We start from the raw sequence: 40638 nt of genomic DNA on the forward strand, positions 1-40638 counted from the left end.
TAGAATTATTAAAAAATTTTTGCAAAAATCAAATAGGATTTCTACAAAGCCAAAAATAAAAAAAAGAAGGTATTAAAAGTAATACCTTAAATTGGAATTTCACTACTTTCTAATGTTTTAGACATTTCAACTTTAAAAATTCTATCCATATCTTTTAAAGAACCAGAAGAGACTTTAATTACATTTTCACCAGATATGAATTTTTGAGCATCAAAACTAAATACACCCGTTCCATTTACAACATCAAAGACAACTTCAACATCATCATTTAATGTAGCATACATGTTAAATACTGGTAATTTTGAAGCAATTTCATCGTTTTTATAAAATGTAATAGAATATGTGCCCGGAGCCACACAAGTTATATTTTTAAATGCAATTCCAGTTGTATTAATTCTTGGACACATTGTTCCATAACCAACAATGCCTGTATCATTATCCCAAGTAATAATTTGGTTTTTACCATACCAATTAAGACCTATTTTTAATTTTAGAGAATCATTAAATGCACCTGGACCATAAATTCCAGCAGGGTTTGCACTTAATTCACCTAAAATCATCATACTTGGACCTCTACCATTCCTATATATTGCATTATCAGTCACTACTGGCTCAATAGCATTTTGAGCTAAATCATAACCTTCATTAAATCTAATTCCTTCAAGTACATTATCAGAAATTAAATTACTAGTTATTAAAATACCAGTTGAATAATTTGCATCAATTGAAATACCTAAATGATTCCAAGAAATGTTGTTTTTAGTAATTGTTACATTTACTGCAGAATTATTTAAAAATACCCCATATCCTCTTGGACCTTCAGGAACTAAATTGGTATATAATCCAATACTTTCACTAATGAAATTGTTTGTAATATTAGAATTTGCAACTCCAAATCCATATTTAACTCCATAATTATTTTCCATTAACACATTTGAATCAATAGCTATATTATTAGAGTTTGAAACAAAAATTCCACTTTCGAACTTATTAATTGAATTGTTTGAAATCTCAATATTTTTTGAACCAACAACATTAATTCCGTAATTTGGAAGTGAAATTGTACTTTCCATATAACTTTTTATTTTGGATTCATCCAAGAGATTTGAAATGTTATTTCCAAATATTTTGACATTATTAGCATTAATAATTTCAATTCCATCATTAGCATTTCCAACAATTGATAAATTGTAGATATTTACATTAGATGCTAAAATTTTAAATACAGGACTTTTTGATTTAGCATTTAAGACAGTTTTACCTGTAGAATAGATATTTAATGCTTTATTAATATTTAATGAGATATCTTTGTATAAATCTCCTAAGAATTCAACATTACTTCCATCATCACAGTTATCTAATATATTCTGAATTTCAGAGTTTGGTAAATTCGCATCAATAAATACTACATTTGTCTTATTGGAAATTGTAATCAAATTAGTGTTGGAAACTGATTTGTATTGATTATTTCCACTATATTTTGAAATTATTTTAAAAGATCCTACACACTCATTCAAGTTAATAAAAGCAATACCTTTTTCATCAGTTGTTTTTACTAAACTTTGATTATTAAAAGTAAATGTAATTTTTTGATTTTTTAAAGCATTACCTGATTTATCTTTAAGAATTACAGTGAAATTCTTACTTGAATCATTTGCAAATGTTTTATCATAGCTTGTTAACTGAGTAGCTATTTTTGAAACTGTTATACTTCCAGTCGCTTTAGCAGCATTATAATATGTGTTTCCAGAGTATTTCAATACAACAGGATAAACCTTTTCAGATGATAATTTCACATCAAAGCTAGCTTGACCTTTACTATTAGTTATTTTAGAATAAGTCTTACCATTAAGAGTCATGGAAACCTTTTGTTTGCTTAACGCTTTTCCAGCACTTGTTTTTAAAGTTGTGGTATATACTTTTTTCTCATTTGGAAGAATAGTAATTTTAGGAGCTGTAAACTTGGTAGATGATTTGGCAACTACAATTTTACCAACTGAAGATACTTTCTTGTAAACTTTACTTCCTTTATAACTTGCAGATACTTTATATGATTTAAGACTTGAGAATTTAACTTTAATTACAACATTACCATTACTATTTGTTGTTTTACTATAAGTTTTACCATTTAATTTGATAGTTATTTTTTGTTTTGCAATTCCTTTACCATTATCCTTCTTTAGAGAAATAGTATAATATTTATATGTCTTTGGAAGAATTGTAACTTTAGGAACTGTTAATTTAGCAGTTTTAGAAGAATATTTAACAACAATTTTACTTGTTTTTGAAACTGCATTATATTTGCTACTTCCTGCAAATTTGACTGCAACAGAATATGTTCCTTGTTTACTAAATTTAAGTTTAAGTTCTGCAACACCATTTTTATCTGTTTTTACTGTGTATGTTTTTTTATTAACCTTAATAGTTACTTTAGCAGATGATATTCCATGATTTGATGCATCTCTTAAAGTAATTGAATAATATTCTGCCATATTTGGAATCATATATACATTTGAAGAGGATATTTTAGTAGCTACTTTTTTAACAGTGATAATAGCTTTAGCACTACTTGATTTATAATCTACATCATCACCAACATAGTTAACAGTAATAGTGTATTTTCCTTCTTTTGATTGAGCTATTTTTAATTTAGCTACACCATTAACATCAGTTTTGACATTATAAGATTTACCATTGATTGTGAATTTCACTATTTCATTAGCAATAGGATTTCCATCTGCATCTTTTAATACTGCATTAAACATTGCATTTGAATAAGGATATGTATTTAAATTAGAAATTATTATTTTTGTATCACTTACATTACCAGGGATGAACTTATCATCAATATTAAACAATTTATATGGCCTATACATATTAGAATATATATTATTTCCAATACCTGGGAAACTTGCAAGTAAAACATTATCTGCCTCATTAAATTCATTTGGATAGAATCTAACAGTTGCAGTTCCATTTTTCATCATGACAACTTTAAAAATATCGCTTTCTTGAGGAGCTTTTTGCTTACCATTGATATCTAAATTTTTTTTCATTAAATAAAAAGTAACAGGTACAGAACTAATTTCTTTAGCTACATTACCATTAACATCAACAATTGAAATAGAATATACTCCTTTTTTGACTTGAGTAATATTACTTAAATATAAATTATAATTTCCAGTTTTTGTCCATGGAGTTACACCATTGGTAGGATAAGAGAAATATATGTTTGGACATTGAATAAATTGATTAATAACTAACACATAACCCATAAATGTTCCGCTTTGATGACCATAATAATCCCCATTATTTTCACCAACATAAGTATAATAATCATTCACAGGATCATATGTAAACTCACCTTCTCCAGGACGATATTCATAAACTTGACGCCATACAGGCCTATCAGAATTTTCACCACCAATCATATAATTATTAGTGATTACTTGTTTGTTCTCACCACCTTTTACAAATAAGTTTTTAACACGGTGATCATTGAAAATATTGTAATTACCATTTCTATCTATGAAATTACCTTTAATTTCCATTTTTGTTATATTACAATTTGTATAAACACCATATTTATTAGAAAGTCCAATATAATTGCTTAAAATACAAACATTATTTGCTACAGTTAAATTAATAGCAATGTTTCCTTTAGACATATTATTAGAAAGAATTACAACATTTTTACTTGAACCTGATACTGCAATTCCAGCAATTATATTATTAGTAATATTATTAGAATTTATATTGATTTTATTTGAATCAATAACATTAATACAATATTTTGTATTATCCAATAAAGATGAAATTACTTTAACATTTTCAGAATTTGAAATTTTAATACCATTATTCACTTTTGATATTGAAACATTTTCAATGACAATATCCTTTCCATTTTCCAGTCTAATTGCATCAGAAGATAAACTACTATTAGAAAATGTACAATTTTCAATTTTAACATTAGATGCTCCTTTTACAAGAATTCCATAATCCCCACTATTAGAAACATCATTTTTAATAGTAAAACCACTGATTACAGTTCCACTAGCTTCAGGAGAAATATAAAAAATACCTCTATATCCTGATATTGCATTACTACCACATGGTTCTAGAGTTGTTCCAACATTACTTATTATTGTTAGCTTTTTATTAATGATAAAATGGCAGTGAACATAACTTGTCCCATTGACAATTATTGTATCTCCTGCTTTTGCATTATCAATTGCTTTTTGTATTGTTGGATCATTCATTTCATTGTGATCTTTTTCAACTTCTTCAACAACTATTGTATTTGATGAGCTAGGAGCGTTACTAACACTTGACCTACTTACATTCAATTTTACATTTTGACTTGAATCGATTTCATCAAGACTACTTTCCAGACTTGGTGAATCACTTGTTAAATTATTGCCCTCTTCAGAAGCTGAAACTGAACTAATACATAGCAGTACAACTAATATAAAAGACAATAATATCAAAATTTTATTAATCTTCATAATTTCTACCATCAATATCAATATATAATAATATGCTTATCGAGATATTTAATATATTTGATTTATTTCAAAAAAAAAGTAATAAAATCAAATTTTTAAAAATAGATTTGAAAAAATATTCATATTGAATTAAAAAAAGTGAGTAAAAATCTCACTTTTTTAATATTTTACTTTTAAAGTTGTTTTAATCTTTGAATTTAAATAATTGACAGTAACTGAATATTTACCAACTTTTAAATTCTTGAAATTAACAGTAACTATTCCTTTCTTATTTGTTTTAGCAGTATAAGTTTTACCTTTGATTTTAAAAGTAACTTTTTTAGCCACAATAGGTTTTCCTTTACTTGTTTTTAATAAAGCAGAATACTTAATATTTTTAGATTTTTTCTTGGTTATGCTTTTAGCAAACAATACTTTTTTAACATTAATTGTGTTTTTAGTGCTAAATCCTTTATAGGTTGTAGTAATTGTATATTTACCTGGAGTCAAACTAAATGATTTTGATGCCCAACCATATTTATTTGTTTTGACTATGTATTTTTTACCAGCAATTTTCATAACAATAGCTACATTTTTTCCAACAATTTTTCCATTAACTCCAACAACACGAACTTTATATGTGACTTTACCATTATAATCGACGACGACATTCTTATTTTCAATTATTCTTTTATTTGTTGGATTAATTTTTAAAACAATATTTTGATTATCTGTTTTAGCTGAAATTGATGTTATTAATGGAATATTTTTACTAATTGATTTAACTCCACCAACCACATTAACATTACCATAACTAGATAATGTTACCTTGAAAATAGGTAATAATTCAGGAGAATCGATTTTAAAAATTTTACCCATTTTATTTTTAACATTATCAAAATTAATACACAAAATAGAATTTTTATATTGAACTAACTTATTATTACTTTTAAAATTCATTATAATCCAATTAAAATCATCAGAAGTATTAACATTCAATAATTTTTTAAAATCAGGATTATTGCTGCCCCACCAATTGCTTGAAAGAGATACATTTTCAACACCTTTATTGAAAATCGCACAACCAGTTTTATCAAAATTATTACAAATAATAGAATGTGTTAAAGTAGTATTTCCTCTAATTATTAATGCTCCACCTTCATTTCCAGCGACATTATTCTTAAAGATTGAACCAATAATAATCATTTTTCCATTACTATCAATAGCTCCACCATTATTAGTTGCCACATTATTGGTAAAGTTAGACTTAATTATAATTAAATTGCCTGCATTATCAATAGCAGCAGCACCATATGCTTTATTTTTATCAAATAAAGAATTTAGAATAGTTAAATTACCAGAGTTATCAATAGCTGCACCATAACTTTTTGCATCATTTGAAATGAACTGAGAATTATCAATTAAGAGATTTGCATTATTAAAAATACATCCTCCTTCATCAGCATTGGTGTTGAGCTTAAATAAAGAATTTGTAATAGTAACATTACCTTTTTTAAGCATTAACACACCAGAGTTCTTGGAAACATAATTTTTAATAAATTGAGAATTATCAATCATTAAATCATTAGTGGAATAAATTGCTCCTGCCTGCATTGCATTATTTGATTCAAATAATGAATTTTTAACATCAACTATTTTTTCATTATAAATAGCTCCACCAAAATGTTTAGCTTCATTATCTCTTAAGATAACACATTCTAAAATAGAGTTCAATTTATTATAAATAGCTCCTCCCCAAGCCATAGCACTGTTTTTAGAAATTTCCGAATCTTTGACTGTTAAATTAAGTTCATTATAAATAGCACCACCATTATCACTAGCTTTATTTGAGTTTAAAATACTATTTCTGAGATTTACTGTTCCAGTATTATATATTGCTCCTCCTTTAGAAGCAGAATTATTAATAATATTCACATTAGTAAAATTTACAACAACACCTCTAAATCCATTAATGTAACAAGCACCACCAGATGTTGCAACATTATTGCTTATAATTGTGTTTTTTACTGTTGATGATAATAATCCAAAGTAGATTCCACCAGCACCTTTTTTTGCAACATTATCACTTACAATTGAGTCTTGTAAATCTATAGATCCCATATTTATATCAATACCTCCACCACGATTAGCAGAGTTATTTCTAATAGTTACATTTTTTATTTTAGCACTAGCTTTCGCTTCAACAGCAATTCCACCACCATTATTCGCAAAATTATTTTCAATCAAACAATTTTCAGCAATTAATGTAAATTCAGATATATAAATTCCCCCACCTTGTCTTGCTGCAGTATTGTTCAATATTGTTGAGTTATACACTTCACATGAACCCCAACTTTTAATTCCACCTCCTAAATCAGAAACAGTATTTGCTATGAACTTAGAATTATAAATAAACATGCCACCACGATTATTATAAACTCCACCTCCACGAGCAGCAGAGTTATTAATGAAAGTACACTCATATACTAAAAATTCACCAAATCTATTATAAATTGCTCCTCCTTCAAGACAGTCATTATTACTGAATGTAGTATTTACAATCTTTAAATATCCCACATAATTATCAATAGCAGCACCAAAACTCCCTGTATTTTTATCAAATAGAGAATTGGAAATAGTTAATCTACCACTAGCATCATTACGTATAGCTCCACTTTCTGCATAATTATTAGAAATTTTAGAATTGACAATATTTAAAGTACCTAAATTATAAATTGCTCCACCTTCAGTTAAATTATAACCATTAATAAGATTTATTCCTTTAAAATTAACATTAACGCCCTTAGATATTAAAAAAATACTTGATTTATTGTTCGCATTTAAAATAGTCTTAGAAGAATCAACACCATAAATATTAATAGATTTACTAACTGTTATCGGAGATCCATTACCCTGATAAGTCTTATTTTCTAAATATATTGAATCACCATCATTTGCATTATCAATTAAATCTTGAATAGACTCAAAATCATCATTAGCAATATTTCCTGTTTCATTACTATCTTCAGCATAAGTAACACCCATTAAAAATATTGAAAAAATTAATAACAATGATAAAAATGCTTTAAATTTTAGTTTATTTATTTTACCACCCCAAACAACTTAATTTAAAAAATATATAAATTAAATTATTCAAAACATACTAAACATCATAAATAACGTTATTTTACTATTTTTATTCAAATGTAGTATATTACTATTTATTTCGATATGTAATATAAATATTATCGTTTATGAATATTATTAAATAAACTAAACTAAATTTAAAGTTAAAAATATTTATTTTATCAATTATATTAAACTAATAAGATTATTAAGTAATTATAAATGTTTAATTCAAGTATATTAATTCAAATGTATATTCTCATATAATCGATATAAATATTATTATATATTGAATAATAAAATATCATATATGAAATTTAAAGGAGGTGAAAAAATTAAGCTAAAAAAGATGATTCCAATTTTTATTTTTCTAATTGTTTTAATGACAGTTACATCTGTAAGTGCAGCACCAGACAATTTAACAGATGAAACTTCTCTAAACTACGAAAAAAATAATACTATTAATTTAAATAATCAGTTAAACGATTATTCATCAGATTTAGAAAATAAGATCATTAATGCAAAAAATGGTGATGAAATTTCCATATCTCCCGGAACTTATAAAATTCACAACCTCACCATAACAAATAATATTACAATTCAAGGGAAAGGAAATCCAAGTGACATTATCATCGATGGAAACAAACAGTCCAGTATTTTTTTAATCAATAATCCAACAACACATGTAATATTTAGAAATATAACATTTATTAATGGATTATCCTACAATTTTGGTGGTGCAATATCAATCAATACTGGTAATGTTTATGTAGATAACTGCAGATTTATTAACAATACTGCACTCAATGATACTAATGCAGGAGCTATATCAAACTATGGGAATGCTACACATCGTGGATATTTATTTGTAAATAACTCATTGTTCTTAAATAATCATGCAGACCATGATGGAGGTGCTGTAACAACATGTTATGCTGATTCTGACATGTATAACTGCATATTTATAAATAATACTGCTGTTAGAGATGGTGGAGCTATAAGAGTTAGTGTCTATGGATATGGTCATGTAGAAGATTGTATTTTTATGTATAATCATGCTGATGAATGGGGAGGAGCATACTACAGTTGGTCAGGTACCTCCAAAATCAATAGATGCATATTTATGAATAATACTGCTGGAACAAATGGAGGAGCTATAATGGTTTCTGGTAATTTGGATCTTCAAAATTCGATAATTGTAAACAACAATGGAGGAAAAACTGGAGGTTCTTTTTACATACAAGAACCAATGTATGAAGCTAAAACATATATAAATGTCAACAATAACCTCATTACCAATAATTCTTCACCTAAAGGACAAGAAATCTTTATATACTGGAGACATGCAGAAAATTTATATCCTAACTTTAACAATAATGATTGGGGCAGTGAAAATCCTAATGATTTTAAAATAAATGACCCAAATAATGTTACTGAAAGGATTAAAGTAAAAACAACTGCTGATAACTCTAATTTATTAAACACATTGAATTTCAATGCATTAAATAAATATCACGATTTAATTAAAGATTACTTCCCAGAAGACTATTTGGAAAATATTAAAAAACAAGCTGAATCAAAAGCAAATCACGATAAAATCAATAATACCAATAAAACAAATCATAACAATGAATTTGAATTTACAGATTCAAATGATATAATAAATAGCTTAAATGATTCTAAAATAGTGCTACCTAATGCAACTAATAATAATGAGAATAATGTCCAACCCAAGAATAATTTAATATCTTTTAATTCAACATCACCTGTTGGAGACAATAAAGATGCATACGAATTAAACAAAACACAAAATGTTTCAAAATCTCAATCTCCCCACTGGTTATACATTATTATTTGTTTGATAATTGTGTTAATAACCTTAGTTATAGGGTATAAAAAAGAAAATTCAAAGGATAAATAGTTATTTGCTATTTATCTACTTTTTTTATTTTTAGATAAATATTAAAAAAAAGAAATAGATGATTTAAAGTTTAGATTTCATCTCTTTAATATCCTCACGATAATATAAACCTAATGTTAATAATATTATCAAGATGATTATTGCAAGACCTTTAACTTTAAAAAATTCATCATCTTCAATTACAATTTGTTTTACAACGGATTGTGAGTCTAGATTTGCTCCGCCACTACTTACAGATGCACCAGCTTGAGATACACTTTGTGAAGTATCATAATTTTGAGATACATCATTTGCTTGATTTGCAGGATTACTGTTTGATCCTATATTTTGACTACTTGAACTATTTCCAGTATTGTCACTAGATTGTGTTCCATTACCTTGTCCACCTTGACCACTTCCAGTACCTTGACCATTACCATTTCCATTGCCTTGTCCTTCACCATAATCTATGCTAGGATAATCATATGTTGGAGTTTGACCATTTTGTGGTTTTTTAGCAGGAGTATTTGAATCATAAATATTTTTTCTACTTGTTCTGTCTACAGTGGCTTTGATAATATCTGCATCAACAGCATCAACAGTGAATGTTCCAATTCCACCTTTTATTGTAATGGTTGCGATTTTACCATCATTAGTCCTATACTTCAACTCTCTATCAGGAAGCAAACTTGCAATTTTCCCATTGGAATCAACAAAGGATGCTTGGAATTGATTTTTTCCGATTTGAGTTACAGTGAATTTTAAATTATGTGTATTGATTTTAGGACATAATAATCCATCGTCAGTATACCAATTATCCCCTACAGATAAAGGCTTAACACCCCTATAATCTTGGGCTTCAATTTGTACATGAGCATTTTCATAAATCGCATTATAAGATATTTCTTGGTTTTTCTTTTGAACATGATCCTCATCGAATCTAACACCATTATAACCTTTAGTTATAACATTAGATTGAATTTTGTATGAACCTACAACATTAAGAGATACACCACTATCATCATTACCAGAAATTGTATTTCCTTTAATGTTAATATTATCTTCTGCATTATTTACAGAAATACCATCCCATTTATTATTGTTAATAGTATTTTTAGTAATATAAACATTCTCAGGACCTGTTTTATAAGAATTACCCTCAAATTTATTGGTTAATAAAATACCATTACGAGCGTTGTTTGAAATAGTGTTACTATCAATATATGTAGTATCAGATTTTGTCAATACAATACCATTTCCATTATTATTGCTAATTACATTACCGATTATGTAAGATTTTTCAGTTGAATAAAGAGCAATTCCACATTTACCGTTTTTAACAATATTATTCTTTGTAATATTGATATATTTAACATCAGATGCACTAATCCCTATTCCACCACTAGTAATTTGATTATTTAATATTCTTACATAATTAGAGCCACTTACTGAAATACCATCCCCTGCTCCTTGAATTTTAAACCCTTTAACAATTGAATAGGAAGCATTTTTTCCTTTAATTGTAATAACTGGAGCAGATGAACTTGATTTCAATAATGTATTACCATTAGAAATTAATGTAAGGCGTTTATTAATTATTAAATTAATATCTGAATAACTGTTTCCTTTAAATAAAATCACATTGCCATTTTTAGCATTATCAATAATATTTTGGATTTCATCATTGCTTAATCCACTATCCACAACACGAGTGTTATTAACAGTAATTGTTGTTGATTTTGACGATGCTTTATAATTAGAGTCTCCTTGGAATTTAGAAATGATTTTGTATGAACCATCGATCAAATTAATTTGAAGTGAAGCTATACCATGTGAATTAGTGGTTTTATCATAACTCACTCCATTGACTATAAATTTCAATTTAGCATTTGAAATTGATTTATTATTCTCATCTGATAATTTAACTTCAAAATAATCTCCTTTAGCATCAAATGTAGTATTGCTTACCACATCAATATGTGTGCTAAGTTTATCTGGAGTACTCTTCAAATTAACATTATCAACCTTTTTTAAAGAGTGAAAATCATTGTTTATTGGATTTTCAACTTTTTCCAAACAATCAACTTCATTATCTGTTGAATTACCGATTTCCTGAGCGAAACAAATGTTCAATGAAAATAATAAACATAGAATCAATATAATCACAAAACATTTCCGCATATTTCACCTCCTTACTCATAATTACATAATAAAAATCCTTATAGATCCTTACCATAATTTAATATTGCCAACATGAATATATAAACATATCGAAATAACTTATTAAATAATTGATTAAATATTTAATTTAGATTAAATTAATTAAATAAAAGCTAATATTAATTTAAATAAGAATATAAAAAATATAAGTAATTAAAATAAAAAAATAAAAAATTTTAAAGAAAAAATAGTATAATGTTATAAATTAACCTTCAATTAATTCATAATATGATCCTTCAGCACATGACTTACACACAGGCTTTCCACCCCTAAGTACATGACGACCATCAGATACTTTTTCACCACAAACAGAGCAGAATGTTGTTGTATAAGGCTTACCTGGCATGTCTCCTGGACCTAATTCTATTTTTACCTTATCTACTTTAAATAACTCTTCAGGAGGAGTTCTCCTAAAACGAGCAATCATTTCTTCTTTTGTTTCCTCATCTTTGAATTTTTTATTTGCATCAGCATCAGTAACTCTTAAAGCTTCTCCAGTATCTTGATTATAAAAAGTAGCTGCAAATTTACCATAATACATCTGCTTAAGAGTTCTTTTACCCATAGAACAACCAGTAACAGACTGAACAGCATCAGACATGCATCTATCAATTTCTAAAAACACAATTAAATTTTTATGTCTTTGATTTAATTCCATTCCAAGCAATTCAAGTCCATACATTGCTAATTTAGTCCCTATAGCTATTCCACCACATATATGTCCATGGAATTCTGCTGCTTTTGCTAATTGTTCATCATAATCTTGTTCATTCATTTAATCACCTTATAAATCTAATTTAAAGTTTGTTTTTAAAGGAACACAAACTTTTCTCTTATTTCCCAATTCTATTAATTTTACATCAATAGAATATGCTTTTTTCAAATTTTCTTCAGTTACAACATCGTTAGGCTTACCATAGTCAATAAATCCACCATCTTTCATAATAGCTACTTTATTTGAGCTTAAAAAAGTATGATCTGGAAAATGTGATGACATAATAATTGAAAGGCCTGATTCAGCTAAATTATCAATAATTTCTAAAAGTTTAATTTGATTTCCAAAATCCAAATGAGAAGTCGGCTCATCCAATATTAAAATATCTGGCTGTTGGCACAGTATTCTTGCTAAAAATACTAACTGCATTTCCCCACCACTTAAATTGGTGTATTCCTTGTCTTTAAGATTTTCAATTCCTAAAGTCTTTAAAGAGTTTAATGCGATTTCCATATCTTTTTTCCTAGGAGAATCTGTCAAATTCAAATAGGGTGCTCTTCCCATAAGTACAACATCAATTACTTTAAATGGAAATGATGGAGCATGATTTTGAGGAATATATCCTATATTTTTGGATATTTCCTTAAAAGATAGTTTTTTGATGTTTTTTCCATTAATTAAAATCTCACCTGAATCAATATCATGCAATCCATTTAAGCATTTTATCAATGTAGTTTTTCCAGTTCCATTAGGACCTAAAATACACAATACATCTCCCTTTTCAATTGAAAAGCTAATATCTGCAAATATTTCACGTTCATCATAAGAAAATGAAATATTTTTAACTTCATAAATGTTATTATTTACGCCCATTCAGAATACCCTCTTTTAAGTAAGTATAAGAATATAGGAACTCCAATAATAGCTGTTAATATACCAATTGGAATTTCAATTGAAATTAAAGCTCTTGAAATATTATCAATTAATAATAAGAAGCTTGCACCGAAGCTTAATGAAGCAGGAATTAATATTTTGTTATTTGGACCAACAATCATACGAGCCATGTGTGGAATAACAAGTCCAATCCAACCAATAATTCCACTTATAGAAACTGCAGCAGAAGTTAACAAAGTACATCCTGCAATAATTAATATCCTAGTTCTTGTTGGATTTAATCCTAAAGATTGTGCTTCCTCATCACCCATTGCAAGTAAATTCATATGCCACCTTAAAGCTAGAAGAATTATAATACCTATAATTATTGGAATAGCAATCATTATTAATTGATCCATTGTAACAGAAGCTAAACTACCCATCAACCAGTAAACAATTTCAGGTAATTTATCATCAGGATCTGCTATAAACTTAATGCCGGAAATCAATGCATTGAAAAATGCAGATATTGCAACACCAGACAAAACCAGTATTAAAATTCCTCCAGATTTATACGCTCTTGAAATCAGATAAGTAACTGAAACTGAAATAATTCCAAAAATAAACGCGAATACTTGGATTACAAATCCTGAACCACTCATCAAAATTGCTAATGCTGCTCCAAAACCTGCACCATTAGATACACCAAGCAAATCTGGAGACACAAGTGGGTTTTTGAAAATGCTTTGAAATGCAGCTCCAGCCATAGCAAGTGCTGCTCCAACTACAATAGCTGCAATAATCCTTGGAAGCCTAATTTCAAAAACAATAGTAGTTATTGTTGGTGAAACTTCAAGTTGTGGGAATATTGGGCATAATATTGTATTAATCACATCTATTGGACTAATAGGATACCTACCTAATAGAAATGAGCTAAAAAATAAAATAATAGGAAGGAAGATTAAAAGAAAAATACTAATAATCTCCTTTGAATCATTATCCATAATATTACCTTATAAATTTGATTCTTTAAGTCCTGAACCAAGCAAAATCTCCTTAGCTTGATTGTCATCTAAATCGAAATGATAGAAATTACTATAAAATTCCTTAGTTGTATCTACCATATTGATTTCTTTATAATCATCAGAATATATTACTTTAGCAGTCCATGGAACACCAATAATCATATTAGCACCAACAGGCTTGTCAAACCATTTAAATGGAGATTGTGGAGATACATAAACTTCCTTATTTTGAACTGCTTTTAAATGAGCCCAATTAGAATCATTATACACTTTATTATAGAAATTCACATCATTAGTAATAATAACATCAGGATCCCATTTAATTACCTGCTCAAGAGATACTTGAACACCTGAAGTAGTGTTACCTTGACTTAATGAATCTGCAACATTCTTTCCACCTACTAAATCAATTAGTTGACCATGAGATGCACCTGATGGATATGTTTGTAAACCATCACTACCCGCTGCATAATAAACAGTTTTCTTATCACTATCAGATAGCTTAGCTGACTTTTCATGTACCATATCTAGATATTTATTATTGAAGTCATTAAGTTGGTTAGCTTTGTCCTCTGCACCTATAACCTTACCCATGAATAAGATAGAATCTCCTACCTTTTCGATATTAGTAGTATCTTTAACAGCAATGACAGGAAGTGTACCAAATTTATCCTGACGTTCCTGAACAGTAGATAAATCTCCATCTCCACCTTCATCAATAGATTCTATTACAACATCAGGTTCAGCAGCTATAAATTCTTCATAACTTCCATCTTGTGTACCATACCAACCACCAACAACAGGTAAATTAGCATACTCTGATGGCACATATTTCAGTTCATCATCCGTCCATTGAAAATTTACTGCTTTTAGTTTTTCTGGTGCAATCATATACAATACAGTAGTCATTGGTGGAGAAGTAGCTATAATATTATTAATTCCGTTTGGAACTTCAACAGTCCTATTTATCATATCAGTTATGTTTTTAGAGCCTTCTGTATCCACACTAGAAGGAGTGAAAAACAAATGAGTGGCAACAGCCAATACTATTAAAATAACTAGTATTAAAAGTATTGCTTTAATCTTTTTTTCTATTGTAAAACCCCCATCAAAATTATTCGATGTTAATATATTTTCATTAAGTTATTAAAATAGCTTTTCTAAAAAATTTTAAAAATAAAATAATTAGATATTTAATTTAAAATTATAATTTAGATAACTATAAATCAATTAATAAACTTTTAAAAATCAAAAAGTATTTTTTAAAGTAAATTAAAGAAATTTAACGTTATTATTTTAATTAATAAAGGCAATACAAAACATTTTAAATATAACATATGTTACATATAAAAATGAGGTATATAAAATGTCAAATATCAAAAAAGTAGATAAATTCTTATCAAAAGCATAAGTATTTTATCTTGCAACCGTAGATGGAAATAAACCAAAAGTAAGACCCTTAGGTTTTCATTTATTACATGAAGAAAAAATTTACTTTGGAGTTGGAACATTCAAAGAAGTTTACAAACAATTAGAAGCAAATCAAAATGTAGAAATAGCTGCATGGGATGGAGAACACTTTTTAAGATATTATGGAACTGCAAATCTAGATAAAAACGAAGAAGTTGTTAAAAAAGCATTTGAACTTATGCTGAAATAGCTGAAGCATACAAATCAAATGGCTGGGAAATGGGCGTATTTTATCTTGATGATGCAACAGCTGAATTTAGAAATATGTTTGCTGTTGAAGAATCCTATGAATTTAAATATTAAGGGATTAAAATTCCCTTAATCACATATTTCATTAATACAACTAAATGCATTCAATGTTCTTGGAAAACCAATATAAGGCATTATTACAGTTAAAGTTGAAACTAATTTTTCCTTATCATTACCTACATTTAAATTACCATTAATATGACCTTTAAGTTGATTTTCACAACCACCTAAAGAAGCAAGTAGAACAAAAGTAATTAATTCTCTTTGTTTATCATTTAAACCATTTCTTGTATAAAAATCACCAAAACAGAAACCTTCTAAAAATTTATTAAAGTGTTTTTGACCCTCAGGTGCTGAATCATTCATTTCTTGAATTACATTACTTCCAAAGAAATTTTCTTGGATTTCACGACCTTTTTCATATCTATTTTGAGGATTAGTTGTGGACTGACCTTCAAGAGGATACTCAATACCTTTCTTATCAAATACTTTTGTTACAACACCAAAAAAGTTATGTGCTCTTCCAAAACCAACATAAGGTACTGTTTGGTAAACTAATTCTTTTACTTCAACTGGAGTAATATCTAAATCCAAAGCACTTTTTAAAATCTTTTTAAATGCTTTAGGTGATTGACATGCAATTAAACAAGCTAATATCACTAAAATAGAATCTTTTTCATTTAAAGAGGAATATTCAAACACTTCCCCATATGCAAAGTTTTTAAATAACTCATAAAATTCAGGATCATTTTTTTCAAATTTAGTAAAATACTCAAATAATTCTTTCATAAACATACTATTTAAAAGAAAATATAAAAAGATGTTCTCATTTTAAAAAAAGAATATCTGTTGCCTATGAATATTATCTTTTTTATTTTACTAAACAATAACCTAAATCCTCTTGCAAATACAAGATCATTAACAGATTTAAAAAAAAAATGATCTTGAAAATAAAACAGGCACTAATACTAAATAAAGATTATGAATATTCTACTACTGATGGACAAAGTGTTATCATTTCCATCTAATGACAATGTTACTATTGATGGAGGGTATTTGGAATCTGTTGATTTACAAATTGAGAACATTTCTAATAACAATATTACTATTGATGGTGCAAACCATAGCATTAATATTGCAGGTCATGTGCTAGAAATTATAATGAATGGCAATAATATTGTTCTCAAGAATATATTAATACAAGGAAAATCGCAACAGTACTTTTATCACTTGAAATGGTGATAATGGAATTATAACTAACTATACATTCCCAATAACACTGCAAAGAATAATGGTGGTGCTATATACTGGGACGGCGGTGCTAATGGAACTATAACTAATTCTATTTTCACCAATAACTATGTAGATACTGCAGGTGCTGTTTATTGGAATGTTAAAGATGGAATTGAGATTACTTTTTCAAAATTCATAAATAACACTGCAAAAATAGCTGGATCAACATTTTACTTCCGTACTAATTCTAATGATACTGCTAGAATTAAAGATAATACTTATGTTATAAATCAAACAAACATTGCACCAATACATGTAGAAGGAGTCATAATTAATTCTTCCACTATTGTTGTAATTTTAGATAATGAAACCAAGATAGTTAAAAACGGAGAAAATGTACTTTAACTGATGTAGTGTTGATTGAAGAGTAATTAATATCTGAATATAACTTAACATATGCTATAAACAACCACGAATACAAAGCTACTAGTTTAAACAATGGAACATATATTTATGAAAAATATAATGTTGATTTTACTAATGGTAAAGAAATTGTTAATATAACTAATAGCGAAATCAGACCAGAAATTACCAATATTAAAACTGGCACTTTATTAGTTAAAAAAAGACATTGATTCAATCACCATAATATTACTTATGGTGAAAACTTAACAGTAGAAGTCATTATAAATCCAAACAACACAACTGGAAATATAACATTCAATAAATGGTGAAGAAAAAACCGTTAATATAATGAATTGTAAATCAACTGCTGTTTTTGCTGGTTTAAATGCTAGCAATTATACTGTTATTGTGAGTTATCCTGGAGATAATATTGAAGAATCAATATTATTTGCAAACAAAAATTTAATTAGTCATGCACTTTCCAGATAATTATTTTAATATTAAAAAGAACTAATGCAATATACTCACATGAATTTTTTTCTAAAAAAATCATCATCCATACATTATGAAAAATATTAAAATATTATCATTTTATAACAAAAAAAGCATCATATGATTTTAACAATATCTAAAAACACATTATCCCTAGCGATATAATAAATATAATCACCTTCAAAAAGCTTTGGCGGATTTATACAGTTCATTTTACCTGTTAGAATCTTATTTTCACTTATCTGAACATTATATCTTACACAGTCATTGTTTTTTCGACTTTTAAAGTAATGTATGTCTCTTACTAGTCCCACATTGATATCACTATCTTTTTGAAGTTTTTTAAGTTTTTTAATAGCTACACCTGTATAGAAATCTATTTCCTTTTCATATTTTTCTAAATCATCTAAATAAATTAAAGATAATATTCTATAAAAGTCACCTTGTCCATTTACATGGCAGAATAATGGAGCACCTATTTTATTTAAATCATTTCCATATCTCTCAATAAGCTCACTAGGAACTGTTAAATTTAGAGTATTAAATCCATCACTAACCTTAGCTATACCATAACCATTTTTTTCACTAAATTCCATACACATTACTTTAATGTAGTAATCAGAATACTCAGAAGTCTCTTTTAAACTAGCAATACTTTTAACTTCATTAGCTATACTCATTTGACTCAAATCATATTTATCTAAGAGATTTTCATTTATTACAATGTTAATCCTTTGAAATTCTCTTGACATTTTCTCGGTTTCATCCCATTTAACTTTTTTACCTGAAACAATTGAATACATTTCATCTCTTTGCCTATTAAAGTCATCTAAAGCTCCTGCTTCTATTAATGCCTTGACTATTTTTGCATTGACTTTGCTTGTTTTATGTTTCATGAAATCTTTAAATGATCTAAAAGGTCTGTTTTCTATTATCGCTACGGTAGCTGGAATTCCCACTCCTTTGACTGATGTTAAAGGTAAATAAACTTTATTGTCTGTAATTGCATATTTACAAGTTGAAATATTGACATTTGGATTTGTTAGTTCATATCCTTCATTTACAAGTTCATCTAAGATTTTTTGCCTTTTACTTTCACTATCTACATGATTTAGAGAAGCAATGTAAAATTCTGATGGATAATATGTTTTTAACCATCCTCCAAGATATGCTATCATTGCATATGCTACAGAATGAGACTTATTAAATGAATAAGCACCAGAACTTCCTATTTTATCCCATACTTTAATAGCTACTTCTTCATCAATTCCACGGTTAACACATCCCTTAATGAATTTTGGATAGTATTCTTCAAAGATTTCAGGTATCTTTTTACTTATTCCTCTTCTGATATTATCTGCATCCGCTGGTGTTAATCCTGCAAAATCAGTGATTATCCTCATTACATCTTCTTGATAAATTATCGCACCATAGTTTTCTTTTAAGATTGGTTCTAAGTCTGGATGTTCATAGTTTACTAATTTTTTTCCATGCTTGCAGTCTATATATCTTTCACGGTCTCCTCCACTTTTTGCACCAGGTCTTGAAAGTGCTACAACAGCTGCTAATTCTTCAAAGTTTTTTGGCTTTAACATCCGACAAACACTACCTGTTGCACCTGCACCTAACTGGAATAATCCTAATTGTGATTTATTTATTGTTTTAAAAACTTCTTCATCATCATATGTTTGTGGAAGCTTTACATCCTCTTTAATTAAATTCAATGCATCTTCAAATACTGCCAGTGGCTTTATTCCGAGTAAATCGTTTTTAAGAAATCCTAATGATTCACATGTTTTACCATCATTATCCAAACACACTAAATCATTAACTCTTAAAAGTGAATCATAATATTCTACAGGTTTATCCAGAGTTATTACTGCACCTGCATGAACACTATATGATTTAATTAAACCTACAAGCTTTTTGTAATTTTTCTCAATAAATGGATGCTTTTTTAAAAATTCCATAACTTTTGGAACATTTTCAACATGCTCACTTCTACCCATTGCTTTTGTAATATTATTAGATTGTCTAAATGATACTCCGTCAAGTCTTGCTAAATCTTTAATAGCTAGTTTTTCTGTCCATTGCAAGTGATTAATTACTTGAAAACTTTTATCTAATCCAAAATCATTTTTAACCTCTTCAAGAACCTTTTGGCGTTTTGTACTGTCAATATCAGTATCAATATCCGCTAATCCAATAGAACTGATTCTTGTAGGATTTAAAAATCTTTCAAATAACAGTTTATGTTCAATTGGATCTATCTCAGTTATTTTAAGGCAATAACAAACAAGACTACCTGCAGCAGAACCTCTTCCAGGACCTAATCTAATCCCCTTGCTTTTAGATTTCTGACAAATAAAAGCTGTGTTTAAAAAGAAATCAGCTAAATCTCCGGATTTGATAATGTCAAGTTCCTTGATTAATCTTTCAACATATTCTGGATTATTCTTAAATCCTCTTTTTTCAAGGCCTTGAAATGATTTTTCAACTAAATATTGATGATTATCCATTAATTACCATTCCTGCAATTCAAATAATTTATCAAGTTCATCATGCTTATCAAAAATAGGAATATGTCTTTTAGGCTCTTCTATATATCCTTTGCACTGTTTAGCGATTTTTTGAGTTTGCTTAATTGCTTTTGGAACTAAATCCATATATGGAAAATCAGATTCCTTGGCAAACTTCATTATTAACTCAGAATTACCAAGACAATTACTTTTTAAGGATTCATCAATTTCATTATACTCTTTATTATAAGAAATAGCTTTTACAATCCTTCTTAGGTCTCTGTCTTTCTCATCAAGAAAATGAGCATCAGAACTTACAGTTAATGGAATTGATAATTCTTCACTTAATTTTACAAGACCCATATTAACTATTGATTGCATGTGAAAATCTGGATGAAATTGTAATTCAAGAGCAAAGTTACCATCAAAAAGATTATAAAAAAATTCACAATAATTGGCTGCCCTATCAAAGCTATTTAACAAAATATATTTTGAAATTGTTGAAGAAAAACAAGCTGAAGTGGCATAAATTCCATCATGAGGATTTTCTTGTAAAACTTCATATCTAAGAATAGGTTTATAATAAAAATTATTAACCGCTAATCTTTGAAAACGCCTAATATTAACCATACCCTCTTGATTCATAGCTAATAAAACTAAATGGTCTCTGTCACTATTTTTAGATTCTCCAAACTGCCAGCAATAAAATTCATTACCAAAAATAGGATGAATATTCTTTTCTTTAGCACATTGACTGAATTTAATCCATGCTGCACAACTAGAATGGTCCGTAATAGCTACACTAGACTGATCATACTCTATAACTTTATCTATTAGTTCTTCAATCTTTATAACTGAATCTTGAATTGAATGCAAACTATGAACATGAAGATTTACGAATGAATCCATTATTTTTTCTCCTGTTTTAATATTTTGTATTTGATAAAATTAAATTTTTATCTTTGACTATAATATTAAACCAGAAAAATAATAAAAAAAAAGTTGAAAGGAGATTTAATCCCCTTTATTCCAATTTACAATACCATAAACAACACATAAAAGTGTGGATAATATAATTCCTATATATACACCCCAAATCATTGGGTCTTCTATTCCCAAAACCATCATTGTGCTTCACTTCCATTATTGTCTATGTTTTCAAATGCTTTATCGATTACCTCTTGTTCTAGAGGTTTTGTAAGTAAGCTCACTACTATTGTAAATATTGCAGATATTGGTACTGCAATTAACATTACATCAATAAATGGCCATGGTGCTGCAGGAAGTAATGTTTCAACTCCAAAGATAAGTTTACAGATTCCAAGTCCAAGAGCAGTCTTTTTAAATACAAAAATCAACCAGAATAAACTGACTATTGTTCCAGATACTATTCCTGCAATAGCTCCGAGTCTTGTGATTCCTTTCCAGTAGAGTGCTCCTAAGAATACTGGTAAGAATGCTGCTGCACAAATTTCAAAGAATAAACTTGTTCCAAGTGCAACTACACTTCCTGGAAGTACAAATGCCATTATTAATGCTAATATAATAGCTATTAAAATACCTACTCTGGAAATGCTTACTTGATCTAATTTTTGTTTGGATTTGTCTCTTAATGTACCGTAAATATCCACACCGAACGCTGTTCCTTGAGTGTGTAATTGTGAAGATATTGTTGACATTGCTGCTGCAATTAATGAAAGTAAGAAGATATATACAAACCATTCCGGTAGTGCCATTGTAATAAATGTTGGAATTACCTTATCGATGTTTCCTCCAACTACATCTACTGCTATTTTTCCAAGTGTACCATTAAAGTACACATTAGAAAGTGATCCTACGATATATGCTGTTGTTGGCATGATTGCAATGAATATTCCTCCAATTAATACAGATCTGTTTAATTCTTTATCTGATTTAACTGTCATAAATCTTACAATCAATGAAGGTTGAGCAAGTACTCCAATACCTACACCTATGAGTGTTGAGGATACAAGAGACCACCAAAATGGACTTCCAAATGTTGGAAATGACGTCCATCCAGTTCCTCCCGTTGCAAGAGCATCAGCAGGATATAAGTTAACCATATTTGTCAATGCAGTGTTTGCAGTAGTTACTCCACCTAGTAACCAATATACAAATACAAGCAAGAATATCATAGCAACAACCATGATACTTCCTTGTAATGCATCAGTATACATTACACCACGAATACCTCCGAATAATACATAAAATGTAATAATAATTGATAATATAAGAAGAGCAATACTGAAATCAATTAATAAAGAAGATTCTAAAAATCTTGCTGCTCCAATCAATACAACAGCCGCATAAAGTGGCATTGCACAGAAAATAATCATTCCAGAGAAATAGTGGATAAATTTACTATTAAAACGTTTTCCTAAAAATTCAGGGAATGTTAATGAATTTAATGCATGTCCCATTCTACGGGTTCTTTTTCCTAAAAAGACAAAAGCAATAAATACACCAACGATGATGTTTAAGAATGCTAACCATAAAACACTCATACCATATTCACTAGCAACTCCTCCAAAACCAACAATAGCTGCTGTCGAGATAAATGTAGCCCCGTAACTCATTGCCATAATGAATGGGTGTGTATCTTTACCAGCAATCATGAAGTCTTCAGAGGAATTAGTTTTTTTGTATGCGTAATAACCTACAAAAACAAGCATAAATATGTAAATTATAAATACAATTGATAAAATCATTACGTCCATAAATAATAACCTCAAAAAATAAAATTAACACTTACATTACTATTATTAGCATAATTATTTATATAAAGATTACTATCATACATTATAGTACATATTTGTACATTAATTTTTAGTGAGTATTATATAATTAACATTTTTAACCTCCCCACATTCAATTCCATCATATTTATAATCAAAAAGCAAGAATATTGATTCATCTATTGTCAATTCTATCCTCTTTTCTACCCAAATTTGAATATTCAAATCACATAACATCTGATTATAAAGAATTTTCTTTAATATTTCACCCATCTTAAAATCTAGAGAATCTATCTTTAAAATAACATTAAAACAATCCATATACATTCCAGAAAATAGCTTCAATGCAAATGGAATCAATAATATCGATATATTATCCTCACAAACCTCTAAAAGTTTATCACCACATTCACTCATCATTTCCTTGTCATTAAAAATATTTGAAACAATTGATTTTTCAAGTAATATATCCACATTATCATCAATATCAAGCACAATATCACAATATTTAAGTGCAGTTTCATGTTCACCAACTAAATTACATAGCTTTACAAAGCAAATAATATCATTTACATCCTCTAAATCAATGAGACGTTCAACATGTTTTAATGCAACTTTAGCATTTGCTAAATCCTCAATATAATACAAGCATTTAACTTTATCAAACCATAAAAGCAAAAAGTAAGGATCCTCACCAATTAACAGATTTATGATAACTAATGCATCATCATAACAACCAAGACCCATCAAACAATTGTATTTAAGCATCAATGCAAATTTATAATCTTCATCATCACTTTCAATTTCATTTAAAATATCCAATGCTTTACCAAAATTTCCCCCATCAAATTCTTTTTTACACTCGTTAAACCTAAAATTCAAAGTATCACCAATTTAATTTAGAATTAAACAATTATAAATAGTTTTTTTAAAAAATAAAGTAAAAATTGATGTTAATTTAAGATTTTATCACATCAAAGCAATGTTTTTTCAATGAAAAAAATGCTAAAAACTAAACATTTATAAAATTGAACAAAAATAATTAAATAATGTAAAAAAATGAAAAATAGGGATAATATGTTTTGGAACGAGAAAGCCGAATGTATGAGTAAAGAAGAAAAGGAAAAAATACAACTTAAAAGATTACAAAAATCTGTTAAACTCGCATATGAAAATGTAGAGTTTTATAAAAAAAGATTTGATGAAATTGGTTTAAAACCAGAAGACATCAAAACATTAAAAGACATTGAAAAAATTCCATTTACTACAAAAAGCGACTTAAGAGAAGCTTACCCATTAGGATTACTTGCAGTTCCACGTGAAGACATTGTGGAAGTACATGCATCATCCGGAACAACTGGAAAACCAACAGTTACAGCATACACTCAAAACGATTTAGACATTTGGGGAGAATGTATTGCACGTGGTCTTAAAATGGCAGGTGCTGAAAAAGATTACATCATCCAAAATGCATATGGATACGGACTATTTACCGGTGGATTTGGAATTCACCACGGAGGAAACAAAATGGGAGCTATCACAATCCCAATTTCAGCAGGAAACACCCAAAGACAACTTGACACAATGGTTGATTTCCAAAGTGATATCCTAACATGTACTCCTTCATATGCAGCATATATAGGAGAATCCCGTGAAAAAGCTGGAATTCCATTAGAAGACATTAATTTAAAAGCAGGAATTCATGGAGCTGAAATGTGGACTGATGAGATGAGAAAAAGAATAGAATCATCTCTTGGAATTAAAACCCATAACATTTATGGTTTAACAGAAGTTATGGGACCAGGTGTTGCTCAAGAATGTGACGAGCAAAATGGAATGCACATTCAAGATGATCATTTCTATCCAGAAATCATTAACCCTGAAACTGGTGAAACCTTAGAATACGGAGAAAAAGGTGAACTTGTTTTAACTTCATTAACTAAAACTGGAATGCCTATTTTAAGATTCAGAACAAAAGATTTAACCTCTTTAATTGGTAAGAAATGTGAATGTGGAAGAACTACCGTTAGAATGACTAGAATTACTGGTAGAAGTGACGATATGTTAAAAATTAAAGGTGTAATGGTATTCCCATCACAAATCGAAAAAGCATTACTTAAAATCCAAGGAATTAGTCCTAATTACCTCATACATGTAACAAGACCTGACATTTTAGACGAAGTGGAAGTTAAAGTAGAAGCTTCAAAAGAATTATTCTTCGATGAAATGAAAGAAATGGAAAAAGTTGAAAAACAAATCCAAGCATCAATTAGATCTGAAACTGGACTTAGAGTAGATGTAACTATTTGTGAACCAGAATCACTTCCAAGAAGTGAAGGTAAAGCAGTACGTGTAATTGATGAAAGGAAATTTGAAGATTAAGGTGGTAAAATGGAAGTAAAACAAATTTCAGTTTTTGTGGAAAATAAAGAAGGAAGAATTAAAAAAGCTATGAACACATTAGCAGAAGCAGATATCAATATTCGTGCTCTTTCAATAGCTGATACAACTAAATATGGTATTTTAAGATTAATTGTTTCTGATAACAAAAAAGCAATAGAAGCTCTTGAAAAAGATGGTTTTATTGTAAAAGAAAATGAAGTCCTTCTTTTAGAAATTCCAGACAAACCTAATGGATTAAACTCTGTATTAACAACATTTGACGAAAAAGGAATTAATTTAGAATACTTATATGCATTTGTAAGTAGTAAACCTGATGTTGCTACTTTAGTTATGAGATTAGAAAACATGCAAAAAGCTAAAGAAGCATTACAAGATAATGGTATTAAACTCCTTAAAAAAGAAGACATTCAATTTTTATAGAAGGGATTTACTCTCTTCTAAACTATTTTTAAATTTTAAAAAAAAAGAATAAATAAATATAGCTAAAATTCTTTTAACATGTTAGCTATATCTTCTTTTGAATAACCTAAGCGGACAAATAGGCTTTTAATTGGTTCGTTTTCAGGAATAAGACCTATTTCTTTCCATTTTTTGAAATCATTTTTCAAAATAGCATTAATTAAAAGTTGAATTGTAATTAAATCATCACTTTTAACAGCGATAAATGCATCTTCATCACCAAAAACATTTTCAGGATCAATTAAAGTTACTTTTCCAGCCCTATCTTTTTTTATAATCGCATTATCAATTTTATAAGCCATAATTATCACACTTTTAATATCTAATTTTATCTTTAGTTTAAATAGTATTTAAGTTTTTAACTTTTAATGGATTTATATCCGCTTTCAATAGCTTTTAAATTCATTTCATGGAATTTAGGTTTTAAATTGTTTTTCATAGCCTCAATAACAGATTCTTTTGTTAATGGGAATCTATCATCAGCAGTTACTGCACCTAAAAGAACCATATTCAATGCAAGTACACTACCTGCATCCATAGCTAATTGAGTTCCATTAATCGGAAGTGCATGTTTAAAGTTTTCCTTTAAGGTTTTAGTAATACTATCAACACTAGGATATGGCTTATCAGATGAAGATGGAATAATTGGATGAGTATTATAAACAATTTTAGTCTCATAATTTACTTTATTTAATCCCCTTATTGTCTCAATAGGTTCAAAAGAAAGCAACATATCTGCACCTTGATTTGGAATAATTGATGAATTATAACCACCTATTTTTAATTCAGTAGAAACTGAACCTCCTCTTTGAGACATACCGTGAATTTCACTCATCACTACATCTAAACCTTGATTCATTGCAGCTTCACCAATAATTGTTGAGGTTTTAATAATTCCTTGACCTCCAACACCACAAATATAAATATTATAATGATTATCCATTTTCTCACCTACCATCCTCTAAAGCACCATATTTACATACTTGGACACATGCACCACATCCATCACATTGAGATTCATCAATAGTTATTTTTCCATTAATTTTAGAAATTGCAGGACATGCTAATTGACTAACACATTTATCACAAGCATTACAATTACTTTCAACAAATTTAACTGGAGGTTTTTTAGTTAAACCTTTAATTAAAGTACATGGAGCTTTTGATATAATTACTGCTACATCATCTCTCTGGAATGCTTCCATATATGTTTTAACAACTTGATCTAAGTTAAATGGATTGATTACACGTACAAAATCAACTCCACAAGCTAATGCTAATTTACGAATAGATACTTCAGGAGCTTCATCCCCCATTCCATCAACAGGAATTCCAGGATTTGGCTGACCACCAGTCATCGCAGTAATCCTATTATCAAGCACAGTTAAAACAAAATTATGTTTATTATGCACCGCATTTATTAATGGAGAAATACCACTGTGGAAAAATGTTGAATCACCAATAAAACTAGCTACTTTTTGATCTGAGGAAACAGAAAATCCACAACCATCTCCTACACTAGAACCCATAGATAATAAGTAATCAGCTGCATTGTAAGGAGGGTTAATACCTAATGTATAACATCCAATATCAGAAGCAAATATTACATCTTCAGGTTTTAATCCTAATTCTTCGATTGCTACATTAATTCCATAATACATTGCTCTGTGAGGACATCCTGCACATAAAACAGGAGCACGAGATGGAATATCATCACTTAATTTTTCTAAACTTTCAGAAAATTCAATTGATTCATCATTTTTGAAACTTAATATTTTATTTAATCCATCAGCAACAATATCTGAGTTAAATTCATGATAAATCGGGAAAGTTCCATCCAGTTTACCATGAACTTGAACATTAAGGTTTAATGCTCCAATGCAAGCTAAAGTATCTCTTTCAATAATTGGATCAACTTCTTCTACTATAAATACTTCATCCAAGCCATCTAAAAATTCAGCTACTTTCTCCTGTGGGAACGGATAGCTAAATCCTAACTTCAAAACACTGATATCCAAATTATTGAATTTTACAACATCATGAGCATAATTATAAGCACTACTTGAAGCAATTAACCCATATTTTTTATCCCCTGAACTGATTTCATGATTAAATTCACTTTTATTGGTGATCTCTTCAATTTTATGAATCTTATCCCAAAGTTTTACATGCATATCCCCAGCAAATGCAGGAACAGGAACATATTTTGAAGGATCCTTGTTGAAATGACCTCTCTTCCAGTGGTCATCATTATTTGATGAGTTATCCACAACATCCCCAAATTCAACAACACCCCTCATATGAGATACACGAGTGGTTGTCCTGACAATTACAGGAATATTAAATTGTTCAGATAAATCAAATGCATATTTAACCATATCTTTTACTTCCTGACAGTTAGATGGCTCTAAAATAGGTACATTTGCGAGTCTTGCATAATTACGGGTGTCTTGCTCATTTTGAGATGAGAAAAGTGATGGATCATCAGCTGATAAAATAACCATCCCACCATTAACCCCGGAGTATGCAGTTGTCATAAATGAATCTGCTGCAACATTCATACCCACATGTTTCATAAATGTAAATGATCTAAGACCTGAAACAGCTGCAGTTGCTGCAACCTCCATTGCGACTTTTTCATTAGTAGAAAATTCAAAATAAATATTAGCATCCTTAGCCAATACTGATAATACATTTCCAATTTCTGATGAAGGAGTTCCGGGATATGTAGCTGCAATAGAAACACCTGCTTCTATAAGTCCCCTTACAGCAGCTTCATTACCTAGTAAAAATTGCTTTTCACCAGATCCTCCTGTAACTAATTCTTTTAAATTCATTATAGTTTCCTCAAAATAATCATTAATATTAATATTATATTATTATAATTACATAAATATATTGCACAATCGCCCTCTAACACACTAAATTTTAAAAAAATAATAAAAATTATTATAAATAAGTTTCAAATCTGCTTTTATAAAATGTCATCATCACCAATTACTTCTTTGAATTTCATCCATATCTTTACCATGGCATAAGTATCAAGTTCACAATACTTAAGTAAGCCATCTCTTATTTCAGATTGTTCTTCTGGTGTTTTATTTTTCAGACTTAAAAAAGCATGAGCTGCTTCAAAACCATTATGCACTACAGGCAAATTACTATAATCCAATTCAGGATCATCAGGATATAATGCAGGTAAAACATATTTTATGGAATAAGAACCTTTCATTTCCTTTGTATAATAATCTCTGTTTTTAAACGGCACCATTAAATCAACCATATTGTCATTAAATCTTTTCATTTCATCTTCCAAATCCGGGAATAATTTTCCGATTTCTTTATTACGTGTAGCTTCAAATGCTTTATTATAAACAATGACACTGCCGTCTTCAGGCATATCTTCAATCATAGACTCTGCAAAAGTTCTAATTAAATTATCATCATCAGCTTCTGCTAAATATTCTTTATGCTCAATAGGAGCGCCAGGTTCTTTGATTACATGCAGCGAATATTGGAAAGGTATTTGCTGATATGGTTTTGTTCCTTCGTATTCCGGAATGGCATATTGACAAGTTTCATAATCAATGAAGTATAAAGGATATTTAAGAGAACATAATACCTGCTTTACTGCATCTTTATTTATTTTCTCTTCTCGGTTATTTAATTCAAAATCAATCTGTTCCAAATATTTTGGATTGAGACTCTCATGTTCTAAATCTTTAAATGATATTTTACCATCATAATACTTTTCAAACTTTTTGGATTTGTACATCCCACTTATATCAAATACATTGGGAGTTGGCAAATCCCGTGTACAGTAATCCCAGAAACTACATGAATATGGATCGAAACAATACTTTCCCAGTTCTTTAACAGGTTCATTCTCCTCATAGTTTTTCATGTATTCATTAATAAAATCAATATTGCTTTTTATTTCATCTTGCTTTTCAACAGCTATATCAGTTATATTTTCTATATTGAACAATTGTTCTATATTCAATTCTGTGCCTCTAATGTATTCATTGTTAATATAAACAATAGCTGCTTTTTTTACATTTAAACCAAGATTTGATAAAACAAAGTATTGATATGCAACATCATCTATGTATATGTCTTTTATTTTTGTGGAACTTTTTACTTCATAAATTTCAACCCCATCCACATCATTTTTTAAAATATCCACACTGCAAAAATTATTATCATAAATAAAAGACGCTTCTGCAATTACATTTGGCTTATCTTTAATTAATCGTTCTGTTTTTTCAATCCTCGCTTTAATAGGATTATCACTAGGAATATCTTCATAATCTCCAAATAATCCTTTTGCAATTTCACCTACTTGCCTACCAGTTTCAAAAACAGATTCATCGGTTTCACTTTCCAATACATCTGATCTATATTTGTCTAACCAAAGAATCTTTTCACATTGCACACATTTGCAATAGTCAGATTTTGATAAAAATATCCTATCCATAATTTATCTCCTATTAATTAGCATTTAATCCGAATTTTTATTAATAATTTTTTCTTTTAATTTGTTTTCAATATATTCATACTATCTCCACCACTCAGCAAAACTCTTCGTATTGAAAAAATGGGAACAATTTACTATTGCATATTGCATTGTAGCATCTAGACATTTATTATAATTATATATTACACAATAGACTAATTTTTGAAAAAAGTAATAAAAGTTATTATACACAGTATTAATAGAAAAATCATGTTAAATACTCTTTTTTGGACATCAAAGATTTTTATGTCAGAAATTTTCTCATTCTATTTTTTATCTAATAAATCAAAAATATCGTCCAAACTTACTCTAAAACACATAAATATGAATAATAAAAAGAGAATATAAGTTTCATACTAAAATTAAACCATTAACATGAAAAATAAACAATTACACAAAATTGAATTAATATATTTAAATAGTAAATTGGCACATAAATATGAATAATATAATATTGTGTTTATTTTATAATATTGTTCTATGGAGATGGTCTTATTTCATTTTATAATGAAGATACTTATGAAAAATCATTGATTGAATTATTTCAGAATTTAGGTTACATGTACTATTATGGTCCAGATATAGAAAGAGATTATAAAAACCCTCTTTATATGGATGATTTGAATGCATTATATCAAATTAATAATAAATTGGATAAAGAAGCTGTTGATAAAACTATTGAAGTAATCCAAGATTTTGGAAATGATTCACTTGAAAATAAAAATAATAAATTTATGGAATATCTCCAAAATGGGATTAATGTTAATTACTGGAAAGATGGAAAAGAAAAATCAACTCATGTTAAACTGATTGATTTTGAAAACGAAAGAAATAATACATTCACAGTTATTAATCAATGGACTGTTGAAGAAAAAGAAGTTAAACGACCAGACATTGTTGTTTTTGTAAATGGATTTCCATTAGTAGTATGTGAGTTAAAATCTCCTTCAAGAGAAAATACAGACACTTCTGAAGCATATAATCAATTAAAAAAATATATGCAAGTTATTCCTTCCCTTTTTAATTATAATGCGTTTTGCGTAATGAGCGATATGTCCATTTCAAAAGCAGGTACAATAACTGCATCTGAAGACAGATTCATGGAATGGAAAACAACTGATGGCAGTTATGAGACAACACAATGGGCTGATTTTACAACATTCTTTGAAGGTATTTTCGATACAAAAAGATTTTTAGATATCCTAAAGAATTTCATTGTATATTCAAATGATTCAACAACCAAAATTAAGATACTTGGAGCATACCATCAATATTTTGCAGTTAACAAAGCAGTAAACTCAACAGTTAAAGCCCTTCAAAGTGATCATAAAGCAGGAGTATTCTGGCACACTCAAGGCAGCGGAAAAAGTTTATCAATGGTATTCTATGTTAATAAACTCCAACAAAAACTTGAAAGTCCAACATTTGTAGTAATTACAGACCGTAATGATTTAGATGACCAGTTATATTCACAATTTGCTAAATGTAGTAACTTTTTAAGACAGACACCAAAACAAGCTACAAGCATGAAAAACTTAAAAGAGTTACTAAATGATAGAAAAGCCAATGGTATTTTCTTCTCAACAATGCAAAAGTTCGATGATTATGATGAATCATTAACAGACCGAGAAGATGTTATTGTAATATCCGATGAAGCACACAGAAGCCAGTATGGTCTTGAAGAAAAAGTAGATCCCAAAACTGGTGAAATAAAAATAGGCGCTGCTAGGAGAATACACAATGCACTTCCAAATGCAACATTTATTGGTTTTACAGGAACACCTATTTCAAGAGCAGATAGAAACACCAGAGAAGTATTTGGAGATTATATTGATATTTACGACATGACCCAATCAGTAGAAGATGGAGCAACAGTACCAATATGCTATGAAAGCCGTATTGCAGATATAAACTTAGACGAATCAATTCTAGAAAAAATTGATGACAAATACTGGGAATTACAAGAAGACGCCGAAGAATACAATATTGAAAGAAGCAAACGTGAATTAAGTAAAATGGAAGAATTGCTTGGAGCCCCAGAAATTATTGAAAATATCTGTACCGACATAGTTCAACATTACGAAGACCATCGTGCAAATGAATTAAGTGGAAAAGCAATGATTGTAGCCTATTCCCGTCCAATAGCTATAAAAATGTATGAAAAAATATTGGAGTTACGTCCAAATTGGGATGAAAAAGTAAAAGTAGTAATGAGCGGTTCTAATAAAGACCCAGAAGAGTGGTATGAAATAATCGGAGACAAACCATATAAAAAGGAACTTGAAAAGAAATTCAAAGATGATAATGACCCAATGAAAATAGCTATTGTAGTTGACATGTGGCTTACAGGATTTGATGTTCCTTCACTTTCAACAATGTATGTCTACAAACCAATGAAAGGACATAATTTAATGCAAGCAATTGCTCGTGTAAACAGAGTATTTAAAGGAAAAGAAGGTGGACTTATTGTTGACTATATTGGAATAGCAGCCGAACTCAAAAAGGCAATGAGTGAATATACTGATAGGGACGAAAAGAAATACGGTGACCCTAATGTCGATAAAGTGGCTTATCCAAAATTCCAAGAAAAACTAGAAATCTGCCGTGATTTATTCCACGGATTTGACTACTCCAAATTCTTTGGTGACAGTGATTTAGAAAGATCAAAAGTCATTTCAAGTGGAGTAAACTTCATGGAAGACTTATCACGTGAAGAAACCAAAAAGAATTATTTAAAAGAAGCATTACTGCTTAAAAAATGGCTGTCACTATGCAGCAGCAGAGCTAAGAAACATGAAAGATTTGAAGCAGCATTTTTTGAAGCCGTGAGGACTGTCCTTGTTAAAGTCACATCCAATGGAAAATTATCCCTGCCCGAAATTAATAAACAAATTACAGAACTACTTAATCAATCAATTAAAAGTACGGGAGTAATCAATGTTATTAATGTTAGTGAAGAAGTATCATTATTCGATCCAGACTTTTTAGATAAAGTAAGAGCATTGGACTCCTCTAATTTAGCCAGAACCATTTTAGAAAAATTACTTGATGATGAAGTGGGAGTATATACAAGAACAAATCTTGTTAAATCAGAAGAATTTTCAGAACTTCTAAAAAAGACACGTAATGATTACATTAATGGACATATCACAAATGACGAAGTAATTGAAGAATTAATCAAAATTGCGAAAATGTTACGTGAAGCACATTTAGAAGGAGAGAAATTAGGATTAACTGAAGAGGAATTAGCATTTTACAACGTTATTGCTCTTCCAGAAAACATCCACGAGTTTTATGATGATGAAACTTTAATTAAAATTACACAGGAATTAACCGACTCTTTGAGAAAAAATAGAACAATAGATTGGCAGAAAAAAGAATCTGCAAGAGCAAACATGAGAAGAACAATAAAACGTCTACTTAAAAAATATGATTACCCTCCAGAAGAAATGAAATCTGCTTTAGATAAAGTTATAGCACAATGTGAATTGTGGGTTGATGAATCAGCATAGGTGATTAAAATGGTGAAAGATAATAGTAGTGAAATAGGTTTTGAAAAGCAAATTTGGGATGCTGCTGAGGAACTAAGAGGTTCAATGGATGCAGCCGAATATAAACATGTAGTATTAGGATTAATTTTTCTAAAATACTTATCCGATAAATTCGAAGAAAGATACCAGGAACTAGTTGAAGAAGGAGATGGTTTTGAAGAAGATATTGACGAATACACTTACAAAAACATATTCTTTGTTCCTCCCGAAGCCCGTTGGTCAGAAATTGCTAAAAAAGCAAATACTGCAGAAAATGGATTGGCAATTGATGCAGCAATGAAATCTATTGAAGACAATAACAAATCACTTAAAGGAATATTGCCTAAAAACTTCTCAAGACCAGAATTAGATAAAAAGAAACTTGGTGCGGTAATTGATATTTTCACTAATGTGCAGATGTCTGAGAAAGGTGATAAAAAAGACATTCTTGGACGTACTTATGAATATTGTTTAAGCATGTTTGCAGAAACTGAAGGTAAAAAAGCAGGAGAGTTTTACACTCCTGCATGCGTTGTAAAAACTTTAGTTTCAGTTTTAAAACCATTTGATGGAAGAGTTTATGACCCATGTTGCGGATCTGGAGGTATGTTTGTCCAATCAAAAAACTTCATTGATAACCATAGTGGAAATATAAACAATTTATCAATTTATGGTCAAGAATCCAATCCAACAACTTGGAAAATGGCAAAAATGAATTTAGCCATAAGAGGACTTGAAGCAAACCTTGGAGAACACCAAGAAGACACATTCTTAAATGATTTACATCCAACACTTAAAGCAGATTATATAATGGCAAATCCACCATTCAACCTTAAAAAATGGGGACAAGAACAATTACAAGACGATGTAAGATGGAAATATGGAATACCACCAAAAGGCAATGCAAACTTTGCATGGATGCAACATATGATACACCACTTATCACCAAAAGGAAAAATCGGATTAGTTTTAGCTAATGGTTCATTATCATCAACTACATCTGGTGAAGGAAAAATAAGACAAGCTATTGTAGAAGATGACCTTGTTGAATGTATTATTGCATTACCTACACAATTGTTCTATACTACTGGAATACCTGTATGTTTATGGTTCTTGAATCGTAATAAGAAACAAAAAGGTAAAACTTTGTTTATTGATGCTCGTGAAATGGGAACAATGGTTTCAAGGAAATTACGTGAACTAACTGACGAAGATATTAATTTAATTGCTGATACCTTCACTAAATTTGAAGAAGGAACTCTTGAAGATGAAAAAGGATTCTGTAAAGTTAGTGACTTAAAAGAAATTAAAAAACACGATTTCATATTAACACCTGGACGTTATGTTGGATTTAAACCTGAAGAAGACGATGGAATACCATTTGAAGAAAAAATGAAAACATTAACAACAGAGTTAGATGCTTTATTTAAAGAATCCCACGAACTTGAAGGAAAAATACGTCAAAATCTAAAAGATATAGGTTTTGAATTTTAAATTGACTATTTATATTAAAGGAGGTGATAAATTTGAGTTTAAATTTTGTTGTGCTGCACCAGAGGATAAGTTTAATAATCTTTCATAATTGCCATAAATATAATAATAAACAAATTTTGGATTAGCTAATGACTTATCAATAGTCAAATTACAACAAGCTTGATTTGTTGTGAGATTAATCATATTCATTGCTACTTTTGCAGCAGTTGCTCCATACATTGCAACAATCACAGAATCTTTTTTAACCCATTTTGCAGCACTATTTTCAAAGCCTTCTTGTGTAATATATTTTTCAGTATCATAAATCCTATTAAAATTAATTTCTTTTGTATTTAACCAAGGTATATCCCCACCATAATATTCTTCATTTGTACTTTTTGGTGTGCCTCCACTTGAAACATTTAAACATAGTTCTCCAATTGTTGTGACATTCCATAAACTCAAATATAATTAAAAAATTTCCAATTAGTATTCCTCCATTAGACATTCAGAATAATATTGTAAACTTATTATCTACAATAGATGATAAAATAGAATTAAATCAAAAAATAAATAAACATTTAGAGATATTATTGCATTCTATATTTAATTACTGGTTTATAAGTTTTGAAAAATTTAGTAATTCAACATTTACAGAATCAAAATTAGGTGAAATTCCCAAAGATTGGAGAATAGGTATTTTAAAAGATTTATTGTCCCTGAAAAAAAATCCTATCAAACCATCTGAAACAAATGGATTACCTTATCTCCCTATTGATATTATTCCAATGAATTCACTAGGAATTTCAGAATTAAAATCTGATGAAGAAGCTAATAGTAGTTTAATTTCATTTGATAAAAATGATATTTTAATAGGAGCAATGAGAGTTTATTTTCATAGAGTTGTTATTTCTCCTTGCTCAGGGATTACTCGATCAACATGTTTTGTATTAAAACCTAAAAAAGAATATTATTTGAGTTATTTATTGTTATTGTGCAATTTAGATCAAACTATTCAATATGCTCAAAATACTTCTAAAGGAACAACAATGCCTTATGCTGTTTGGGATAATGGTTTAGGGGATATGGATATTATAATTCCACCAGAAGATATATTAAATGAATTTCATAATTTAGTATTTCCAATAATTGAGAAGATTAGAGACAATTATAATGAAATTAATAAATTACAGAAACTAAGAGATACTTTACTTCCAAAATTAATGTCTGGTGAAATTGATGTTTCAAAGATAAATTGTGATTTGATAATCACTAGTCATTATTTATCTGTAAGATTTCCAGTCATCCAACATTTATTCATCAAATCATACAATTTAACTTCCAGATTGATTGATACTGCTATAAATATTTAATATATTCATGTTCAAATTATCAGTATTAACCATTAAGATAAACTTCAGAATTTGTGCTTCAATAGTAATTAATATATTTATTAGTAAAACAAATATTATATTATAATAATTTATTTCTCGGGGAAGAATAATGATTAAAGTTTATGTTTCAAGATTTGATAGTGAAACAGACAAAGAACCTCATTTAGAATGTTATGAAATAGATAAAACACCTAGTATGAAAGTTCTTGATGCACTTAACGCTATCAATGAAAAATATGATGCTAATATTAGTTTTAGAAGTTCTTGTAGGGCAGGACAATGTGGTTCCTGTGGAATATTATTTAATGGAAATGGTGCATTAGCTTGTCAAAAAGAAATTAAGGACGGAGCTATTATTGAACCTCTCAGATTCCCAGTAATTAAAGATTTGATTGTTGATAAATCTAGTATTGAAGCAAAAGTAAAGGATTTAGAATTGTCTCTTCAGTGTGATCATAAATGCGACCATTTAGATACCAGCATCACTAAAGAGGATACAAAAGATACCAAAAAGGTTAGAAATTGTATTGAATGTTATTCTTGCTATTCAACTTGTCCTGTTGTTAATATTGCAACAGAGGAATTTGGCGGACCTTACTTAATGAGATATATCAACAAGTTTGATACTGACCCTAGAGATAATTATGATAGACTTAAAGAAGCATTGGATGAAGGATTATATAAATGTACCAGTTGCGGTAAATGTTTATCTGTTTGTCCGAAAAACATCAATACCTTTGGAGATGCAATAGAAAAAATGAGAGTTATTGCAGTTGCAAACGGCTCCGGACCACTACCTGAACATGTTGCATTTAAGGAAAACATTTTGAAAACAGGGAGATCCCTCAAAGCTGATAAAGAACCATTTATCAAAGAGGCAGTAAATAAAACTGGTTCAAAAATAGCTTTCTTTACTGGTTGTATGGTTGATTATAGATTCCCTGAAGTTGGCCATAGACTAGTTAAAGTCTTGAAAGAAAACGGAATAGACATTGATGTTCCTGAAGGTCAAGTTTGCTGTGGTTCTCCTCTTTTGAGAACTGGTCAGACAGATATTGTTCAGGACCTTGTTGATAAAAATAAGGAAGTCTTTAAGGATTATGATACTGTAATTACAGTTTGTTCCGGTTGCGGTTCTACATTGAAAAATAATCATCCTGATTTTGGCTCAAAACTTAATGTAATGGATATTAGTGAGTTTTTAGTTGATAAACTCGATGAAGATAAACTAAAAGAAGTTAACATGACTGTTACATACCATGACCCTTGTCATTTGGCTAGAGGTCAAGGCATCAAAGATGCACCTAGGGAAATTATTGAAAAGATACCTGGTGTTGAATTTAAAGAGATGCTGTATCCGTGCCAATGCTGTGGTGCTGGTGGAGGAATAAAATCCGGAAAACCAGAAATAGCTATGGATTTATCTAAAGCAAAAGCAGAAATGATTAAAGATACTGGTGCTGATGCAGTAGTTACAATATGTCCATTTTGCGAATTAAACATACAAGATGGTTTAAATGAAATTGGATGTGGAGACATTGAATGTATACACATCTTAGAATTGTTAAATAGAGCTTATGAATAATTGAAATTAGGGGTTGATTAATATAGGAGATACTGCTGTTAGTGAGCAAAAGATAGTTGAAACTGTACCATTAGATTCAGATAAAGAAGACAGCGAGAAAAAATCAACTTCGACAAAAAAAGCAAAATCTACAAATCAATCTAGAGGAACTGCAAGAGCAAAACTTATAAAAGACCAAGAGCAAAAAGAATTGAGTCTTTTTAAAGATAATATTTATATTGTTTTTGTAGAATGTGAAACACCTGGAAATATTGGTTTTCTTGCAAGAACAATGGCAAACTTTGGATTGAAAAATTTAGTATTGATTAATCCACCTACATTAACCAAAGAAGCTTATTATCAAGCTACTCATGGAAAATATATTGTTGAAAATGCAATGATTTTTCCTACTTTAGATGATTTTTACCAATCTCATAGAATTGATTTTAAAGTTGCATCAACTGGAATGGCTGGTGGAAGTTATAACCTATCAAGAATTCCTATAAGACCAGAAGAACTTGGTCAATCCATGAATGTTTCAAATAAAATAGCAATATTGTTTGGAAGAGAAGGAAATGGACTTACAAATAAAGAAATTGCAGATTGTGATATTTGTGTTTCTATTCCAACAGATCCAACATATCCAATTTTAAATATTTCACATGCTGCTGCGATAATTTTTTATGAGATATTTAAAAATAAACATGATTTTGGTGCGGAAGGACTTGATGAAAGTACAAATCTCGAAAAAAAATACTTATTGAAAGATATGGTGGATTTAATTAATAATTTAGATATTCCAGAACATAAAAAAAGAAATGGAATTAAAACTTTCAATAACATTATTTCAAGAGCATTCATTACCTCAAGAGAAGCTCATACATTCAAAGGAATATTAAGACGATTGAAAAACAAAATTGGTGAACAATGAGAAGGATTAGCTTTGCAGATGTTAGTATATTTGTTCTTAAATACATTTTTAACTGGAGATTCTGGATAGCTAAAATAACTAAAAAATCAAAAATTTATAAAAAATTCATTGATAATTTTCTTTTTAAAGATGATGAAATTGTTGTTATACCAAATACCATCAGCATAAACAAGAAAATCGAATCCAAAGGTTGTGAATTTTTACCAACAGATGTTATTAAAGAAGTTGTAAAACGTTGCGATGATATTGTAATCATGAATAATTGTCTTTGTAGAACTTCAAATAACTGTCAGGATTATCCTAAAGATATCGGATGCATATTTTTAGGTCCGACATCCAGAAAAATTCCAAAAAACATTGGTAAAAAGGCAACTGTAGATGAAGCACTTGCTCAAATTGATAAAGCAGATGCTGCAGGGCTTACCCATATTATCGGAAGGAATAAAATAGATACTGTGTGGATGAATGTAAGGCCCGGAAAAGGTCTTTTGACAATTTGTCATTGCTGTCCGTGTTGCTGCTTATGGAAAGTTTACCCTACTCTACATGAAGATATAAGTGGCAAACTGGAAAAACTTGAAGGTGTTGAAGTAAAATTCAATGAAGATAAATGTAAACTTTGTAAAAAATGTTTACAAGAAGTTTGCATGTATAAAGCCATCAGTTTAGAGGATAATAAGATTACAATTGATTATGATGTCTGTAAAGGATGTGGTCTTTGCAGTAATATATGTAAATTTGATGCAATTACTATTAATTACACCAATAAAACTATTGACAATGTAGTTAACAGAATGAATGATTTGATCGAGATAAAAGAATTATAAAGAAGAATTATTTTTATTTAGGCTTTGTAGAAATCCTTATTTTTCTTGAATTTGTGTTGTTCTGTAAATGTTGT

At 29.0% G+C, this 40638-nt stretch carries 29 protein-coding genes and 1 pseudogene; 12 read left to right on the forward strand and 18 right to left on the reverse strand.

Translation table 11 applies throughout. The features are described 5' to 3' along the window. Window positions 1-86: 86 nt before the first annotated feature. Together ACI389_RS06605 and ACI389_RS06610 are read right to left on the reverse strand one after the other, a co-directional pair. Window positions 87-4505, reverse strand: a complete 4419-nt coding sequence (locus ACI389_RS06605) for an Ig-like domain-containing protein (protein ID WP_439780746.1) — start codon at window positions 4503-4505, stop codon at window positions 87-89. Between the two features lie 159 nt (window positions 4506-4664). Then, entirely contained in the window at window positions 4665-7529 is a 2865-nt protein-coding gene (locus ACI389_RS06610) for a right-handed parallel beta-helix repeat-containing protein (RefSeq protein WP_439780747.1), read from the reverse strand. A 391-nt stretch (window positions 7530-7920) separates the two neighbouring features. On the opposite strand from ACI389_RS06610, the gene ACI389_RS06615 reads away from it, so the two are divergent. Further along, window positions 7921-9531, forward strand: coding sequence for a hypothetical protein (locus ACI389_RS06615; protein ID WP_439780748.1), 1611 nt, complete (start codon window positions 7921-7923; stop codon window positions 9529-9531). 63 nt (window positions 9532-9594) lie between these two features. Here ACI389_RS06615 and ACI389_RS06620 read toward each other — a convergent pair whose 3' ends face one another. From ACI389_RS06620 to ACI389_RS06640, 5 genes are all read right to left on the reverse strand, one after another. After that, window positions 9595-11691: a right-handed parallel beta-helix repeat-containing protein gene (locus ACI389_RS06620; protein ID WP_439780749.1), complete on the reverse strand. Its 2097-nt coding sequence runs from the start codon at window positions 11689-11691 to the stop codon at window positions 9595-9597. 244 nt (window positions 11692-11935) lie between these two features. After that, on the reverse strand, window positions 11936-12505 hold the full coding sequence (locus tag ACI389_RS06625) for an FmdE family protein (RefSeq protein WP_439780750.1): 570 nt from the start codon (window positions 12503-12505) through the stop codon (window positions 11936-11938). 9 nt (window positions 12506-12514) lie between these two features. Then, entirely contained in the window at window positions 12515-13318 is an 804-nt protein-coding gene (locus ACI389_RS06630; RefSeq protein WP_439780751.1) for an ABC transporter ATP-binding protein, read from the reverse strand. Continuing rightward, entirely contained in the window at window positions 13309-14322 is a 1014-nt protein-coding gene (locus tag ACI389_RS06635) for a FecCD family ABC transporter permease (protein WP_439780752.1), read from the reverse strand. Before ACI389_RS06635 ends, ACI389_RS06630 begins: the two co-directional genes overlap by 10 nt. Window positions 14323-14331: 9 nt before the next feature. Beyond that, the gene (locus tag ACI389_RS06640) at window positions 14332-15438 is read right to left on the reverse strand and encodes an ABC transporter substrate-binding protein (protein WP_439780774.1); all 1107 of its coding nucleotides are present in this window, start codon (window positions 15436-15438) and stop codon (window positions 14332-14334) included. A 376-nt stretch (window positions 15439-15814) separates the two neighbouring features. Between ACI389_RS06640 and ACI389_RS06645 the strand changes: the two are divergent. Beyond that, window positions 15815-16003: pseudogene (locus ACI389_RS06645) on the forward strand (pyridoxamine 5'-phosphate oxidase family protein); the annotation flags it as partial. A gap of 128 nt (window positions 16004-16131) precedes the next feature. Here the strand turns inward: ACI389_RS06645 and ACI389_RS06650 are convergent. Then, window positions 16132-16851, reverse strand: coding sequence for a carboxymuconolactone decarboxylase family protein (locus ACI389_RS06650; protein ID WP_439780753.1), 720 nt, complete (start codon window positions 16849-16851; stop codon window positions 16132-16134). 210 nt (window positions 16852-17061) lie between these two features. Here ACI389_RS06650 and ACI389_RS06655 point away from each other — a divergent pair, with 210 nt between their 5' ends. Further along, the gene (locus ACI389_RS06655) at window positions 17062-17304 is read left to right on the forward strand and encodes a hypothetical protein (RefSeq protein WP_439780754.1); all 243 of its coding nucleotides are present in this window, start codon (window positions 17062-17064) and stop codon (window positions 17302-17304) included. A 744-nt stretch (window positions 17305-18048) separates the two neighbouring features. Then, window positions 18049-18189, forward strand: coding sequence for a hypothetical protein (locus ACI389_RS06660; protein ID WP_439780755.1), 141 nt, complete (start codon window positions 18049-18051; stop codon window positions 18187-18189). A 119-nt stretch (window positions 18190-18308) separates the two neighbouring features. On the opposite strand, the gene dnaE is transcribed toward ACI389_RS06660, so the two are convergent. From dnaE to ACI389_RS06685, 5 genes are all read right to left on the reverse strand, one after another. Beyond that, window positions 18309-20711, reverse strand: a complete 2403-nt coding sequence (gene dnaE, locus ACI389_RS06665) for a DNA polymerase III subunit alpha (protein WP_439780756.1) — start codon at window positions 20709-20711, stop codon at window positions 18309-18311. Window positions 20712-20714: 3 nt separating this feature from the next. Further along, complete coding sequence (locus ACI389_RS06670; RefSeq protein ID WP_439780757.1) at window positions 20715-21620, reverse strand: PHP domain-containing protein; 906 nt, start codon at window positions 21618-21620, stop codon at window positions 20715-20717. A gap of 105 nt (window positions 21621-21725) precedes the next feature. Beyond that, the gene (locus ACI389_RS06675) at window positions 21726-21839 is read right to left on the reverse strand and encodes a symporter small accessory protein (protein WP_439780758.1); all 114 of its coding nucleotides are present in this window, start codon (window positions 21837-21839) and stop codon (window positions 21726-21728) included. Beyond that, window positions 21836-23449: a sodium:solute symporter family protein gene (locus ACI389_RS06680; protein WP_439780759.1), complete on the reverse strand. Its 1614-nt coding sequence runs from the start codon at window positions 23447-23449 to the stop codon at window positions 21836-21838. Before ACI389_RS06680 ends, ACI389_RS06675 begins: the two co-directional genes overlap by 4 nt. A gap of 102 nt (window positions 23450-23551) precedes the next feature. After that, entirely contained in the window at window positions 23552-24349 is a 798-nt protein-coding gene (locus tag ACI389_RS06685; protein WP_439780760.1) for a hypothetical protein, read from the reverse strand. Window positions 24350-24544: 195 nt separating this feature from the next. Between ACI389_RS06685 and ACI389_RS06690 the strand changes: the two genes are divergently transcribed. Further along, complete coding sequence (locus ACI389_RS06690; protein ID WP_439780761.1) at window positions 24545-25849, forward strand: phenylacetate--CoA ligase family protein; 1305 nt, start codon at window positions 24545-24547, stop codon at window positions 25847-25849. A 9-nt stretch (window positions 25850-25858) separates the two neighbouring features. Then, on the forward strand, window positions 25859-26290 hold the full coding sequence (locus tag ACI389_RS06695; RefSeq protein ID WP_439780762.1) for an amino acid-binding protein: 432 nt from the start codon (window positions 25859-25861) through the stop codon (window positions 26288-26290). A 62-nt stretch (window positions 26291-26352) separates the two neighbouring features. On the opposite strand, the gene ACI389_RS06700 is transcribed toward ACI389_RS06695, so the two are convergent. The 4 genes from ACI389_RS06700 to ACI389_RS06715 form a co-directional block, all read right to left on the reverse strand. After that, window positions 26353-26631 carry a hypothetical protein gene (locus ACI389_RS06700; protein ID WP_439780763.1) on the reverse strand — a complete coding sequence of 93 codons (279 nt, stop codon included), beginning with the start codon at window positions 26629-26631 and terminating at the stop codon, window positions 26353-26355. Between the two features lie 56 nt (window positions 26632-26687). Continuing rightward, complete coding sequence (locus tag ACI389_RS06705; protein ID WP_439780764.1) at window positions 26688-27272, reverse strand: indolepyruvate oxidoreductase subunit beta; 585 nt, start codon at window positions 27270-27272, stop codon at window positions 26688-26690. A gap of 4 nt (window positions 27273-27276) precedes the next feature. Then, window positions 27277-29166 (reverse strand): indolepyruvate ferredoxin oxidoreductase subunit alpha, encoded by a 1890-nt coding sequence (iorA, locus tag ACI389_RS06710; protein WP_439780765.1) that lies wholly within the window; start codon window positions 29164-29166, stop codon window positions 27277-27279. Between the two features lie 137 nt (window positions 29167-29303). After that, window positions 29304-30806, reverse strand: a complete 1503-nt coding sequence (locus ACI389_RS06715; protein WP_439780766.1) for a DUF2779 domain-containing protein — start codon at window positions 30804-30806, stop codon at window positions 29304-29306. A gap of 512 nt (window positions 30807-31318) precedes the next feature. Between ACI389_RS06715 and ACI389_RS06720 the strand changes: the two genes are divergently transcribed. Together ACI389_RS06720 and ACI389_RS06725 are read left to right on the forward strand one after the other, a co-directional pair. Beyond that, a complete protein-coding gene (locus tag ACI389_RS06720) occupies window positions 31319-34357 on the forward strand; it encodes a type I restriction endonuclease subunit R (RefSeq protein WP_439780767.1) in 3039 nt (1012 codons plus the stop codon). Between the two features lie 9 nt (window positions 34358-34366). After that, a complete protein-coding gene (locus ACI389_RS06725; protein WP_439780768.1) occupies window positions 34367-35869 on the forward strand; it encodes a type I restriction-modification system subunit M in 1503 nt (500 codons plus the stop codon). Between the two features lie 9 nt (window positions 35870-35878). Here ACI389_RS06725 and ACI389_RS06730 read toward each other — a convergent pair whose 3' ends face one another. Beyond that, window positions 35879-36313: a restriction endonuclease subunit S gene (locus tag ACI389_RS06730; RefSeq protein ID WP_439780769.1), complete on the reverse strand. Its 435-nt coding sequence runs from the start codon at window positions 36311-36313 to the stop codon at window positions 35879-35881. A 128-nt stretch (window positions 36314-36441) separates the two neighbouring features. On the opposite strand from ACI389_RS06730, the gene ACI389_RS06735 reads away from it, so the two are divergent. From ACI389_RS06735 to ACI389_RS06750, 4 genes are all read left to right on the forward strand, one after another. Then, window positions 36442-37221 (forward strand): restriction endonuclease subunit S, encoded by a 780-nt coding sequence (locus ACI389_RS06735; RefSeq protein WP_439780770.1) that lies wholly within the window; start codon window positions 36442-36444, stop codon window positions 37219-37221. Window positions 37222-37351: 130 nt separating this feature from the next. Beyond that, window positions 37352-38827 (forward strand): fumarate reductase (CoM/CoB) subunit TfrB, encoded by a 1476-nt coding sequence (gene tfrB, locus ACI389_RS06740; RefSeq protein WP_439780771.1) that lies wholly within the window; start codon window positions 37352-37354, stop codon window positions 38825-38827. A gap of 13 nt (window positions 38828-38840) precedes the next feature. Further along, on the forward strand, window positions 38841-39737 hold the full coding sequence (locus tag ACI389_RS06745; protein WP_439780772.1) for a TrmJ/YjtD family RNA methyltransferase: 897 nt from the start codon (window positions 38841-38843) through the stop codon (window positions 39735-39737). Next, window positions 39734-40564 carry a DUF362 domain-containing protein gene (locus ACI389_RS06750; RefSeq protein WP_439780773.1) on the forward strand — a complete coding sequence of 277 codons (831 nt, stop codon included), beginning with the start codon at window positions 39734-39736 and terminating at the stop codon, window positions 40562-40564. Before ACI389_RS06745 ends, ACI389_RS06750 begins: the two co-directional genes overlap by 4 nt. The last annotated feature ends 74 nt before the right edge of the window (window positions 40565-40638 follow it).

Origin of the sequence: Methanobrevibacter sp. (assembly GCF_051877095.1) — an archaeon.
Taxonomy (GTDB): Archaea; Methanobacteriota; Methanobacteria; order Methanobacteriales; family Methanobacteriaceae; genus Methanocatella.

What these genes read in the sequence shown, in the direction of transcription:
- ACI389_RS06675 (WP_439780758.1), bottom strand. Translation starts at nt 21,839, where the DNA reads ATGATGGTTTTGGGAATAGAAGACCCAATGATTTGGGGTGTATATATA.
- ACI389_RS06725 (WP_439780768.1), top strand. Translation starts at nt 34,367, where the DNA reads ATGGTGAAAGATAATAGTAGTGAAATAGGTTTTGAAAAGCAAATTTGG.
- ACI389_RS06700 (WP_439780763.1), bottom strand. Translation starts at nt 26,631, where the DNA reads ATGGCTTATAAAATTGATAATGCGATTATAAAAAAAGATAGGGCTGGA.
- iorA (WP_439780765.1), bottom strand. Translation starts at nt 29,166, where the DNA reads ATGAATTTAAAAGAATTAGTTACAGGAGGATCTGGTGAAAAGCAATTT.
- ACI389_RS06625 (WP_439780750.1), bottom strand. Translation starts at nt 12,505, where the DNA reads ATGAATGAACAAGATTATGATGAACAATTAGCAAAAGCAGCAGAATTC.
- tfrB (WP_439780771.1), top strand. Translation starts at nt 37,352, where the DNA reads ATGATTAAAGTTTATGTTTCAAGATTTGATAGTGAAACAGACAAAGAA.
- ACI389_RS06605 (WP_439780746.1), bottom strand. Translation starts at nt 4,505, where the DNA reads ATGAAGATTAATAAAATTTTGATATTATTGTCTTTTATATTAGTTGTA.
- ACI389_RS06695 (WP_439780762.1), top strand. Translation starts at nt 25,859, where the DNA reads ATGGAAGTAAAACAAATTTCAGTTTTTGTGGAAAATAAAGAAGGAAGA.
- ACI389_RS06610 (WP_439780747.1), bottom strand. Translation starts at nt 7,529, where the DNA reads ATGGGTGTTACTTATGCTGAAGATAGTAATGAAACAGGAAATATTGCT.
- ACI389_RS06620 (WP_439780749.1), bottom strand. Translation starts at nt 11,691, where the DNA reads ATGCGGAAATGTTTTGTGATTATATTGATTCTATGTTTATTATTTTCA.
- ACI389_RS06635 (WP_439780752.1), bottom strand. Translation starts at nt 14,322, where the DNA reads ATGGATAATGATTCAAAGGAGATTATTAGTATTTTTCTTTTAATCTTC.
- ACI389_RS06650 (WP_439780753.1), bottom strand. Translation starts at nt 16,851, where the DNA reads ATGAAAGAATTATTTGAGTATTTTACTAAATTTGAAAAAAATGATCCT.
- ACI389_RS06715 (WP_439780766.1), bottom strand. Translation starts at nt 30,806, where the DNA reads ATGGATAGGATATTTTTATCAAAATCTGACTATTGCAAATGTGTGCAA.
- ACI389_RS06630 (WP_439780751.1), bottom strand. Translation starts at nt 13,318, where the DNA reads ATGGGCGTAAATAATAACATTTATGAAGTTAAAAATATTTCATTTTCT.
- ACI389_RS06690 (WP_439780761.1), top strand. Translation starts at nt 24,545, where the DNA reads ATGTTTTGGAACGAGAAAGCCGAATGTATGAGTAAAGAAGAAAAGGAA.
- ACI389_RS06670 (WP_439780757.1), bottom strand. Translation starts at nt 21,620, where the DNA reads ATGGATTCATTCGTAAATCTTCATGTTCATAGTTTGCATTCAATTCAA.
- ACI389_RS06660 (WP_439780755.1), top strand. Translation starts at nt 18,049, where the DNA reads ATGAATTGTAAATCAACTGCTGTTTTTGCTGGTTTAAATGCTAGCAAT.
- ACI389_RS06615 (WP_439780748.1), top strand. Translation starts at nt 7,921, where the DNA reads ATGAAATTTAAAGGAGGTGAAAAAATTAAGCTAAAAAAGATGATTCCA.
- ACI389_RS06705 (WP_439780764.1), bottom strand. Translation starts at nt 27,272, where the DNA reads ATGGATAATCATTATAATATTTATATTTGTGGTGTTGGAGGTCAAGGA.
- ACI389_RS06750 (WP_439780773.1), top strand. Translation starts at nt 39,734, where the DNA reads ATGAGAAGGATTAGCTTTGCAGATGTTAGTATATTTGTTCTTAAATAC.
- ACI389_RS06655 (WP_439780754.1), top strand. Translation starts at nt 17,062, where the DNA reads ATGGACAAAGTGTTATCATTTCCATCTAATGACAATGTTACTATTGAT.
- ACI389_RS06680 (WP_439780759.1), bottom strand. Translation starts at nt 23,449, where the DNA reads ATGGACGTAATGATTTTATCAATTGTATTTATAATTTACATATTTATG.
- dnaE (WP_439780756.1), bottom strand. Translation starts at nt 20,711, where the DNA reads ATGGATAATCATCAATATTTAGTTGAAAAATCATTTCAAGGCCTTGAA.